Annotated in this window: 39 protein-coding genes, 2 pseudogenes and 1 riboswitch; of the genes and pseudogenes, 11 read left to right on the top strand and 30 right to left on the bottom strand. The window is 71.8% G+C overall.

Features of this window, described 5'->3' with window-relative positions; genetic code table 11:
* Nucleotides 1-130 precede the first annotated feature (130 nt).
* From AB0I52_RS23400 to AB0I52_RS23385, 4 genes are all read left to right on the top strand, one after another.
* On the top strand, nucleotides 131-1600 hold the full coding sequence (locus AB0I52_RS23400) for a hypothetical protein (RefSeq protein ID WP_363075543.1): 1470 nt from the start codon (nucleotides 131-133) through the stop codon (nucleotides 1598-1600).
* 55 nt (nucleotides 1601-1655) lie between these two features.
* On the top strand, nucleotides 1656-3680 hold the full coding sequence (locus AB0I52_RS23395; protein ID WP_363075541.1) for a family 43 glycosylhydrolase: 2025 nt from the start codon (nucleotides 1656-1658) through the stop codon (nucleotides 3678-3680).
* A gap of 239 nt (nucleotides 3681-3919) precedes the next feature.
* The gene (locus AB0I52_RS23390) at nucleotides 3920-4726 is read left to right on the top strand and encodes a serine/threonine protein kinase (protein WP_363075539.1); all 807 of its coding nucleotides are present in this window, start codon (nucleotides 3920-3922) and stop codon (nucleotides 4724-4726) included.
* Nucleotides 4723-6219 (top strand): serine/threonine-protein kinase, encoded by a 1497-nt coding sequence (locus tag AB0I52_RS23385; protein ID WP_363075537.1) that lies wholly within the window; start codon nucleotides 4723-4725, stop codon nucleotides 6217-6219. The genes AB0I52_RS23390 and AB0I52_RS23385 overlap by 4 nt, the downstream gene beginning before the upstream one ends.
* A 246-nt stretch (nucleotides 6220-6465) precedes the next feature.
* On the opposite strand, the gene AB0I52_RS23380 is transcribed toward AB0I52_RS23385, so the two are convergent.
* The gene (locus tag AB0I52_RS23380; protein ID WP_363075535.1) at nucleotides 6466-7836 is read right to left on the bottom strand and encodes a peptidase C39 family protein; all 1371 of its coding nucleotides are present in this window, start codon (nucleotides 7834-7836) and stop codon (nucleotides 6466-6468) included.
* A 174-nt stretch (nucleotides 7837-8010) separates the two neighbouring features.
* Between AB0I52_RS23380 and AB0I52_RS23375 the strand changes: the two genes are divergently transcribed.
* Together AB0I52_RS23375 and AB0I52_RS23370 are read left to right on the top strand one after the other, a co-directional pair.
* Nucleotides 8011-8640, top strand: coding sequence for a hypothetical protein (locus tag AB0I52_RS23375; RefSeq protein WP_363075533.1), 630 nt, complete (start codon nucleotides 8011-8013; stop codon nucleotides 8638-8640).
* 358 nt (nucleotides 8641-8998) lie between these two features.
* Nucleotides 8999-10891, top strand: a complete 1893-nt coding sequence (locus AB0I52_RS23370; RefSeq protein WP_363075531.1) for an AAA family ATPase — start codon at nucleotides 8999-9001, stop codon at nucleotides 10889-10891.
* A 150-nt stretch (nucleotides 10892-11041) separates the two neighbouring features.
* Here AB0I52_RS23370 and AB0I52_RS23365 read toward each other — a convergent pair whose 3' ends face one another.
* The 11 genes from AB0I52_RS23365 to AB0I52_RS23315 all read right to left on the bottom strand — a co-directional run bounded on the left by AB0I52_RS23365 (nucleotide 11042) and on the right by AB0I52_RS23315 (nucleotide 21658).
* Complete coding sequence (locus AB0I52_RS23365) at nucleotides 11042-12139, bottom strand: hemolysin family protein (protein WP_363075529.1); 1098 nt, start codon at nucleotides 12137-12139, stop codon at nucleotides 11042-11044.
* Complete coding sequence (locus AB0I52_RS23360; protein WP_363075527.1) at nucleotides 12136-13506, bottom strand: hemolysin family protein; 1371 nt, start codon at nucleotides 13504-13506, stop codon at nucleotides 12136-12138. The genes AB0I52_RS23365 and AB0I52_RS23360 overlap by 4 nt, the downstream gene beginning before the upstream one ends.
* A 182-nt stretch (nucleotides 13507-13688) precedes the next feature.
* Nucleotides 13689-14153 (bottom strand): PH domain-containing protein, encoded by a 465-nt coding sequence (locus AB0I52_RS23355; protein WP_363075525.1) that lies wholly within the window; start codon nucleotides 14151-14153, stop codon nucleotides 13689-13691.
* Between the two features lie 22 nt (nucleotides 14154-14175).
* Nucleotides 14176-15024 (bottom strand): ATP phosphoribosyltransferase, encoded by an 849-nt coding sequence (hisG, locus tag AB0I52_RS23350; protein ID WP_363075523.1) that lies wholly within the window; start codon nucleotides 15022-15024, stop codon nucleotides 14176-14178.
* Nucleotides 15025-15099: 75 nt separating this feature from the next.
* Entirely contained in the window at nucleotides 15100-15372 is a 273-nt protein-coding gene (locus AB0I52_RS23345) for a phosphoribosyl-ATP diphosphatase (RefSeq protein WP_018524273.1), read from the bottom strand.
* Between the two features lie 34 nt (nucleotides 15373-15406).
* Nucleotides 15407-15892, bottom strand: coding sequence for a 6,7-dimethyl-8-ribityllumazine synthase (ribH, locus tag AB0I52_RS23340; RefSeq protein WP_024493156.1), 486 nt, complete (start codon nucleotides 15890-15892; stop codon nucleotides 15407-15409).
* 58 nt (nucleotides 15893-15950) lie between these two features.
* Nucleotides 15951-17249 carry a bifunctional 3,4-dihydroxy-2-butanone-4-phosphate synthase/GTP cyclohydrolase II gene (locus AB0I52_RS23335; protein ID WP_363075521.1) on the bottom strand — a complete coding sequence of 433 codons (1299 nt, stop codon included), beginning with the start codon at nucleotides 17247-17249 and terminating at the stop codon, nucleotides 15951-15953.
* Entirely contained in the window at nucleotides 17246-17890 is a 645-nt protein-coding gene (locus AB0I52_RS23330) for a nicotinamide mononucleotide transporter family protein (protein ID WP_363075519.1), read from the bottom strand. The genes AB0I52_RS23335 and AB0I52_RS23330 overlap by 4 nt, the downstream gene beginning before the upstream one ends.
* Complete coding sequence (locus AB0I52_RS23325; RefSeq protein ID WP_363075517.1) at nucleotides 17887-18504, bottom strand: riboflavin synthase; 618 nt, start codon at nucleotides 18502-18504, stop codon at nucleotides 17887-17889. Before AB0I52_RS23325 ends, AB0I52_RS23330 begins: the two co-directional genes overlap by 4 nt.
* On the bottom strand, nucleotides 18505-19605 hold the full coding sequence (gene ribD / locus AB0I52_RS23320) for a bifunctional diaminohydroxyphosphoribosylaminopyrimidine deaminase/5-amino-6-(5-phosphoribosylamino)uracil reductase RibD (RefSeq protein WP_363075515.1): 1101 nt from the start codon (nucleotides 19603-19605) through the stop codon (nucleotides 18505-18507). It lies immediately after the preceding gene.
* Between the two features lie 155 nt (nucleotides 19606-19760).
* A riboswitch (FMN riboswitch) is annotated at nucleotides 19761-19891 on the bottom strand.
* Nucleotides 19892-20479: 588 nt separating this feature from the next.
* The gene (locus AB0I52_RS23315; protein ID WP_363075513.1) at nucleotides 20480-21658 is read right to left on the bottom strand and encodes an ROK family transcriptional regulator; all 1179 of its coding nucleotides are present in this window, start codon (nucleotides 21656-21658) and stop codon (nucleotides 20480-20482) included.
* 155 nt (nucleotides 21659-21813) lie between these two features.
* Here AB0I52_RS23315 and AB0I52_RS23310 point away from each other — a divergent pair, with 155 nt between their 5' ends.
* From AB0I52_RS23310 to AB0I52_RS23300, 3 genes and pseudogenes are all read left to right on the top strand, one after another.
* The gene (locus AB0I52_RS23310) at nucleotides 21814-23046 is read left to right on the top strand and encodes an MFS transporter (RefSeq protein ID WP_363075511.1); all 1233 of its coding nucleotides are present in this window, start codon (nucleotides 21814-21816) and stop codon (nucleotides 23044-23046) included.
* A 162-nt stretch (nucleotides 23047-23208) separates the two neighbouring features.
* Nucleotides 23209-23364 (top strand): annotated as a pseudogene (locus AB0I52_RS23305) (nitrate reductase); the annotation flags it as partial.
* A gap of 91 nt (nucleotides 23365-23455) precedes the next feature.
* On the top strand, nucleotides 23456-24787 hold the full coding sequence (locus AB0I52_RS23300; RefSeq protein ID WP_363075509.1) for a solute carrier family 23 protein: 1332 nt from the start codon (nucleotides 23456-23458) through the stop codon (nucleotides 24785-24787).
* Between the two features lie 74 nt (nucleotides 24788-24861).
* On the opposite strand, the gene AB0I52_RS23295 is transcribed toward AB0I52_RS23300, so the two are convergent.
* The 17 genes and pseudogenes from AB0I52_RS23295 to AB0I52_RS23215 all read right to left on the bottom strand — a co-directional run bounded on the left by AB0I52_RS23295 (nucleotide 24862) and on the right by AB0I52_RS23215 (nucleotide 45362).
* Entirely contained in the window at nucleotides 24862-25338 is a 477-nt protein-coding gene (locus AB0I52_RS23295) for a hypothetical protein (protein WP_363075507.1), read from the bottom strand.
* Nucleotides 25335-26063, bottom strand: a complete 729-nt coding sequence (locus AB0I52_RS23290) for a 2OG-Fe(II) oxygenase (RefSeq protein WP_363075505.1) — start codon at nucleotides 26061-26063, stop codon at nucleotides 25335-25337. Before AB0I52_RS23290 ends, AB0I52_RS23295 begins: the two co-directional genes overlap by 4 nt.
* Before the next feature lie 25 nt (nucleotides 26064-26088).
* Nucleotides 26089-26601: a methylated-DNA--[protein]-cysteine S-methyltransferase gene (locus AB0I52_RS23285; protein WP_363075503.1), complete on the bottom strand. Its 513-nt coding sequence runs from the start codon at nucleotides 26599-26601 to the stop codon at nucleotides 26089-26091.
* A 100-nt stretch (nucleotides 26602-26701) separates the two neighbouring features.
* Nucleotides 26702-27622, bottom strand: coding sequence for a methylenetetrahydrofolate reductase [NAD(P)H] (gene metF, locus AB0I52_RS23280; RefSeq protein WP_363075501.1), 921 nt, complete (start codon nucleotides 27620-27622; stop codon nucleotides 26702-26704).
* Nucleotides 27619-28248: pseudogene (locus tag AB0I52_RS23275) on the bottom strand (methionine synthase); the annotation flags it as partial. The pseudogene AB0I52_RS23275 and the gene metF, both read right to left, overlap by 4 nt.
* Nucleotides 28249-28373: 125 nt before the next feature.
* Entirely contained in the window at nucleotides 28374-29357 is a 984-nt protein-coding gene (locus tag AB0I52_RS23270; RefSeq protein WP_363075499.1) for a carbohydrate kinase family protein, read from the bottom strand.
* An 89-nt stretch (nucleotides 29358-29446) separates the two neighbouring features.
* Nucleotides 29447-30655 carry a methionine adenosyltransferase gene (gene metK, locus AB0I52_RS23265; RefSeq protein ID WP_363075497.1) on the bottom strand — a complete coding sequence of 403 codons (1209 nt, stop codon included), beginning with the start codon at nucleotides 30653-30655 and terminating at the stop codon, nucleotides 29447-29449.
* Between the two features lie 61 nt (nucleotides 30656-30716).
* Nucleotides 30717-32183 (bottom strand): 3-carboxy-cis,cis-muconate cycloisomerase, encoded by a 1467-nt coding sequence (gene pcaB / locus AB0I52_RS23260; RefSeq protein ID WP_363075495.1) that lies wholly within the window; start codon nucleotides 32181-32183, stop codon nucleotides 30717-30719.
* A complete protein-coding gene (locus AB0I52_RS23255) occupies nucleotides 32180-34156 on the bottom strand; it encodes an FAD/NAD(P)-binding protein (protein ID WP_363075493.1) in 1977 nt (658 codons plus the stop codon). Before AB0I52_RS23255 ends, pcaB begins: the two co-directional genes overlap by 4 nt.
* Nucleotides 34153-35847, bottom strand: a complete 1695-nt coding sequence (locus tag AB0I52_RS23250; protein ID WP_363075491.1) for an FAD-dependent monooxygenase — start codon at nucleotides 35845-35847, stop codon at nucleotides 34153-34155. Before AB0I52_RS23250 ends, AB0I52_RS23255 begins: the two co-directional genes overlap by 4 nt.
* Nucleotides 35840-37669 carry an FAD-dependent monooxygenase gene (locus tag AB0I52_RS23245; RefSeq protein WP_363075489.1) on the bottom strand — a complete coding sequence of 610 codons (1830 nt, stop codon included), beginning with the start codon at nucleotides 37667-37669 and terminating at the stop codon, nucleotides 35840-35842. The genes AB0I52_RS23250 and AB0I52_RS23245 overlap by 8 nt, the downstream gene beginning before the upstream one ends.
* 92 nt (nucleotides 37670-37761) lie before the next feature.
* Nucleotides 37762-38778: a methyltransferase gene (locus tag AB0I52_RS23240; RefSeq protein WP_363075487.1), complete on the bottom strand. Its 1017-nt coding sequence runs from the start codon at nucleotides 38776-38778 to the stop codon at nucleotides 37762-37764.
* A 95-nt stretch (nucleotides 38779-38873) separates the two neighbouring features.
* Nucleotides 38874-40619, bottom strand: a complete 1746-nt coding sequence (locus AB0I52_RS23235; RefSeq protein WP_363075485.1) for a class I adenylate-forming enzyme family protein — start codon at nucleotides 40617-40619, stop codon at nucleotides 38874-38876.
* A complete protein-coding gene (locus tag AB0I52_RS23230; RefSeq protein WP_363075483.1) occupies nucleotides 40616-41626 on the bottom strand; it encodes an Ada metal-binding domain-containing protein in 1011 nt (336 codons plus the stop codon). The genes AB0I52_RS23235 and AB0I52_RS23230 overlap by 4 nt, the downstream gene beginning before the upstream one ends.
* 3 nt (nucleotides 41627-41629) lie before the next feature.
* Complete coding sequence (locus AB0I52_RS23225) at nucleotides 41630-42733, bottom strand: 3-dehydroquinate synthase II (RefSeq protein ID WP_363075481.1); 1104 nt, start codon at nucleotides 42731-42733, stop codon at nucleotides 41630-41632.
* A complete protein-coding gene (locus AB0I52_RS23220) occupies nucleotides 42730-43542 on the bottom strand; it encodes a 2-amino-3,7-dideoxy-D-threo-hept-6-ulosonate synthase (protein ID WP_363075479.1) in 813 nt (270 codons plus the stop codon). Before AB0I52_RS23220 ends, AB0I52_RS23225 begins: the two co-directional genes overlap by 4 nt.
* Before the next feature lie 362 nt (nucleotides 43543-43904).
* On the bottom strand, nucleotides 43905-45362 hold the full coding sequence (locus tag AB0I52_RS23215; RefSeq protein WP_363075477.1) for an MFS transporter: 1458 nt from the start codon (nucleotides 45360-45362) through the stop codon (nucleotides 43905-43907).
* A 357-nt stretch (nucleotides 45363-45719) separates the two neighbouring features.
* Here AB0I52_RS23215 and AB0I52_RS23210 point away from each other — a divergent pair, with 357 nt between their 5' ends.
* On the top strand, nucleotides 45720-47381 hold the full coding sequence (locus tag AB0I52_RS23210; RefSeq protein WP_363075475.1) for an FAD-dependent monooxygenase: 1662 nt from the start codon (nucleotides 45720-45722) through the stop codon (nucleotides 47379-47381).
* A gap of 31 nt (nucleotides 47382-47412) precedes the next feature.
* Here AB0I52_RS23210 and AB0I52_RS23205 read toward each other — a convergent pair whose 3' ends face one another.
* Nucleotides 47413-47862 (bottom strand): heme-binding protein, encoded by a 450-nt coding sequence (locus AB0I52_RS23205; RefSeq protein WP_363075473.1) that lies wholly within the window; start codon nucleotides 47860-47862, stop codon nucleotides 47413-47415.
* 186 nt (nucleotides 47863-48048) lie between these two features.
* Between AB0I52_RS23205 and AB0I52_RS23200 the strand changes: the two genes are divergently transcribed.
* A complete protein-coding gene (locus AB0I52_RS23200) occupies nucleotides 48049-49506 on the top strand; it encodes an MFS transporter (protein ID WP_363075471.1) in 1458 nt (485 codons plus the stop codon).
* Nucleotides 49507-49577 lie beyond the last annotated feature (71 nt).

The raw sequence follows: 49577 nt of genomic DNA, 5'->3' as shown, positions 1-49577 counted from the left end.
CACGCAGGGGTCTACCACAGGTGGCAGACCGGATTCTCCACATGGTCCGACTGGTCCTGGCTCAACAACACCGCCGGCCCACCCGTCAACTGAACCGGCATTTCGGCACCACCTTCGAAGGAGACAGCAGTTGAGCAGCAGTCGGCGCTCCTCCCGAGCTCCCCATCGCATCATCCTGTCGGCGCTTGCCTCGTTACTTCTCGCGGCGGGTGTTCTCGTCGGCGCCTCGCCTGCGTACGCCGCCCCGAGTGACCTGTGCGCCCAGGTCGGCTACAACGCCGGTTTCCGAGGCGACGGTCTGGTCACCGCCGTCGCCGTCGCCCTCGCGGAGTCCAGCTGCAACCCGTCGGCGTCCAACGTCCAGAACAACACGCCGCCTTCCACCGACCGCGGTCTGTGGCAGATCAACAACTACTGGCACGCCGAGGTCGACGACGCCTGCGCCTACGACGCCCAGTGCAACGCGAACGCGGCCTTCGACATCTCCTCCGGCGGTGCGAACTGGCAGCCCTGGTCCACCTACAACCAGGGCATGCACTGGCGGCACATGGACGAGGCGCAGGCTGCGGTGGACCGCCTCGGGCATCCCGGCGAACCCGGCCCCACGCCGTTGGTGTATCCGGCGGAGTCCGGCCGGGTGGTGTCGGCGCTGTCGGCCGACGGGCGGCTGGAGGCGTTCGCGGCAGGTGCCGACGGCGTGTATCACGCGTGGCAGCTCCAGGCGAACGGTGACTGGTCGGCATGGGAGCCGTTGGGCGGTCCGGGTGGCGCGGAGCTGGCGATCGCCCCGAACGCGGACGGACGCCTGGAGACGTTCGCCCTCAACGGAAACACACTGCAGCACCGCTATCAACTGTCACCCTCGGGCGACTGGTCGGGCTGGGAGACATTCGGCGAAGGCGGCCGTGACCTTGCCGCCGGCGTGAACGCGGACGGCAGGATCGAGGTCTTCGCATCCGGCCCGGTCGGCCTCTTCCACAAATACCAGACCGCCCCGAGCGGCGGCTGGGGCGACTGGGAACCGACCGGCGGCGGACCCGCGAACGGCCGCGTGGAAATGGGGAAATCACCGGACGGACGACTGGAGGCATTCGCACTCAACGGTGACGTATTCCAGCACCAATACCAGACCGCGGTGAACGGCGGCTGGTCCCCATGGGAAACATTCGGTGACGGCGGACACGACCTGACCGTGGACCACAACGCGGACGGCCGACTCGAGATCTTCGCATCCGGCCCGGTAGGCGTCTTCCACAAATACCAGACGAACCCCACGAGTTGGTCCGGATGGGAAAGCACAGGCGGCCCCGCCGACTCCCAACTGACCAGTGAGCGGACACCGGACGGCCGAGTCGAAGTATTCGCGATCAACAACACTGTCGCACAACACATCTGGCAGACCGGCGTCAACGCACCCTACGGAACATGGGAGAACTTCGGCGAAGCCGGCACCGAAATCACCACCGCAGCCAACGCCGACGGCCGCATCGAAGTCTTCGGAACAAGCCACGCAGGGGTCTACCACAGGTGGCAGACCGGATTCTCCACATGGTCCGACTGGTCCTGGCTCAACAACACCGCCGGCCCACCCGTCAACTGAACCGGAAACCGCGGCCGGCCGGTTCAGCCGGCCGCGGTCCTCACTGGAGAACAGCATGCATCCGATCAGCAGACGGCACGTGCTGCGGGCGACGGCGGGAGCGGGCGCGGGCGCGCTCCTGTACACCGGACGGCCCGCGTTCGCTGCCGAGCCCGTCCAGCCCCACCAATGGATCGGTGCCGGTCCCTTCACCCACGTCTACGACCCCTCCACGCCCGGACGGCGGCGCTATCTCAACGACCACACCCTGATCAAGGCGAATGGCCGATGGCACCTGTTCAGCATCGTCGGCGACAGCGCGCCCCCCGGCGAGGCCCCGGACAGTGCCGCCGAGTTCGCCTTCGCGCACGCCTCCGCACCGGACCCGCACGGCCCGTGGACCACGCACCCCGACGCGCTGACCGTCGATCCCTCGTACCACGGGGAGGAACACCTGTGGGCACCGCACGTCGTCGAGGCAGACGGCACGTTCTGGATGTTCTACGCCGCCGGTGGCCAGGACGGGGCCGCCATCAACCTCGCCACCTCGGCCGACCTGTTCTCCTGGACCCGCGTACCGTCGGGCCCGCTGTTCCGGGGGCTCGTGGCGCGTGACCCGATGGTGCTGCGGATCGGCGGCGAATGGGTGATGTACTACACCGAACTGTCCGGCCCCGGCGGCCGGCACATCGTGTCCTTCCGCCGGTCCGACGACCTGGTGCGCTGGAGCGAGCCGGGCACGGCGTACACCGACGAGACCACCGAAGCCACCGTGTCGGTCACCGAGTCGCCGTTCGTGGTCGAACGGGACGGCTGGTACTACCTGCTCATCGGGCCGCGCAACGGCTACGAGGGCACCGACGTCCTCGCGTCCCGGGACCCGTTCCACTTCGCCCTCGACGGCTACGCGGGCCATGTACCCGGTCATGCCGTCGAACCGGTCGCCGACGGGCAGGAGTGGTACGCGAGCGCCGCGGGATGGTTCCAGCAGGGCCTGCACCTCGCGCCCCTGTCCTGGCGGAACACACCACCTCCCTGGCAGAGCACGGATAACCCGGTCGCGGCCCTGGACGTCGACGGCCGGCTGACCGTGTTCGCGCTCGACGCGGCAGACCGTTCGGTACTCCGGCGCGTCCAGCTCGACCCGGCCTCCGACACATGGTCGGAGTGGGAGCCCTTCGGCGGACCGGCCGGAGCGGTTCCCACCCTCGGCCGCAACACCAACGGCAGGCTCGAGGTGTTCTCCCTCGCCCCGGGGGGAGCCAGCCTGCACCACAGGGTCCAGCGGCCCGACGGCGGCTGGCACGACTGGGAGGAGTTCGGCGGCCCGGCGGGGGCCGCCCCCGCGGTCGGGCGCAACGCCGACGGCCGGCTGGAGGTCTTCGCGCTGAGCCCCGGCGGCACCGCCATCGCGCAGCGGCGGCAGGGGTCGCCCGGATCGCTGACGTGGGACGCGTGGGACCCGGGGTTCGGTGGGCCGGCGGGCGGACCGCCGGTCGTCGCGGCCAACGCCGACGGCCGCCTCGAGGTCTTCGCCCTCTCGCCCGGTGGCTCCGGGATCTTCCACCGCTGGCAGGAGTCACCCAGTGGTGGCTGGGCCGCGTGGCACCGCTTCGGCACCGCAGCCGGCGCCACGCCGCGCGTGAGCCTCGACGGAAGCGGCAGACTCACCGTCGTCGCGATGGCCCCGTCCGGCGTGGCGTCCTTCTGCCGGCGGCAGGCGGTGCCGAGCGGCGCCTGGGAGGACTGGCAGCCGCTCTTCGGCTGGACGGCGGTGACCCCGGTGCTCGCTCCTGGTGCCGACGGCAGACTGGAGGCCTTTGCGCTCTCGCCCGGCGGTGATCGCCTCAACCACCGGTGGCAGGTCGCGCCCGGCGGCGGCTGGGGGTCCGAGGAGAGCTTCGGTGAGCCCGGAGTCCGCCTCGCCGCCGCACCGACCGCCGCTGCCGACGCCACCGGCCGGATCCACCTGTTCGCCGTCACAACCGACGGCCGTGTACGCACCCGTGTGCAGGTACAACCCAGTGCCGGCTGGCGCCCGTGGACGGCGTTCGGCGATCACCCGGTCGTACCCGTCCGTTCGGGCAGTCCCACCTACTGACGGGCTGCCGTCCGGCGTACTGACGGACTCCGGACGGCCGCGCCCGGGACGGCCTCGACGATCTCATCGAATTCCGCCCCTGTGCCTCGTACCGAACAGCCCCTTTCGCCCTTTTCCGGGCTCTTGCCGACCGCGTCGGCCGGTCACAGAAGTGGCCAACGCAAGGCGGTGAATTCCTCCACACACGCGGTAGCGTTCGGTGTGCAGGGCAACTGTTCACTCGCGTGACAGGGGGAGTGGTGAGCGGCATTGTCGTTCATCTGCCGCAGGGGAGCGGCGGTGTCGTCGACGGGGAGCCGTACGGCGACGCGGTGACCTTCAGGCTCGGCCCGGGGGAAGGCGCGCGTTTCGGCCGCGGCTCCGCGAGGACGCCGGTCGAGTTGCGTCTCGCCGACGCGGCCATATCCCGCCTCGCGGGGGAGATCCGGGTGACCGACGACCACTGGCAGCTGACCAACCACAGCTCGACCCACAGCTACCTTGTGGAGAATCCGGAAGGGGCGGGCGAGTACCTGCGGGTGCCGCCACGGCGTGTAGGAGCGCCCATCCCGTTCGAGTTCTCCCGGGTGGTGCTGCCCACGCGCCACGACACCACGGTCTCTTTCCAGGTGTTCGCGCCCGCCCACGTCTATCTGGACCCGGAGGGCACCTGCGGCTCAGGGGAGAGCCTCACGGTCACGGCGTACTCCCTGGACGAGACAGCCACGTACTTCCTGGTGCTGGTCGCGCTCTGCGAACCCTGGCTGCGTGACGAGTCACCGGTCGCGGTGCCGACCACCCCCCAGATCGTCGAGCGGCTCAGGGGCCACGCGGCCTGCGTCAAACTGACACCGCGTGCCGTCAGTTCGCACATCGACTACCTCGCTGCGGAGAAGCTGAGGATCGGCTCCCCCACGGAGGCCGAGGGCCGCCGGGAGGACCGCCGGAACGGCAAACGCGAAGCCGTCGTCGGACTCGTCCTGCGGTTCGGCATCGTCCGGGAGGAGCATCTCGCGCTGTTACCCCCTCGGGCCGGACCCGCCCCGCGGGGACAGTGGAGGACGTGACGGTGGTGCCGAGCCGGGGCGCATCATGGGGAAGCGACCAGACGGACCATCTGCCCCGGGGCTACCGGATCGGAGAGTGGGTGGTCACCGAGCCGATCGGGGCCGGTGGTTGGGCGACCGTCTACGCCGGACGATCCTCCCGTGATCACCCGGACAGCCCGGACGGCGCCGGCCGGGACGAGGACAAGGCAGTGGCCACGGCAGGCCGGGCGGCGGTGGGCCGGGCCCCGGTACGGGGCGAGGTCGCGCTCAAGGTCATGTCGACCGCCGGACTCGCGCCGCGCCAGGCCCGCAGACTGGCCGAAGCCGCCAGGCGCGAGGTCGAGATCGGCCGCCGGGCAGAGCATCCGCGGCTCGTGCGGCTGCTGGACTCCGTCGTCCTCCGCGCACCGGAACACCCGTCCCTGGACGGCGCGATCGTCCTGGTCATGGAGCGTGGCCGGTGCACGCTGCGGGACCTCCTCGACGCCATGGTGACGGAAGCCGAGGGCGGCCGGCTGATCGCGGGCATCTGCGAGGGGCTGGCCCATCTGCATCGGACCGGCTGGGTGCACGCCGACCTCAAGCCCGAGAACGTCCTCATCGGCGAGGACGGTTCGGTGAAACTCGCGGACTTCGGGCTCGCCACCGAACTGACGGGGACGCACGGTCACGCGCCGCCGATGGGCACCCCTGACTATCTCCCGCCCGAGCGGTGGAAGGCCCCGCTCGGGGACCTGGGGGTGCAGATCCGGCCGAGTGCCGATATCTGGGCCCTCGGCATCGTGATTCACGAGGTGTTCGCGTTCGGTGCCTCGCCGTTTCCCGGCGCTACGCCGGTGTCGCGTGGTGCCGCCGTCCAGGAGTATGCCGAGGGGCGCGCACCCTTACGGATGGACAACGCGGTTCCGGAGTTCTGGCGCGCCCTGGCCGCCGACTGCCTCGCCCCCACCCACGCCGCGCGCGCCGCCCATACGGCCGACAGCCTGCTCGCGCGGATCACGGCCCAGCAGTCCGGCGGGACCGGCCGCGCTTGCGGAAGCGGCTCGTCCCGCCTGCGGCGCTGGATCCGCGCCGCCGTCCTGGTCGTCACGGTGTTCGGAGGGGTGGGCGCGGCGATCTGGTCGTCCGCCGGACGGGAGGGATCGTCCGGGTCGCCAGGGGCGACCAGCGAACCCCCGTTCCAAATAAGGGTGTTCAACGCCCAAAGTGGCTGCCAGAACCGTACGGACCGGGATCCGCAGTGCAGTCTCGGCCTGGCGATCGATCCGCTGCGGTCGTACACCGCCGCGAACGTCGTCCCGACACGCGTGTGGCACGGTGATGTCCTCGACGCCTACTGCCAGTTACCCGACGGCGAGTCCATCACGGACGAGGAGGACCTGCAGTCCTCCCTCTGGTTCCGTGTTCGCCTTCCACGGGCCGGCGTGCGGGCCATGGCCTGGCTGCCCGCCGTCCGGACGAAGGGGCGCCCGGCGCTCCCACGCTGTCCGCATCCCGTCTCGGCCCGCTGACCGGCTGGGTCGGGCGCGGCCCAGCAGGCGTCACACGGCCGATTTCGGCCATCAAGGCAAAGAACGACAAGCGAGAAGACATGTACGCCGACCACCGTGACCTTGACGAGCGGCGTATCCACGGAGTGTCCCGCCGGCTCGGGCATCGCTCGATCAAGGCCACGGTGGACCGGTACGGCCACCTCACGCAGGACGGCCACGAGCGCCGCCGCCAGGCGGTCGAGGTGGCCGTGGGCCCCTACATGCTCACAGCAGGCCCAGCGACCGCAGAGCACGGTGCTGAGTCGGTGCTGGCCCAGACGGCCAGTAGACGTAGCAGACCCCGCCTGTACCACCCCTGACCTGCCCGTTCGCGTCATAGCGCTTCGTGCGGAGCCAGATCGTCTCCCACTCGTGCCGCCGGTAGACACGGCGGACCGCCTCGTCGCTCGGTGACGCGGGGTCATTGGCGATCACGTCGCCGTCCGCGGTGAAGCCGATCACGGTCATCAGGTGGCCCGAGGTGCCGTACCCCGCGCCCGTCAGCTCCTCCTTGAGGAACGACTGCGACGTTATGACCGGGATTCCCGCCCGGACCAGGGTCTCCAGGTCCTTCAGCGAGCTCAGTCGGGTCACCACGGCGCTCATGTCCTCGTACGTGGCCGCGTAGGCGGCGTTGAACGGCCAGTTGCCACAGCCCTCGTACTGGTTGTCGTAGGTGAAGCGCGCCGCGTGGCAGACCTGCGGGTCCTGGAGTCCGGGTTCGACCCAGGCGAGGTCCTCGGCGGTGGGCCGGCGGCCCCAATGCTCGATGATCATCTGCGAGGAGGTGGGGCTGCACCACGCCTCGCCGCCGTTGTCGTACTCGGGGTACTGGCCCACGTGCACGTTCTGCGAGTAGCGCGGCACCGGCAGTTCCCGGACCAGGCCGGGGACGGAGGCGGGCACGGTGAAGCGGTCGGGGATGTCCGAGGCCATCGCGCCCACCCGCCACACCGTGGGGGTGAGCCGGGTTCCCGGGGTGCGGTACAGGGTCAGCCGCAGCCGGTAGGTCAGGAGCCGCAGGCCGCTCGCGGCGTCGTCCACCGAGAAGGTGTCGGTCCAGATGGAACTCTTGCCGTCGCCCTGGTCGTCGACGGAGGTCCGGCGGATGTCGCCGTCGCCCGCCGCCCAGCGGCCCATGACGTACCAGGGGGTGCCGGTGCCGTCCGAGTAGCCGCCCTGGAGTTCGATCTGGATCCAGGTGCCGGCCGGCGTGTGCGCGTTCCAGGAGGCGATCGCCTCGGTGGCCGGGACGGCGGAGCGGTGGACGGGTGAGGTCCAGGTCGCGTACTCCCAGGCCGACGTCGTGCCGGTGTGCGGGTCGGTGTAGTCGGTACGTCCCAGTGGGTGGCCGATCGCCAGGCCCGCCCGGCGGCCGGCGACGGCACGGGTTCCGGCGCCGGAGCCGCAGCGCCAGTCGGTGTACGTACTCCAGGAGTGGTTGTCCACGGGAGAGGCTGCCGCCGAAGGTGCGTGGTGCGGGACACGATAGGGAGCGGCGGCCGCCGCGGAGGCGGTGGACGACACCGCTCCGGCGCCGGCCGCTGCCGCGATGGCGGCGGTGAGCACTGTTCTGCGTGAGGTCGGACTGGGCATGGGCGAGACCCCCGGTCGTAAGCGGAATGGGGCTGCGGGTGCACGACAGTGCGCCAACTATTGCGGGTCGTCCCCCGGTTCGGCCAGCGATTCTCCTCGTGCCGCTCGACCAATATTGGTCTCGACCACTGGCGTGACCTGCGGCGGCTTCGCACCGGCTCGTAGGCTGGACGGATGAACGACCTCTCGCTCCACGCCGCGCGGCTGCGCACCCTGCCTCCGTCCTGCGGACCCGTCCGGCTGATCGGCGTCGACGGCCACGCGGGATCGGGCAAGAGCACCTTCGCCGCCCGGCTCGCGGCGGTGCTCGACGACGCACCCGTACTGCACCTGGACGATCTGGCCACCCACGAGGAGTTCTTCGACTGGACGGACAGGCTCCGGGAACAGGTCCTGGGACCGCTGTCGCACGGCGCGCCCGCACGCTACGAGCCGTACGACTGGACGGCCCGGGGCTTCGGGCCGCCGCGCGTCCTGGAACCCGCCCCCGTGGTTCTGGTCGAGGGGGTCGGCGCCGGCCGGCGGGCCCTGCGCCCCTTCCTCGCACACCTGTTGTGGATGGATCTGCCCTCCGCCGAGTCCTGGGAGCGGGGCCGGCGTCGGGACGGGCCGGCCCTGACGGCGTTCTGGGACGGCTGGACGGCAGCCGAAATGGCTCACTTCTCGGCCGATCCCTCCCGCCCCTCGGCCGATGCGCTGGTACGGCAGTTGCCTGTGGGGTACGAGTGGCTGAAGGGATCCGGCGCGACAGCAGGAGCGAACCGCTCCGTCACCCAACGTGATCATTTCGCACCGCCATACTGAGCAGTCGGAAATCGGCCCGGAAGTGCCTCAACTCTGCTTGACCCGGGGCGGTACAGGTCTTACGTTCTCAATGTGCGGCTTTTCGGAGCCCCCGCAGACGCGAAGCCCCCGGTTGTTCCCCCGTGATCGGGGGCTTCGTTCTGTGCCCGGTGCCCGTTTCCGGCCGCCGTTCACCTCATTCCGCTTACCGTGAGTCACGGTCTCCCTTCGGCCTGCGGCGCCCTTAGTCGGACACTCCCTGCGCAGGTACGATGCCTCTCGGTGCGGTCAATTCCCGTCCACGGCACAGTGATTCGGCGCGCCTCGGCGGGCAGTCGTGCGGCGGGACATCCTGGGGGCACGGTTTGTGGGGGACCAGATGGACATCGGCACGCAGGGCGCACAGGCCCCGGCCGACCTCGCCTGGCTGCGCGGCGTGGACGCCTACACGATGGGCGCCTATCCGCAGGCCGAAGAGGAATTCAGCACTGCGGTGCGGCTCGATCCCGGCATGGCGGACGCCTGGCTGGGCCTTCATGCCCTGAGGGTCGACACCACGACGGCGCTGCTGCACATGTACCGCCATCGCGACCGCTTCGGCGAGCAGCGCGGCCGCCATCGCCGCACGCTGAACTCCTGGTACTGGCTGGGCTGGTGGGTGCAGCCGGTGCTGGAGAGCCCGCGCGACCTGCTGCTGGCGCACGCCTCGCACTGGCTGGACGGACGCCATGTGCCGGAGCTCGACCGGGCGCTGGCCGGGCTCCCGCCGGTGGACGCCGACGCGCAGGTCCGCTTCCTGCACGCCTGCCGCTCCTACCTGGTCAAGGACTGGGAGCAGCTCGTACGCCATACGGAACAGCTGATCGACGATCCGCTGCTGGGCATCGAGGCGGGCCTCTTCGGCGGAATGGCCCGGGTCCGGCTGGAGATGTACGGACAGGCCGAGCCGCTGCTCTCCACCGCGCTGATGCGCTGCCGCAGCGAGCAGCCGCAGCGCAAGGAGCTGCGCTACTGGCTGGCCCGCGCGCACGAGGGAACCGGGCGCAGCGCGGCGGCGCTGCCCCTGTACCGGGCGGTGCACCGGATCGATCCGGCGTTCATGGACACCTCGGCGCGGCTGGCCGCCATCGCGGACTACGACGGTCTCGACGGCTCCGACGAGGTGTCGGGCCTGGCCGCCGTGTCCCTGACCGGCCTGGGCGTCGACGGCACCTTCGCGGAGACCCAGCCGGACGGCGACTCGATGCTGGGCACCGGTCTGGTGGACGGGCGGGAGCTGCGCCCCGGCGGTGAGCCGCAGGACCTGCCCGGGGTCGGGGCGTCACCGCCGCCGGGCGGGGCGCGGGAGAAGACCGCGGTACCGGGCCGGCCGGCGCCGCAGCCGTTCCCGGCGGGCCCCAGCGATCCGGTGCTCCTCGCCGAGGCGTTGGCGGAGCTGGAGCGGATGGTCGGGCTGGAACCGGTGAAACGTCAGGTCAAGGCCTTGTCCGCGCAGCTGAACATGGCGCGGCTGCGGGCCGGCCAGGGCCTGCCCGTACAGCCGCCGAAACGGCATTTCGTCTTCTCCGGACCGTCCGGCACCGGGAAGACCACGGTGGCCCGCATCCTGGGCCGGGTGTTCTACGCGCTGGGTCTGCTCGGCGGCGACCATCTGGTCGAGGCCCAACGGGCGGACCTGGTCGGCGAGTTCCTGGGCCAGACGGCGGTCAAGGCCAATGAGCTGATCGACTCCGCGCTGGGCGGGGTGCTGTTCGTCGACGAGGCGTACAGCCTCTCCAACACGGGGTACAGCAAGGGCGATGCGTACGGGGACGAGGCCCTGCAGGTCCTCCTCAAGCGCGCGGAGGACAACCGGGACCACCTCGTCGTCATCCTGGCGGGATACCCGGAGGGCATGGACCGGCTGCTGGCCACGAACCCCGGGCTGTCCTCGCGGTTCACCACCCGGGTGGACTTCCCCAGCTACCGCCCGCTGGAACTCACCTCGATCGGTGAGGTCCTGGCCGCGGAGAACGGGGACGCGTGGGACGAGGAGTCGCTCGACGAGCTGCGTTCCATCAGCGGCCACGTCGTCGACCAGGGCTGGCTCGACGAGCTGGGCAACGGCCGGTTCCTGCGCACGCTGTACGAGAAGAGTTGCGCCTACCGCGATCTGCGGCTCTCCGGCTATGCGACGGTGCCGACGCGGGACGATCTGGCGACGCTGCGGCTGCCGGATCTGATGCAGGCGTACGGCGAGGTGCTGTCGGGGCGGCGGCCGCCGGCGGGGTGAGGGGCCACCGGGGCGTGTGGGCCGGGGAGTCCGTGGTTGCCGCTTCGTCCTCGATCGCCGGACGGGCTGGAAGATGCCCTCGACCGCCGGACGGGCTTGATTCTCCCGCGCGGGGAGAGATTCCCGTCCGGCGATCGAGGAGCGGCCGGGTCAGCCGACCAGGGCCGTGAGTTCGTCCGAGCCGGACTTCTCCTCATCGGTGCGGCGGGGCTCCGAGACCCGGTGGGCCGGGTCGCGTACCTCACCGACCAGCATTTCCAGGACGTCCTCCATGGCGACCAGGCCGAGTACCCGGCCCGAGGCGTCGGCGACCTGGGCCAGGTGCGTCGCGGCGCGGCGCATCACGGTCAGGGCGTCGTCCAGCGGGAGTTCGGCCCGCACCGTCGCCATCGGGCGCCACACGTGCTGCGGGACCGCCCGCTCGCCGTCCTCCAGGTCGAGGACGTCCTTGACGTGGAGGTAGCCCATGAACGGGCCGCCGCCCTCCGCGCAGACGGGGAACCGCGAGTAGCCGGTCCGCACCGTGAGCGCCTCGATCCGGTGCGGGGTGACGGACGGGTCGACCGTCACCAGGGTGGCCCGGCGGAGCAGCACATCGGTGACGGGCCTGCTGCCCAGCTCCAGTGCGTCCTCCAGCCGTTCCTGCGCGTCCGGCCCCAGGAGCCCGGCCTGCCCGGAGTCCTCGACCAGCCGGTTGAGCTGCTCGCTGGTGAAGACGGCCTCCACCTCGTCCTTCGGTTCGACGCCGAAGAGCCGGAGCACCAGCCGGGCGCAGGCGCCCAGCGCGGAGGTGACCGGGCGGCAGAGGCGGGCGAAGCCGACCAGGCCGGGGCTGAGCCACAGCGAGGTCTTCTCCGGGGCCGCCATCGCCAGGTTCTTCGGGACCATCTCGCCGATGACGAGATGGAGGAAGACGACGAAGACCAGCGCCAGCACGTAGCCGAGCGGATGGATCAGCCCCTCGGGCAGGTGCACCGCGTGGAAGACCGGCTCCAGCAACTGGGCGACGGTCGGTTCCGCGACCGCGCCGAGGGTCAGTGAGCAGATGGTGATGCCGAACTGGGCGGCCGCCATCATCTGCGGCAGGTTCTCCAGGCCGTACAGCACCTGCCGGGCCCGGCTGGACCCGGTTGCCGCGAGCGGTTCGATCTGGCTGCGGCGTACGGAGACGAGTGCGAACTCGGCGCCGACGAAGAAGCCGTTCGCGAGGACCAGGAGTCCGGCGAGGAGCAACTGGACCAGGCTCATCGCGCGGCCTCCAGGACGCCGCGGGCCGCCGGTTCGGCGGTGACCGGGTCGAGGACTCCGGCCAGCCGCACGAAGCGGACCTTCTCGGCCCGGTAGTGGCCGACCTGGCGGACCGAGATCCGCCAGCCGGGCAGTTCGGCCCGGTCGCCGGGTGCGGGGATCCGGCCGAGCAGATCGGCGACCAGACCGGCCACCGTCTCGTACGGGCCGTCGGGTACATCGAGCCCTATCCGGCGCAGGGTGAGGATCCGGCAGCTGCCTTCGGCGTCCCAGGCGGGCCTGCCGTCCTCGGGGACGGCGGGGGCCAGTTCGGGGCGGTCGGCGCCTTCGGCGTCGTGCTCGTCCCTGACCTCGCCGACGAGCTCCTCGATGATGTCCTCAAGGGTGACGACACCGGCGGTGCCGCCGTACTCGTCGACCACGACGGCGATCGGCTGTTCCTTGCGCAGCCGCTGGAGGAGCTGCTCGACGGGCAGGCTCTCGGGCACCAGCAACGGGGGCACCGCGATCCGGCCTGCCGGGGTGCGCGGCCGGTCCCGGGACGGAACGGCGAGCGCGTCCTTGAGGTAAATCATGCCGACGACCTCGTCGATGCGCTCCCGGTAGACGGGGAAGCGGGAGAGGCCGGTGGCCCGGGTGAGGTTGAGGACGTCGGCCGCGGTGGCGGACGTCTGAAGGGCGCTGACCTTCACCCGCGGGGTCATGACGTGCTGGGCGGTGAGGCCGGCGAGCGACAGGGTCCGTACGAAGAGATCCGCGGTGTCCTGTTCGAGAGTGCCGGCCTCGGCGGAGTGCCTGGCCAGGGAGACCAGCTCCCCCGGGGTGCGGGCGGAGGCCAGCTCGTCGGTCGGCTCGACACCGAGCAGCCGCACCAGCCGGTTGGCGACCGTGTTCAACAGGCCGATCACCGGCCGGAAGACCATGGTGAACCGGTGCTGGGGTCCGGCGACGAACCGGGCGACCTGGAGCGGCTTGGAGACCGCCCAGTTCTTGGGTACGAGTTCACCGATCACCATCTGGACGGCTGCCGCGAGGAGCATGCCGATCACCACGCTGATGCAGGGGAGGGCACCGTCGGGGAGACCGGTCAGGGTGAGTGGGCTCTCCAGCAGCTGGGCGAGGGCCGGCTCGGCGAGCATGCCGACCACCAGTGAGGTGATGGTGATGCCGAGCTGGGTGCCCGACAGCTGGAAGGAGAGTTCGCGCAGGGCGTCGACGACGGTACGGGCTCGCCGGTCGCCCTCGGCGGCGGCGCGCTCGGCGTCCGCCCGTTCCACGGTGACCAGCCCGAATTCGGCTGCCACGAAGAATCCGTTGGCGAGGATGAGAAGGAATGCCGCAGTGAGAAGCAGCAGGGGGGTGGTCATACCGCCGCCTCCACAGAAGGGGCGGCGCAGGTACTACCGGAAGATCCGTCCATTGCTGGAAGGAGTCACTCCTTGGGTCGCAGGAAGGCCCCGCAGGTCTCGGGGACCTCTGGCGGGGGCGGGGCGCACAGGGCGCCGCCGCCCTCCAGAGTAAACAACAAGAGGCCGTACAGGGCAGGGGCTCAGCCGTTGTCCGTGCCCGTGCCGTGGTTCTCGGCGAGGGCGCGGAGCGCACGGGCGTCGCGAATGGCCTGCTCCTTGGCGATTCCGGGCTGGATGCCGAGAGCGGGCATGCTGGTGCCGTCACTGAGGTCGAGGAAGACCCACGGGTCACCGACCCGCAGGTTGACGCGCACGATCTCCGCCCAGGACAACCGCCTGGTACGGGTGAGATTGACCACGGTCACCCCGCTGTCGTCCGCCATGATCTTGGGGCGGCTGAGCAGGGCGAGAACGCCGAGGAAGACCAGCGCGGTGAAGACGAAACTGGTCCGCTCCCCCGCGCTGAGCTGCTCCAGGGTGAAGGCGACGACGGTGATGACGGCGAACATCACCACCCCGACGCTCAGCAGGACCACCCGGGTGCGGGTCGGCCGGAAGGTGACCGGAAGGGCGGGGGGTTCGGTCCGGGGTGCGGGCGCTGACATGGTCTTCTTCCGTGTCCCGCCGTCAGAGACGGCAGGCGTGGATGGCTGTGGTGAGGATGGCGCGGGCGCCGAGGTCGTACAGGTCGTCCATGATCCGCTGGGCCTCCTTGGCGGCGACCATGGAGCGGACGGCGACCCAGCCCTCGTGGTGCAGCGGGGAGATGGTCGGCGACTCCAGGCCCGGGGTGAGGGCGACCGCGCGCTCCAGGTGCTCGACGCGGCAGTCGTAGTCCATCATCACGTAGCTGCGGGCGACCAGGACGCCCTGGAGCCGGCGCAGGAACTGCTGCACCTTGGGCTCGTCGTCCGGAGCGCCGATGCGCCGGATGACGACCGCTTCCGACTTCATGATCGGTTCGCCGATGACCTCAAGGCCGGCGTTGCGCAGGCTGGTGCCGGTCTCGACGACGTCGGCGATGATCTGCGCGACACCGAGCTCGATGGCGGTCTCGACTGCGCCGTCCAGGTGGACGACGGAGGCGTTGACCCCGACGTCGGTGAGGTGCTTGGCGACGATGCCTTCGTAGGAGGTGGCGATCGTCAGGCCGTCGAAGTCCTGCGGGCCCGCGGCCGTGCCGGGCTTGGTGGCGTAGCGGAAGGTCGAGCGGGCGAAACCGAGCTGAAGGATCTCCTCCGACTCGGCACCGGAGTCCAGCAGCAGGTCGCGGCCGGTGATGCCGATGTCGAGGCGGCCCGAGCTGACGTAGATCGCGATGTCCCGGGGCCGCAGGTAGAAGAACTCCACCTGGTTCTCGGGGTCGACGAGGACGAGCTCCTTTGACTCCTTGCGCTGCTGGTAGCCGGCCTCATGGAGCATCGCCATCGCAGGCCCTGAGAGTGAACCCTTGTTGGGGACGGCGATGCGCAGCATGAGGTCGGGTTTCCTTTGCAAAAGGGGTCGGTGGAATGCGGGGCGGGTGCGGAGGCCGTGCTCGGGGACGCGTGCTCAGAGATGGGCGTAGACGTCGTCGAGCGAGATTCCGCGCGCGACCATCATCACCTGGACGTGGTACAGCAGCTGGGAGATCTCCTCGGCTGCGGCGTCCTTGCTCTCGTGCTCGGCGGCCATCCAGACTTCGGCGGCCTCCTCCACGACCTTCTTGCCGATGGCATGCACTCCCTTGTCCACCAGTTCGGCGGTACGGGAGGTGGAGGGGTCGCCGTTGGCGGCCTTGAGCTGGAGCTCGGCGAAGAGCTCTTCGAAGGTTTTGTTCGCCATGATGTCCCTAGAATACGGGGTCCCCGACCCGCACTCAGCGCCAGGGTTCGCTGACCGAGCGCAGTGTGGTGGCGGTGGCCACGGCGGCGGTGACCGCTTCGTGCCCCTTGTCCTCGTTGGACCCCTCGATGCCCGCCCGGTCGAGTGCCTGCTCCTCCGTGTCGCAGGTGAGGACGCCGAAACCGACCGGCACACCGGTGTCGACCGCGACCTGGGTGAGGCCGTTGGTGACGCCGTGGGACACGTATTCGAAGTGCGGGGTGCCGCCTCGGATGATCACGCCGAGGGCGACGATCGCGTCGTAACCGCGCCCGGCCAGCACCTTGGCGACCACCGGGAGCTCGAAGCTGCCGGGGACCCTCAGCAGGGTCGGCTCGTCGATGCCCAGCTCGTGCAGGGCGCGCAGTGCGCCGTCGACGAGTCCGTCCATGACCTTCTCGTGCCACTGCGCGGCGATGACCGCCACGCGGAGGTCACCGCAGTTGCGTACGGACAGTTCGGGTGCGCCCTTGCCGCTCATGTCTCTCCTACCGCTCGATTCCTCGGGTGACTGCTGGGGACTGCTGGGGACTGCTCGGCTACTGGTTGCCGCAGGTCGACACGGTGGCGGCGTCGAGCCAGGGCAGGTCGTGCCCCATGCGGTCGCGCTTGGTGCGCAGGTACCGCAGATTGTGTTCGCCGGCCTGGACGGGCATCGGTTCCCGTCCGGTGACGGCCAGGCCGTGCCGCAGGATCGCGGCGGTCTTGTCGGGGTTGTTCGTCATCAGGCGCAGGCTGTGGACGCCGAGATCCTTGAGGATCTGGGCGCCTGCCGCGTAGTCCCTGGCGTCGGCCGGCAGGCCGAGCTCCAGATTGGCGTCCAGGGTGTCGACGCCGCGCTCCTGGAGTTCGTACGCGCGCAGCTTGGAGACGAGTCCGATGCCCCGTCCCTCGTGGCCGCGCAGATAGACCACGACGCCGCGGCCCTCGTCCGTGATGCGCCGCATGGAGGTGTGCAGCTGGGGACCGCAGTCGCAGCGCTCGGACTGGAAGATGTCGCCGGTCAGGCACTCGGAGTGGACCCGGACCAGCACGTCGTCGCCGCCCCCGATGTCGCCGTGGACCAGCGCGACGTGCTCGACACCGTCCACGGTGGAGCGGTAGCCGTAGGCGGTGAACGCGCCGAAGTCCGTCGGCAGCCGGACCTCGGCCTCGCGGCGGACGGTCGGCTCGGAGGTGCGCCGGTAGGCGATCAGGTCCTCGATGGAGATGATCGTGAGCCCGTGCTTGCGGGCGAACGGGACCAGTTGGGGAAGGCGCAGCATGACGCCGTCCTCGCCCGCGATCTCGACGATCGCCCCGGCGGGCCGCAGTCCGGCGAGCCGGGCGAGGTCGACGGCCGCCTCGGTGTGGCCGTTGCGCACGAGCACGCCGCCGGGGCGGGCGCGCAGCGGGAAGATGTGGCCGGGGCGCACGAAGTCGCCGGGGCCCGCGGTGCCGCCCGCGAGCATCCGGAGCGTGGTGGCCCGGTCTGCGGCGGAGATGCCGGTGGACACGCCGTGTGCGGCGGCGGCATCGACGGAGACGGTGAAGGCGGTCTTCATCGACTCGGTGTTGTGGTCGACCATCTGCGGGAGTTCGAGCCGTTCCAGCTCGTCGTTCTCCATGGGCGCGCAGATGAGTCCGCGGCACTCGCTCATCATGAAGGCGACGATCTCGGGGGTGGCCTTCTCGGCCGCGATGACGAGGTCGCCCTCGTTCTCGCGGTCCTCGTCGTCGACGACCACGACGGGCCGGCCGGCCGCGATGTCGCGGACGGCCTGCGCCACGGGGTCGAGGGTGAGGTCCTCGTCGGGCACGTGGTGTTCCCGGTGCAACCAGGTGGGCTGGGCAGTCATGCCGTGGCTCCTTCCAGAGCGGGTGTCCGCGTACGCAGCCACCAGTCGCGCATGCCCCACAGGACGAGGGCGCCGTAGACGACGTAGATGAGACCGGAGAAGGCGAGACCGCTGTGGAAGTTGAGCGGTACGCCGACCAGGTCGACGAGGAGCCAGGCGAACCAGAAATCGACCATGCCGCGGGCCTGGGCGAGCATCGCCACGAGCGTGCCGGCGAATATGTACGCGTCCGCCCACGGGCTCCAGGAGAGCGAGGGGAACGCGGTGAACAGGCCGCCGACCGCGAGGGTGCCGACGGCGGCACCGCCGAGCAGGTAGCCGCGCTCGCGCCAGGTGGCGAACCGTACGGCGATGGAGCCGTCCTGGGCCCGCTGCCTGCCCCTGGTCCACTGCTGCCAGCCCCAGACGGCCACGGCGATGACGATGACCTGCTTGCCCACGCTGCCCGCCTGGTGCACGGAGACGTTGGCGGCGACCAGGACGGCGCCGGACAGCAGTTGGGCGGGCCAGGTCCAGATCGAGCGGAGCCAGCCCAGGGTCAGGGCGATCAGACCGATCGTGTTGCCGATCATGTCGGACCAGATGATGTGCTGTCCGAAGACGCTGAACGCCTCCGAGTTCAGCCAGTGCAGGGCGCTCACTTCACCGGCTCCTCGGGCTCCTGCGCGCGGTGGCCGAGCAGCCGCTCGACGTACTTCGCGATGACGTCCACCTCCAGGTTGACCGGGTCGCCGGGCTCCTTGTGGCCGAGCGTGGTCAGGGAGAGGGTGGTGGGGATGAGGCTGACGGTGAAGTAGTCGGGTCCGGCGTCCACAACGGTCAGGCTCACGCCGTCGACGGTGATCGACCCCTTCTCCACCACGTACCGAGTGAGCTCCGCGGGGAGGGAGACCTTCACGATCTCCCAGTTCTCGGAGGCCTCGCGCTCGACGATGCGGCCCGTGCCGTCCACGTGCCCCTGCACGATGTGCCCGCCGAGCCGGCCACCGAGCGCCATGGGCCGCTCCAGGTTGACCCGGGAGCCGGGCCGCAGTGCGCCCAGGCTGGACCGGTTCAGCGTCTCGGCCATCACATCGGCGGTGAACTCCTGCTCGCCGTGGTCGACGACGGTCAGGCACACGCCGTTGACGGCGATCGAGTCGCCGTGCTTGGCGCCCTCGGTGACCACGGGTCCGCGCAGGCGGAATCGGGAGGCGTCGCCGAGGTTCTCGACGGCGGTGACCTCACCCAGCTCTTCGACAATTCCGGTGAACACTCAGTTTCCCTTCGTGGCAGGGCCGGGGACGGCGGTGATGCGCAGATCAGGGCCGGTACGCACGGTCTCGGTCACATGGAGGCGCAACGCCTGGGTGATGGTGGTGATTCCGGCGTCGGCGAGGGCCGCGGGGCCCGCGCCGAGGAGCACGGGGGCGAGGTATCCGACGATCCGGTCGACCGCTCCGGCCGCGACGAAGGCCCCGGCCAGGGTCGGTCCGCCTTCCAGGAGTACGGAGCGGACGCCTCGCCCGTGGAGGGCGGCGAGCAGCGCGGGAAGGTCCAGTCCGGGGCCGGCCGCGGCGCGCGGCAGCCGCAGAACGGCCTCTTCGGGGAGGTGGCGGGCGTCCGCGTCATCGGCGACCGCGATCAGGGTGGGCGCGGTGGTGTCGAGGACCCGGGCGCCGGGCCGCACGGCCGTGGCGGCGGTGTCGACGACGACGCGCAGCGGCTGGACCGCGCCGTCGATGCCCCGGACGCCGAGCTGGGGATCGTCGGTGCGGGCGGTGCCGGAGCCGACCACGACGGCGTCCGCCTCGGCGCGCAGCCGGTGGACGTCGGCGCGGGACTCGGCCGAGGTGATCCAGCGGCTGGTGGCGTCGGCGGCCGCGATCCGGCCGTCCAGGGTCGCCGCGTACTTCCAGGTGACATGGGGCCGGCCCAGGCGCACCGAGGTCAGCCAGGCGGCGTTGCCCTGCTCGGCGTCCTCGGCGAGGAGGCCCTGCTCGGCCTTGACGCCGGCGGCGCGCAGGGTGTCCGCACCGCCGGTGGCCTGCGGGTTCGGGTCGCCGACCGCGTACACGACGCGGGCGATCCCGGCCTCGACGAGCGCCTGGGCGCAGGGGCCGGTGCGTCCGGTGTGGTTACAGGGTTCGAGGGTGACGTAGGCGGTGCCGCCGCGGGCCTTCTCGCCGGCCGCGCGCAGGGCGTGGATCTCGGCGTGCGGCCCTCCGGCGCGCTGGTGGAAGCCCTCACCGGCGGGGCGGCCCGCCGCGTCGAGGACGACGCACCCGACGACCGGGTTGGGGCTGGTGGAGCCGAGACCGCGGGCTGCGAGCGCGATGGCTCGGCGCATTGCGGTGGTGTCGGCTGCGGTGTCCACCGGGTCCTCCTGCCTCTTCGGGCACGGACTCCGGGGCCTGTCGATGACGACAGATGAAGCGGAACGCGGAACGGGGACGCCGAATGCCGGAAAAACGGATGGATCGGTCGCCCGAAAACCATCCGCCGACGGCGGCGTACCCGCGAAACGGCCCGCCGCGCACTGCCTCCCATCCGGACTTTAACCGTCGGTCCAGGAATCCCACCTGGTCAACCGGCCGCTGGTTGCGGACGGGTCGCGGACTATAACCGCCGGTTCGGAATTGCACCGACCCCGGAGTGCGCTGCTGCTGGTACAGGATCAGTGTGCCACGACTCGCCGTGACCCATACGGGTGAACGCTGTGGAGTGGCTCACAGACAGCCTGTGACAAGGGCTGTCTCAGCCATGTTTCCGGTGCCGGGTCGGTGGTGCGGGGTTCCGTCCTCAATCGCCGGACGGGCTGGTTTGTGCGGGTGTCCCCGCCGGGTGCGCGTTACCCGGTGGGTGGGGGTCCGGTGCCCCTCCGGGGCGTCTCCTCGGACGACGAACGTGCGGCCGGAACGGACAGGCACCCGGGTACCTGTTCGTCGTCCTGCGGGGACTCCCCTGCACGGCCCCGGACCCGGCCGTCCCGCGTCTGCGGCAGTCGTCGGGCCGGTGTGCGGACGCGCACGATGCAGGGGTGGGGACGCGCAGGGGAGTCCCCGCAGGAAATGGCGTACGACCCGGGCCCCTCGCGGACCCGGGTGAACACGCCATTTCTGAGGAGACGCCCCGGAGGAGCACCGCCCCCCACCCACCGGGAAAGCGCACCCGGCGGGGCACCCGACGCCACCCAGCCCGTCCGGCGATTGAGGACGGAACCCCGCACCCCGGACCGGGGCAACGCACCCTCACAGCCCCGGCGCGAACAACGCGTCCTGAGCCGCCTCCCGCGCCGCGAGCAACGCGCCGCGCAGGACCGCCGTCCCGCCGAGCAGACCGGCCCTGACCTCGGTGCGCAGCGGGGACATCATGGCCAGGCGTTCCTCGACCCGTGCGGCCAGCGCGTCGCCGCCCGCATGGCCGACCTCGCCCGACAGCAGCACACACCCCGGGTCGAGGACCGAGACGACGGCTGCCGCGCCCAGGGCCAGCCGGTCGGCGAGGGTGCCGAGGAACGCCTCGCTGTCGCCCGTCCCCGCGAGGGCCGAGCGCACGGCGACCGCCGCGCCCGGTTCCTGACCGCCGGCCGGGGCGGCGATGCCGTGGGCGGCCGCCAGCTCGCAGAGCGGCACCGAGCCCACCAGGGAGTGAAACCCGCCGTCGCAGTTGACGGCCGAGGGGATGCCGAGGGTGCCGGGGACCGGCAGGAAGCCGATCTCGCCCGTGCCGCCCGAGGCTCCGCGGCGCAGCTTCCCGTCCAGCATGACGGCCGCCCCCACGCCGTGTCCGAGCCACAGCAGGACGAAGGTGTCGTGGTCGCGGGCCGCGCCGACGCGGTGTTCGGCGACGGCGGCGAGATTGGTCTCGTTCTCGACCAGCACGGTCGCGGGCAGCCGCTGCTGGAGCGCCCGGACCAGGGTGCGGTGCCAGGCCGGCAGACCCGTGGTGTCGCGGAGGTCCCCGGTGACCGGGTCGATCAGGCCGGGGGCACCGATGCCGACGCTGTGCAGCGGCGCGGTGCCCGCCCGGAGCGCGGTGCGTTCCACGAGGCCGACGGCCTGTTCGACGGCGTCGTCGGTGGCGGTCTCGGTGCCGATCGGCAGGGTGGCCTCGGCCAGTGTCGCGCCCAGGAGGTCGGCGACGACCACGGCGACGCTGTCGGTACGTACGTCGAGGGCGGCCAGGTGGGCGCGGTCGGCGACGATCCCGTAGAGCCGGGCGTTGGGCCCGCGGCGCTCGGCCCCGGCCTCGCCGACCACCCGGACCAGGCCCGCCCCCTGAAGCCGTTCGACCAGGTCGGCGACGGTGGGCCGGGAGAGCCCCGTCAAGGTCTTCAGCTGTGTGGCCGTCAGCGGCCCGTCCTGCTGGAGGAGCCGCAGGGCGAGCCGGTCGTTGATGGCCCTGGCGGTGCTCGGTGATGCGGGCATGCCGGGATCCTTCCAGACCGCCGCCGCGGTCGATGCCGGCACGGCCTATTTATCAGGCAGGGTTCCTGATAGTTTACTGCCCGCATCGTGGAGAAGGGCGCCGGGGAGCGTCGGAACCGCGGCATCGGAGAGTTCCCAGGGGAGGGCACGGCGGTATGACGACGGATTCCACGACAACGGTCTTCAGCACGGAGCAGGTGAGGCGCGCCAGGTACGCCGTCGCCTCGGTCTTCGCCGTGCACGGCGCGGTGACGGGCAGCTTCGCCACCCGGGTGCCGTGGATCCAGGACCACGCCGGGGTCAGCGCGGGACAGCTCGGTCTCGCCCTGGCCTTCCCGGCGATCGGCGCCTCGCTCGCGATGCCGCTGGCCGGTGCGGTCAGCCACCGATTCGGCGCCCGGACCGCGCTGCGCGGGCTGCTGGTGCTGTGGACCCTGGCGCTGATCCTGCCCGCCCTGGCCCCCAACCTGTTGACGCTGTGCGGGGCGCTCCTGGTGTACGGGGCGTCGGCGGGCATGTCCGACGTGGCGATGAACGCGCTCGGGGTCGAGGTGGAGAACCGCCTCGACAAGTCGATCATGTCCGGGCTGCACGGGATGTGGAGCGTGGGCGCCCTGATCGGTTCGGCGGCGGGCACGGTGGCCGCCCACCTGGGCGCCGACGCACGACTGCACCACACCATCGCCGCGCTCGTCCTCACGGCACTCGGCCTGATCGCCTGCCGGCGGGTGCTGGATCTGCACAGCGAGCCGGACGCGGAGGCACCGCCGCGCTTCGCCCTGCCGCCCAAGTCGGCCCTGATCATCGGCGCGGTGGGATTCTGCGCGGTGTTCGCGGAGGGCGCCAGCCTGGACTGGTCGGCGATCTACCTCCGGGACGTCCTGGACAGTTCCGCGGGTATGGCGGCCGCGTCGACGACCGCGTTCGCGCTGACCATGGCGGTGGCCCGGATCGCCGGCGACCGGGTCGTCGACCGCTTCGGCGCGGTGCGGACCGTACGGACCGGCGGCGTCCTCGCCACGGCCGGCGGGGTGCTGGTGGTCACCGCGCCCAACGCGGCCCTGGCGATGTGCGGGTTCGGCCTCTTGGGCCTCGGTATCGCCGTGGTCGTGCCGCTCGCCTTCGCGGCGGCGGGGCGCAGCGGACCGAACCCGAGCCAGGCGATCGCGGGTGTCGCGACGATCACCTACACCTCGGGCCTGATCGCCCCGTCTGCGATCGGCTCGCTCGCCGAGGCGACCTCACTGATCGTCTCCTTCGGCCTGGTGTCGGTGCTGGCCTTCGGGCTGGTGCTCGGAGCCGGTGTGCTGCGGGCGGGCGACCGTAAGACGGTGTCGTCCCCGGACGCCGGCGTTCCGGGCACCGCTGCGGCCGAGCCGCGCCCCTGAGCCGTCGGCCCACGGGGCCGGTGAGGAGGACGCCCTGCGCGCGCCCGGATCCCGGCCGCGGGTACACCAGGAACCGGCACTAACATGGCGCTGATCATTTCCGCGGTCTGCGCCGTGCCCCGCGAGGCACCGGTCCTCCGCACCTACCCACAGGGAGCGGCCATGGGCCTCGATGTGCGCCGGACCTTGCACGGCGACGGGAAGACCCCGGCACCGGGAGCCGTGGTCCGTCCGGACGAACGGCTCACCCGGCCCCGTACGTTCGGGCTCGGCGCCCAGCACGTGGTCGCGATGTCCGGGGCGTCCTTCGTCGTGCCGTCACGCCCGTGGTGATCATCGAAGCGGTCGCTGTCTGACCTGGTCGGGCCGAACCTCATCACCACCCGGCAACACATCAAGGAGCAAGACCATGGCGGGCTTCGGCTGGAAGCTGCACGGCGACGGCAAGAGCCTCGCACCGGGCGAGGTCGTACGACCGGATGAGCGGCTCACCTGGGGGCGCACCGCCGGCCTCGGTGCGCAGCACGTGGTCTCCATGATCGGGGCCTGCTTCGTCGCCCCGATCCTGATGGGTCTGGACGCCAACCTGGCCGTCATGGCATCCGGTGTGGCCACCATCCTCTTCCTGCTCATCACCCGTGGCCGTATCCCCAGCTATCTCGGCAGCAGCCTGTCGTTCATCGGCGTGGCCGCCGTCATCAAGACCCAGGGCGGCGACGCGGCAACCCTCACCGGCGCACTCCTGGTCGTCGGCGCGGTCCTCTTCCTCTGCGGGGCGGTCGTTCGTGCCCTGGGCGCCCGCGTCATCCACGCCGTCCTGCCGCCGGTGGTCACCGGCGCGGTGGTCATGCTCATCGGGTTCAACCTGGCTCCCGTCACCGCCGGCACCTACTGGCCCCAGGACCAGTGGACCGCGCTGCTCACGATGCTCTTCACGGGCTTCGCCCTCGTGGTCCTGCGCGGCTTCTGGTCCCGTATCGCGATCTTCCTCGGCCTGGCCTTCGGCTACCTGGTCTCCTGGGTCTTCGACCGCGTCCTCGGCAAGATCCACTCCCCCGCCGGAGGCACCGAATCGGTCGACCACTGGCGCCTCGACCTCTCAGGAGTGGCCAAGGCCGACTGGATCGGCCTTCCCACCTTCCACGCCCCGAGCTTCTCCCTCTCCGCCGTTCTCGTCGCCCTGCCCGTCGTCATCGCGCTCATCGCCGAGAACGCCGGACACGTCAAGGCAGTCGGCGAGATGACCGGCGACCCGCTGGACGACAAGCTCGGCACGGCGATCATGGCCGACGGCGCGGCCACCGTGCTGTCCACGTCCGTCGGCGGCCCCGCCACGACCACGTACGCCGAGAACATCGGCGTCATGGCCGCCACCCGCGTCTACTCGACCGCCGCCTACTGGTGCGCCGCCGGCTTCGCGATCCTGTTCGGACTCTGCCCCAAGTTCGGCGCCGTCGTGGCCGCCATCCCCGGCGGAGTCCTCGGCGGAATCACCGTCATCCTCTACGGCATGATCGGCCTGCTCGGCGCCCAGATCTGGGTCCGGTCCCGCGTCGACCTCTCCAACCCGCTCCACCTCGTACCCGTGGCCGCGGGACTCATCGTGGGAATCGGCAACGTCAGCCTGACGCTCACCGACAACTTCGAGCTCAGCGGCATCGCGCTGGGAACCCTGATCGTCGTCATCGGCTACCACGCCCTTCGGGCCCTGGCGCCTGCTCACATGAAGATCGAGCCGTGAGCGAGCAACGACTGAGCAGGTTCTGAACTGCGAGGAACCACCGGTCACCACGGGTGCCGTACGTGCGGGTGCGTCTACGGGTGCGGGGCGGGATCCGGGTCGGCGTCCAGTTCCAGGGGCGCGAAGGCGAAGGTGCGGTACGGGTCCCAGTCCGTGCTGAGCCTGAGCCTGCGGCTCAACTGGGCCCAGCCGAGCGGGGCTGCGGCGATGACCCACGCGTCCGGGCTCTGCGCCATGAGACGTACGGCGGGCCGCAGCCAGGAGGCCGCCCGCTCCGGCCAGTCCACGACCGCGACGACCGTACCCCCGCCGGCCTGCCACGCGGCGGCAAAAGCCTCTGCCGCCGTCCGTGAGGCCGTGTCCCGGCTGTGCCCCACCGCGACGGTCGAGATGCCGGCGGCAGACGCCGTCAGCACAGCCAGCAGCGAACGGAGTTCGGCCTCGGTGTGCGGAGCGGGCGGTGGCATCCCGGCGTACCGCGCGGCCGACGCCGCGGGCAACAGCGGGGAGCGGGCGAGATCCCGCATCCGCCGTCCCGTCATGCGGGTCATGCGGCATCGTGGAAGACCAGGCCCAGGGCGTGGCGGCGGCCGGAGCGTACGGTGCTGACACCGTGCCGCATACCGCCGGCCGACCAGCCGCGCATGGTGCGGATGGGCCGGTCCCGGGTGGTGAAGATCAGACCGTGCCCCTGCGGCAGCACGGTGACGCTGCCGCGCGACTGGGCCCGGGGCCGCTGTTCGACCAGCAGGAACTCCCCACCGGTGTAGTCCGTCCCGTGGGTGTCGAGACCGACGACCACCTGGAGCGGGAAGAGCATGTCGCCGAAGACGTCGCGGTGCAGGGCGTTCCAGTCGTCCGGCCCGTAGCGGAGCAGGATCTGCGCGGACCGGTCCTGGCCGGCCGCGTGGCACATCTCGATCCACTCCTCCAGCCCGTCGGGCCAGGGAGCCGGCCGCCCGAGCCGCTGCGCCCAGTCACGCGCGACGGTGAGCAGGCGCGGGTACAGCGCTCGCCGCAACTGCCGTACCGGCTCCGGAAGCTCATGGGTGAAGTAGCGGTACTGACCGGAGCCGAAGCGGTGCCGGGCCATGTCGACGGTGGAACGGAATCGGTCGGCGTCGTCGTACAGCCCGGCCAGGGCACGGCACTCGTCAGGGGTGAGCAGCGGCGGGGTCAGGGCGCAGCCCTGGGCGTCGAGCTCGGCGGCCACGGCCGTCCAGTCGGCGGCGGCCACCCTGCGGCGGGCCTCGGTGACGGTGAAAGCGGTACGCATACGGTGCTCCGGGTATGGGTGGGCGTCAGATGAGAACGGGCTGCAGGGCCCCTTCGTGGATCAGGAGGTCCTGCTTGCGGGGGACACCGCCCGCGTAGCCGCGCATCGAGCCGTCGGCCCCGACGACCCGGTGGCACGGCCGCACCACCAGCAGCGGATTGGCCCCGATCGCCGCGCCCACCGCGCGGATCTCCGCGCGCTCGGCACCCAGCTGCTTCGCCAGGTGCCCGTAGGTGGTCGTGGTGCCGTAGGGGATCTCGTCCAGCGCGTCCCAGACGCGTCGCTGGAACGCCGATCCGGTGGGCAGGAACTCCAGGTCGAACGTTTTCACCGCACCCTCGAAGTAGGCCCGGAGCTGGCGCGCCACCTCGGCGAACGCCGCGTCGTCACGCCGCCCGCCGGCCTGGACGGCCGCCCCGCCCTTCTGGCCCGGCATCGACAGGGATGCCAGCGCGACGCCGCCCCTGGCCGTGGCGGACTCCTCGCCCACCAGCAGAAGCTCGCCGAGCGGGCTGCCGATCGTGCTGTGGAGCGTCATGGTCGCGGTCCCTTCGCAGCTGTCCTCACCTCCTCACCATGCACCGGCCGGAACGCCGGGGCTGGCGGGAATCGGACACGGCGTTCGGCATCCGCCGGCCCTATCCGAAGCCGGCGACGGCCGTGGCGCGAGCAACGGGCGGGAGGCCTGCGGACCCGATGACGTTCCAGTGGATCTCCAGTACGGCGGTCGAGTGGTTGAGGGTGATGTAGTGCAGTCCCGGTGCCCCTTCGTCGAGCAGCCGCCGCGCCATGCCGGTCGCGTGGGCGACCCCGATCCGGTGTCCTTCGGCCGGGTCGCCACGGGCCGCGTCGAGCCGGCGGGCCAGGTGCGCGGGGAACGTCGCGTTGCTGAGTTCGGCGAAGCGCCGGATCTGCCGGGCGTCGGTGGCGGGCATGATCTCCGGAATGATCGGGGTGTCGCATCCCGCGGCGGCCACCCGGTCGCGCAGCCGCAGATAGTCGTCCGCGTCGAAGAACATCTGAGTGATGGCGTAGTCGGCGCCGGCCCGGCATTTGTCGACGAAGTGCCGGATGTCGTCGTCCCAGTCCGGCGAACGCGGGTGCCGCTCGGGGAAGGCCGCCACCCCGACGCTGAAGTCGCCCAGGGCCGTGACGAGGCTGACGAGCTCGTGAGCGTACTCAAGCCCTCCGGGGTGGGTGGTCCAGGGGCCGCCGGGGTCGCCCGGCGGGTCACCACGCAGAACGAGGACGTCACGGATACCGGCATCGGCGTAGCGGCCCACGATGTGCCGCAGTTCGGTCGTCGAATGGCCGACCGCGGTGAGGTGGGCGACCGGACGCAGTGTGGTCTCGGAGGCGAGCCGTTCCGTCACCGCGATGGTGCGGTCCCGGGACGATCCTCCGGCACCGTAGGTGACGGACACGAAGGTCGGCGAGAGCGATTCGATCTGCCGGACCGTCCGCCAGAGGGTGCGTTCTCCGGCGTCGGTCCTGGGTGGGAAGAACTCGAAGGAGAAGGAGCGGGTGCCGGTGGCCAGGATGTCGCGCAGGGTGCTCATGAGGGGCCTCCATGAGCGTTGAAGCAGCCGGCTTCGGGGTGGTGGATGACGATCGCGTCGGTGGACTGCTCGGGGTGCAGCCGGAATTCCTCGGAGGGGTTCACTCCGTGCCAGTACTCCGCCCGTGACTCGGTCAACTGCAGTGGAAGACCGGGCAGTTCCATGTAGTCGCGGTGCGCGTCCGCGAAAGTGAAGCGCGTCCGCTCGCCACCGTCCTCACCCAGGATGACCGGATCGTCGCCCTTGGACACACACGGGAAGCACCCGTACACGATCGCCGCTTCCAGCATGTTCTCGGTGTGCAGCCGGTCCATCCGCAACCGCGGCCGGCCCTCGGTCTCCGCCGGCTCCTGGTACGAAGGACCGCTCCCACGGGCCGGCTTCAGCCCCCACCGGCCCTTGAACGACGCGGCCTCGTCGAGCCAGGCCGCGTACTCCTTGAGCGGTGTGCCCTTGATGATCCGCGTTCCCCGGAACGGCGGGGTGGGCACCGGGTTGTCCGTGCCCACGTCCGACCGGGCCGAGCCGCGTTCCTCGTCCGGCTCCTCGAAGGCGTAGCGGACCTCGCCCCCGTGGATCTCCTGCAGGTCCTGCTCGACATGGGCGCGGGTCGGCGCGGCGCCACCGCGCGGCCGGTCCGGCGTGGCGAAACCGTCCGGCACCTCCCGCGCCTGCGGCATCGTGCCCGTCGCACCGTCGCCCGCCACCACCCGCGTGGCCAACGCCGTCCGGAGGTCCCGCCCTCGGGCGGTCATGACGGCCCCGCGAGGACCGGCTCGATCTCGGTCGCGGAGGCCGGGCCGTAGGTGCGCTCGATCCGGTGCAGGAGTTCGGCGGGAACGAGCTTGTACTCCTGGGGGCCGACCGATTCGAGTACCGCTGTGGCGAGTGCGCAGCCGAGCCGGGCCGCCGCTTCGAGGGACAGTCCGGCGCCGGTGCCGGCCAGGAAGCCGGCCCGGAAGCCGTCGCCCACGCCGGTGGGGTCGACCGGGGCCGGGGTGGGTACCGCGGGGACGTTCAGCGGGGGCCGGCCCTCCCGCGCGATGACCACGCCGCCGGGGCCCAGGGTGGTGATCCAGGTGCCGGACCTGTGGAGGATGCCGTCCGCGCTCCAGCCGGTTCGTTCCTGGAGCAGCGCCGCCTCGTACTCGTTGGTGAACAGGTAGGTGGCGCCCTCCACCAGACGCCGCGTCTGGTCGCTGTCGAGCCGGGCGAGCTGCTGCGAGGGGTCGGCGGCGAACGGCAGGCCGAGGAGCCGGCACTCGTCGGTGTGGCGCAGCATGGCGTCGATGTCGTTGGCCGCGATCACGACGAGCCCGGGGAACTCACCGTGTTCGGCGATCGAGGCGAGGCCGATGTGCTTCGCCTCTGACATGGCGCCGGCGTAGAACGTCGCGATCTGGTTCTGGTCGGCGTCGGTGGTGCACACGAACCGTGCGGTGTGCAGGGTGGCGCTGACGCGGACGGATCCGGTGTCCACCCCGGTCTCCCGGAGCCATGCGTCGTAGTCGGTGAAGTCCTTGCCCGCCGCGCCGGCGAGCACGGGCCGCAGGCCCAGCCGGGCCAGGCCCACGGCGATGTTGGCGGCGACTCCCCCGCGCCGCACCTCCAGCGTGTCGGCGAGGAACGACAGCGAGACCCGGTCGAGGTGCTCGGGGATCAGCTGGTCCGCGAAACGTCCGGGGAAGACCATCAGGTGGTCGGTGGCGATCGATCCGGTGACGGCGATACGCACGACGTCATCTCCTCATCCTGTGTCGGGGGCGTCCTGTGCCGGGGTACCTGTCGCTCGGGTGCCGGGGGGCGGGGGCCCGTCGCCCGCCGTCAGAGGCCGACGGCCTGGCGCAGGGCCTGGACGCGGTCGGTGTGCTCCCAGGTGAAGTCGGGGTGCTCCCGGCCGAAGTGGCCGTACGTGGCGGTCTGGGCGTAGATCGGACGCAGCAGGTTCAGGTCGCGGATGATGGCGGCCGGGCGAAGGTCGAAGACGGCGGCGATGGCGTGCTCGATCCGGTCGACGGCGACCTTGGCGGTGCCGAAGGTCTCGACGAACAGGCCCACGGGTTCGGCCTTGCCGATCGCGTAGGCGATCTGGACCTCGCAGCGCTCCGCGAGACCGGAGGCGACGACGGTCTTCGCGACCCAGCGCATCGCGTAGGCGGCCGAACGGTCCACCTTGGACGGGTCCTTGCCGGAGAACGCGCCGCCGCCGTGCCGGGCCATCCCGCCGTACGTGTCGATGATGATCTTCCGGCCGGTGAGTCCGGCGTCGCCCATCGGGCCGCCGATCTCGAAGCGTCCGGTCGGGTTGACGAGCAGCCGGTGGCCCTCGGTGTCGAGCTTGATGCCGTCCTGCGCGAGTTCGGCCAGTACGTGGTCGACGACGTACTCGCGGATGTCCGGGGTCAGCAGGCCGTCCAGGCTGATGTCGGCGGCGTGCTGCGAGGAGACGACGACGGTGTCGAGGCGTACCGGCCGGCTGCCCCGGTACTCGATGGTGACCTGAGTCTTGCCGTCGGGGCGCAGATAGGGGATCGAGCCGTCCCTGCGGGCCTGGGAGAGGCGGCGGGAGAGCCGGTGGGCGAGTTCGATCGGCAGCGGCATCAGGTTGGGCGTCTCGTCGGTGGCGTAACCGAACATCAGGCCCTGGTCACCCGCGCCCTGCTGGTCGAGTTCCCCGCCCTCACCGCCGGTGCGGTGTTCGTAGGCGTTGTCGACGCCCTGGGCGATGTCGGGCGACTGGGTGCCGAGGGAGACCGAGACGCCGCAGGAGGCGCCGTCGAATCCCTTCGATGAGGAGTCGTAGCCGATCTCGAGGATCTTGTTGCGTACGAGCTGGTCGATGGGCACGTAGGCGGACGTGGTCACCTCGCCCGCGATGTGCACCTGGCCGGTGGCGATCAGGGTCTCCACGGCGACCCGGGCGGCCGGGTCCTCCTTCAGCAGGGCGTCCAGGATCGTGTCGCTGATCTGGTCGGCGATCTTGTCGGGGTGTCCCTCGGTGACGGACTCCGAGGTGAACAGGCGTGTCGACATCAGCAGGGTCCTTCGCTCGGCGGGTGGTCGATTCGGTGTCGGCCGGGGTGGTTTCGGCGCTTCACGGGGTCGGTTCGGCGTCGGATGTCCTCGGCCGCACGCCGGACGCGGTCTCTTCGGTGGCGAACGGGGACGGCGCGGCCAGGGCCCGGTCGACGAGCGCTTCGGCGGCGCCGGTGTAGGCCGTGGGGTCGAGCAGCTTCTCCAGGGTCGGGCCGTCGAGGCAGCGGACGACGTCCGGGTGTGCGCGCAGGACCTCGGACAGCGGCCGTCCCTCCCGGACCGCGGTCTGGGAGGCGTCGGTGAGCAGTTCCCTGGCGCCGGCCCGGCCCAGGTGCGGGGCCAGGACCGCCGCCAGCCGCTCGGTCACCACCTGGCTGCCGGTGCGCGCCAGGTTCGCGCGCATCCGGCCGGGGCTGACGACCAGCCCGGCGGCGAGTTCGGCGGCCGTGTGGGCGGCGCCGCCGGTCAGCCGCAGGCATTCGCGCAGCAGCAGCCACTCGGCATGCCAGGGGCCGGCGGAGCGTTCGTCCTCGGAGATCAGGCACTGGGTCAGTCCGGTGGCCAGCAAGGGGACTTGCAGGGCCGCGCTGCGGATCAGGGTGGCGAGCACGGGGTTGCGCTTGTGGGGCATCGCCGAGGAGCTGCCGCGCCCGGCGACGGCGGGTTCCGTGACCTCGCCGATCTCGGTCCTGGTCAGCACCTGGACATCGGCGGCGATCTTCCCCAGCGCCCCGGCGGTGAAGGCCAGGGCCGCCGCCACGTCCGCGACGGGGGTGCGCAGCGCGTGCCAGGGCAGCACCGGGCGGGCCAGCGAGGTCTCGGCGGCGAACCGGTCGACGAGCAGGTCGAGATAGCGGTCGGGGTCGTCCGGCGGGCCGTCGGGCGTCGCGTACTCCAGGTAGCCGGCCAGGGTGCCGGCCGCGCCGCCGAGCGAGACCGGCAGCGTCCGCTCCACGGCGCGCAGCCGGGCTCCGGCGTCCAGGACCAGCGCCCGCCATCCGGCGGCCTTGAGGCCGAAGGTGGTGGGCACCGCGTGCAGGGCCAGGGTCCGGCCCGCCATGACGGTGCTCCGGTGCCGTCCGGCGAGGCCGGCCAGGTCCGCGGCGGTCCGCTCCAGGTCGGCGCCGATCAGCCGCAGCGCGTCGCGGCACACCAGCATGACGCCGGTGTCCAGCACGTCCTGGCTGGTCGATCCCCGGTGGACGAACTCGGCCGCGGCGGGGTCGGTGGCCGCGACCGCCGCGGTGAGGGCCCGGACGAGACCGACGACGGGGTTGGCGGTCTCCCGGCAGGCCAGGGCCAGGGAGCGCAGGTCCATCCGCTCGGCGCGGGCAGCACGGGTGATCACCTCGGCCGCCGCGGCGGGCATCGTCCCCAGCGCCGCCTGGGCGCGGGCCAGCGCCGCTTCCGCGTCGAGCATCGCCTGGAGCCAGGCGCGGTCGCAGACCGCCTCCTCGACGGGGACGCCGGCCCGGACCGGTGACAGCAGCCCGCTGTCGGTCCCGCCGTCGAAGCCCGCACTCATGACGCCACCTCCGCCAGGCCGCCGTCGTGGCGGCCGGCGGCCGACCAGGCCCGTGCGGGGACGATCGCCAGGACCGCACGCGCGATGGCGTCGGAGTCGCCGAGGGTCACCGAGTTGACGCCGGGCCGGATGCCGGCCGCCGTCACCCAGTGGACGGCTTCGGTGGGGACGCCGTACGCGAAGCGGCGGGGGTGCGTGCGGCCGTGGACGTCCACCGTCCGGTAGGGGCGTTCCGTGATCGCCAGGCCGCCGGTTTCGTACTCGGTGCCGCAGCTTCCCTCCAGCCGGTACGGGACCGCCTGTCCGCTGGCGAGCAGCTGGCGCAGCAGGGCGTCCCCGGTGCGTCGGAGGTTGGGTTCCGGCAGCCGGGCCTCGATGAGGACGGTGGAGCGGACGGGTTCCGTGTCGAGGGTCTTGGAGACGGCCACGAACGCGGGGCGGCTGCCGGTGTCGATGCCGATCTCCAGGTCCGGACCGATGATCTCCACCACGTCGGCCTCGATCAGGGCCCGCAGTTCCTCGATGCGGGAGACGGGCGGGCCGATGGACAGATAGGCGTTGAGCGGGGTGTACCAGCCCTGGAGGTCGTCACGGTAGGAATTGCCCTCCAGGCCGCCGTGGTCGACCGCCAGCCGGATCTCGTTGCGCAGATCCCGCAGGACGTCCAGGGCCGCCTTGAGCGGTCCGCTGAGGTTGCCGGCCCGAGCGTCGCGCACGTCCTGTGCCAGGTGGTCGAGCAGCCAGTCGCGGAAGGTGTGGCGGTCCTCGAACCGGCGCTGTGCGAGCGGGCGGGAGAGGGCCTTCCAGTTCCAGCGGTCGGGTTCGGCGATACCGAAGTCGTCGAGCAGCAGCCGTTCGCCCTCACCGGCCGGCGCCGCCAGGTAGCGGGGGACGAATCCCCGGGCGGCGGAGGCCCGGCCACGCGCGGTCAGCAGCGTCTCGTAGTAGACGCTCTCGACCTCCTTGGCGATCAGCGGCCACAGGTCCGTCCCGAAGTGGACGCGCTCGGCGCCGACGGCGCGGCGGCGCAGCCCGCCGATCGTCAGCGGGGTGAGCACGCGCGGAACATGCCGTCCGTGCGCGCCCTTCTCGTTCTCGCCGCGTGCGTGGTACGGGATGCCGCGCCGTGAGCCGGCCCGGATGTGCGGCTCCTGTCCCGAGGCGTGGTAGACGAGGGTGCCGTCGTCCCGGCGTTCGAAGGTGCCGCCGCGGCCGCGGGTGAGCAGTGCCATCTGATCGAAGAAGTTCAGCCCCAGGCCCCGGACCAGTACGGTCTGGCCGGCCTTGACGGCGCACAGGTCGAGGTCGGCGGGGTTGGCCGGGCCCTGGTACGTCAGCCCGTGGGCGGAGGCGGCGCGGGCCCACTCCTCCTCGCGTGCGGTGGGGCGGGACGGCAGGTGTCCCTGGGCGAGGACGACGGCGTCCAGGTGCGGCAGCCGGGTGCCGTCGGCCAGGGTGAGGGTCTGCGGGCCGCCGGGGACGCCGCCGGTGTCCATCAGCGCCACGGCCCGCGTGCGGTGTTCGCGCAGGGTGCAGTGGTCCGGCGCCCGGTCCCGCACCTGCTGGTAGACGTCCGCGAGGTAGCGGCCGTAGAAGGCCCTGGTGGGGTAGGAGTCGGGGGCGAGGTCGCGGGCCTCGGCCCGGGTGCGGTCGTCGTACCGGTCCGTACTGCCGCCCAGGACGGCGGACCTGGCCCATTCGTACAGGCTGGGGCCGTGTTCCACGGGCCCGTCCATCTCGACGCTGTCGTCCGTGAAGGCGGTGACCTGCGAGGCGACGGTGTTCATCAGCAGCAGCGCGGACTGCGTGGTCCGCCAGACCCGCCCGGGGCCGGGCGGGAAGGGGTCGACGACGTGGATGACGACGGACCGGTGGGACGGCCGGGCGCGTTCGTTGGCACAGAGCCGTTCCAGGACCGACAGTCCGCGCGGCCCCGCGCCCACCACACAGATTTCCAGGTCTCGTGCGGTCATGTCCGTCTCCCGGTCAGGGCCAGTCCGGCCCCGGTCACCCGTGCCACGAGGTCGCCCGGGTCGGTGGGCAGTTGGTTTCCGCGCCAGGCCACGTGCTGGTCCGGCCGGATGAGGACCAGGTCCCGTTCGTAGAGGTCACGGGCGGGCCGGTCATCGACGTCCAGGATCTGCAGGGGCATGCCGTGCGCCTGGGCCGCCGCGAGCAGCGGTTTGCCGCTCGGTGGTTCCGGGCCCAGCCGCAGCAGGGTGAAGCCGGGGGTGAGGCGGTCGAACAGGGAGCTGCCCCGGCCGTGCCAGTCGTCCAGCCACAGGTGGGGGGCGCGGCCGCCGGGGACGCTCGTCGGGAGGTACATGCCCCAGGGGTCGCCCGGGATCTCGGCGTCCGCGTCGGGGACGACGATCGGTGATCCGTCGTAGCGGACGCCGAGTTGGATCCCGATCGCGTCGGTGCGCCGGCCGTGGCAGCTCAGGAGGCCCCCCACCCGGTCGCGGGCCTCGACGCCCACGGGGGTGTCGGCGTCCAGGGCCGTGGGGCGCTCGATCTGCGCCATCGAGGCGTGGAGTTCACGCGCGGCCGCGGTGTTGCGCAGGGCGATCGGCCGGCGTTCGCTACCGTACGTCGCCAGCAGGCCGGGGCCGCCCCAGCCCTGGAGGACGGCGGCGAGCTTCCAGGCGAGGTTGGCGGCGCCGTCGACCCCGGTGTTCAGGCCGAACCCGCTGTCCGGGGTGAACAGATGGGCGGAGTCGCCCGCCAGCAGGACCCGTCCCTTGACGAACCGCTCCGCCACCAGCTCCGCGCCCGGCACCCGGGAGCTGTGGCTGAGCACCTCGACGGGCAGGTCGGTGCCCGCCGCGCACCGGACGAGGTCGGTGAGCCGGGCCGCGTCGGCGGTGTCGGGGTCCACCGAACCGGTCAGCAGGAAGAACTCGTCCTCGCCGTTGAGCGCGATCAGGTTCACCACGAGGTCGGCGTTCACCGCCCAGTAGCTCCAGGCGGGCTGTCCGCTGAGCACCTCGCGGTGGAAGGTGGGCAGGCGCAGGTGCGCGGCTGTCGCCCGGTGCCCGGTGTCCGCCCGGCCGGGGGCACCGGTGGCGGGTCCTTCGTAGCGGATGCCCAGCTCCTGCTGGACGAAGCCGGGTCCCGCGTCGCTGACGACGGCGTACCGCGCGGTCCACTCCTCGTCGGGGCGGCCCGGGTGCCCGGCGCGGACGCGCACCTGCCCGGCGTCCTGGTCCAGCCCGGTGATCTGCCGGCCGCCGAGCAGAGTGATGTTGGGGCGGGTCCTGGCGTGTTCGCAGAGGAGGTCCCCGACGGACGCCTGGTCGGCGCGGTGGGCCGGCTCGGGGAGCTGGTCGGTACGGGGCGCCGCCGCGACCTGCCGCAGCCGCTGGGTCAGGGCGGGCTGCGGCAGCCGGGACAGTTCAGGGCTGTTGTACCGGGTGAAGTAGGCGATGTCGGTGGGGTGGCCGGCGGCCGGTCCGAGCCGCCGGATCGGGCCGGAGACGCCCAGCCGCCGGTAGTGCTCCATCGTCCGCGCGTCGTGGAGGGTGCCGCGCGGCTCGTCGCACCGGGGCCGGCCGGTGCCGAAGACGGTGCTGGGGATGCCGTGGTGGTCGAGGAAGAGGGCGAGCATCAGTGCGACCGGTCCGCCGCCTGCGATGGCGACGGGGGTCCGCAGCGGTTCACACATCCCGCCCTCCCGCTCGTAACGCACCGCGCGCCAGCGCGACGTCGAGCGCCGCCCCCAGAGCCGCGGCGGGCCGCGGCTGCCCCGTCAGCCAGCGCATCGCGACATAGCCGTCCGGGCGGACCAGGACCGCTCCTTCGTCGTCGTGGCCGCGCAGCTCCGTCCAGGCGCCGTCGTCGTCCCGGGGTGCGTCACCGGTCCCGACGGCGTACGCGGTGACCTGGACACCGCAGGTCTGCGCCAGTTCGCCGGCGGCCGCGAGCCAGGGGGCGCCCGCGGAGCCGGCGAGCAGCAGGAACGAGCCGCAGCCGGCGTGCAGGTGGTGGGTGGAGACGCGCTGCCCGCCGTGCCGCAGCCAGGCGTGCGGCAGCCGGGACCCGGGGCGGGCGTCCTGCACGTGGTCGAGGCCGAGCGGGTCCTGTCCGGGACGCTCGGTGCCGTCGTCGCCGACGAAGCCGGCGTCGGCGTAGTCGTACCCCATCTCCAGGCCCAGGTGCTCGGTGGTGATCCGGTTGGTGGCGAAGTACTCGCGCTGCACGGCCCGCCGGGTCGCGCCGTCCGGGGTGTCGGAGAACAGCGCCGTCAGCTGAGCGCGGTTCCACTCCGGCCGGGCGCCCTGCACCACCCCGGTGCCCGAGGTGAACGCGATCTGGTTGAACAGCGAGTACAGCGCCCGCTCGACGACCCGTTCGGCCACCGGGCGGCGCTCCGCCTCGTAGCTGTCGAGCAGCGCGGGGCCGGCCTGCCCGCCGAGGACGTGGGCGAGTTTCCAGGCCAGGTTGTGGGCGTCCTGGACACCGGTGTTGAGGCCGAGGGCGCCGGACGGCGGATGGCGGTGGGCGGCGTCCCCCACGAGGAAGACCCGGCCGGAGCGGAAGCGCTCGGCGACAGTGCCCTCCACCGGCCAGCGGCTGACGCTGCGGACGTCCATGGCGTGGTCGTCGGGGAGTTTCAGGGTACGGCGCACCATCTTGACGATCGTGTCGTCGTCGAGTGCGGCGGCGCCCGGCGGCCGGGAGAACATCAGCGTCCACTCCTCGGAGTGCCGCCCCCAGCGGCGCGGTCCCATGGGCACCACTCCGCAGTGCTCCAGCGCCCCGTCGTCCGACAGGCTCGACACGCGGTTGACGACGGCGTCGTCGTACGGGATGAACTCCGAGAAGTCGGCGCGCACATGGAGGTTGATCCACTCCAGGAACGTCGGCGTGCCCGCCATGCGGATGCCGCGCAGCCGGCTGACGGTCTTGCCGCCGTCGGCCGCGACGACGTACCCGGCCCGCACCCGGAAGGTCCGGTCGGCCGTGCGGTCCAGCACGGTGGCCGTGACCCCGTCCTCGTCCTCCCGGAGTCCGACCAGCTCGTGGTGGAAGAGCAGCTGCCCGGGGGCCCGTTCCTCGGCGTGCCGGCGCAGCAGCGGCTCCAGCCACCGCTGGCCGAGGTTGGCGTGCGGGTAGGCGGAGGCGCGGGCGTAGCGTTCGGCCAGTTCGCCGCCGCCGTACGCGCTGGTCCGGTAGAGCACCTTGCGGTCGTAGGGCTCGTTCCCGCCGAGGCTGGACAGCCACACCATCGCCCCGCAGTTCTCCTGCGGCGCGCCTTCGCGGTAGATGTCACCGGCCACGCCCAGCTGCCCGAAGACCTCCATGGTGCGGGCGTTGAGGATGTGCGCCTTGGGCAGCGTCGAGGTGCCGGGGTGGCGTTCGACGAGCAGGGAGCCGACTCCCAGCCCTGACAGGGCCAGGGAGGCGGTGAGCCCCGACCCGCCGCCACCCACGATGAGTACGGGGATGTTCCGGTCGGCCGGATCGGGTCGACGGGATGAGTTCATCACGCTTCCTTCGGTTCACGTTTTCGCGGGCCGGCCGGACCACGCGGGACAGACGGCAGTTCGCGGACACGGCCCAGGGCCTCTCGTTTGGATCATGCTGGGCTCGCGGGGTCCGGTGCCGCGACCAGCAGGCTCGTTTCGAGGGCCATCGGTGTGACGGATTCCAACCGCAGCCCGGCGGCGGCCAGGACGTCCCGGTAGCCGTCCAGGGTGCGTTCCCGGCCGCCGGCGGCCACGAGCAGGTGCAGGTCCCACAGCAGGGCCAGGAGTCCGGAGCCGTCCGTGGGTATGACGCGCTCCACGATCAGCAGCCGGCCGGTGTCGGGCATCGCCTTCCGGATGACGGAGAGCAGCCGTACGCACCGTTCGTCGTCCCAGTCCTGGAGGACGCGGGAGAGCAGGTAGACGTCCGCTCCCGCAGGGACCTCCTGGAAGGCGTCGCCGCCGACCGTCCGCCAGTGGCCGGGCTCCACCGCGCTCCGCAGGTGTTCCCGCGCGACGGGGATCACGTGCGGCAGGTCGAACAGCACGCCGTGCAGTTCCGGGTGCTCCCGCAGGACGGTGGCCAGCAGCGTTCCGCTGCCCCCGGCGACGTCGACGACGGTGCGGCAGGCGGTGAAGTCGTAGGCCTTCAGAACGTCGGGGAAGAACACGTTGCCGGCGTTCATCGCCCGCTGGAACTTCTCCCCCGCGCCCGGTTCCGTCTCCAGATAGCCGCGCAGCGGGGTGCCGAAGGCCAGGGCGAAGCCGGAGGTGCCGGTGCGCAGAGCGGGGACCACCTCTCCCCAGGCCCGGTGGAACTCCTCGCCGTAGATCACCGCCATGTCGCGCATCGACCGTTCGTCGTCCGAGCGCAGCAGTTCGCCGACCGGGGTGAGCCGGTAGCCGTCCGCGGTGTCCTCGAAGACGCCCATGGCGGTCGCCAGCCGCAGCAGACGCTCGATGCCGTCCTGGTCGCAGCCGGTCGCCGCGGCCATCTTCGCCGTGCTGGTGGCCCCGGCGGCGATGTGGTCGGGGAGGTCGAGTGCCGCGACCGCGTAGAGCGCTTGGGCCTGCCAAGCGCCGGTGAGGAGGTCCACCACGCGGCGTGCGGGTTGCCCGTGGGCCATGTCGTCGAGCCTTTCGGTGTGTGGGTGTTCCTGCGGAGTTGCCGGACGGGCCCTTGCCGAGGGCCGCTGTACGAGCGTCGCTGCCGGGCCGCGGTCTACGCCGAGGGCAGCCGCTGCGCGCGATGGGCCGCGCCCGCTTCCGCCGGCCGGCCGAGCAGGTCCTGGTGCGCTTCGCGCAGCTGCCGCTTGAGGACCTTGCCGGTCGGTCCGACCGGCAGGCCGCTGCGGTCCGCGGCGATGACGAGGGCGCTCAGTGGTGCGAGTCCGCGCCCGGCCAGCGCGTCGTTGCAGCGGTCCAGCAGGTCCTGCGGGGAGGCGTCACCGGGGCCGGGGGCCGCGCCGGAGCCGCCGTCGAAGAGCACGACGGCGGCCGGCCGCTGGGCCCCGGGGGCGCCGGGATCGTCCACGGCGACGACCGCGGCGTCCAGCGCCTGGGTGGTGAGCAGCACGACCTCCTCCAGGGGGAGGCTGTACACGGGGCCGTCGGCGGCGCGGATCACGTCGGGGGTGCGGTCGAGGTGGTACCACAGGCCGTCGCTCTCGCGCCGGACGACGTCACCGGTCAGGAAGTAGCCGTTGCGCAGGGACTCCTTCCCGAGCGTCGGGTCGTCCCAGTAGCCGGGGGTGATGCTGGGCGTGCGGACGCCGAGCAGTCCGGCTTCGCCGTCGGGCAGCGGCCGGCCCCGCTCGTCGAGGACCGCGGCGTCCTGTACGGCCTTGACCGGCCGGCCGATGAGCCGTTCGAAGCCGGCCGACTGCGGGGTGAAGACCTGCTTGAACAGCACCATCCCCATCTCGGAGGAGCCCAGCCCGTCGACGTACGCCGAACCGGCCAGTGCCTTCCCGCCGTCTCGGCGGGTGCCCAGCGCGGTCAGCGGGCGGATGTGGCGTTCGTGGGAGGCGTCTCCCATGCCGTTCCAGGTGTGAATGTGCCGGGCCGCCTCCGGAGTGATCCGGGAGAGGTCGATCTCCGCCAGAGTCAGCGGGAACCCCAGGACGAAGGTGGGGCGGAACCGGTTGACGGCCCGCGCGACCGAGGCGCCGTCCGCCGCGTCCAGCAGCAGCGTCGGGATGCCGAGCATGAGGGCCATGCTGAGATAGCTGATCCCGGCCGAGTGGCTGTGCGGCAGCGCGGTCAGCATCCGGTCGGAGCGCAGGGAGGGGAACGTCCACAGGCGTTCGCGCTTGCCGTTGAAGAACGACGCGTGGGTGAAGACCGGGGCCTTGGGCCGCCCGGTGGTCCCCGAGGAGTGCGAGATCATCACCAGGTCGTCGGGCCGGTGGCGGTACGGGAAACCGGTCAGCGGCGCGGGCGGCAGCGGGGCCGTCTCGTCGAGCCGTGCGATGTCCTTTGTCAGGAGCGGCCGGTCCGGGGCCGCGTCGGGCAGCGACCAGGACTCGGCGCAGCCTGTCAGCAGGTCCGCGTCGCCCACCAGGACCGTCGTCCGGGTGCGGCGGAAGTACTCGGCTGCCGTGCCGATGGCCATGTTGGGGTTGCAGTGCACCGCGACCGCGCCGAGGCCGGTGATCGCTATGTGGTGGAGCAGTCCGTACAGCCCGTCGCGGGTGAAGACCCCGACGTGGGTCGACGGACGCACTCCGTGGGTGCGGTACCAGTGGGCGTACCGGATCGCGGCGATCCGGATGTCGTTGAGGGACGTCCCCGTCATCGCGCTCTCGTCCCAGGCGGGTGACGTGGTGTCGGGGTGGAACAGGACCGGCCGGTCCCGGTCCCGCGCGGTCCGCCAGGTGTGCCAGAAGAAGTCGCCGGCACCGAGCTGCCGGTCCGCCGTCAGGCGCAGGCGCTGGGTGACGGACCGGTGGGTCCCCAGGATGTTCATCCGTGTGCCTCTCCTACTCGTGCCATCGGTGGGGGGAGCGCGGGTTCGGCCCGCCGTGCGGGGGACCCGGGCCGTGGCTCGTTGAGCGCGGTCCGCAGCCACTCCCCCAGCGCCCTGACGCGGATGTCGCAGGGGAGGTCGCCGTGACCCGTGAGGGGCGCCGCGCCACGCAGGGCCGTGGCCAGCCGGCGGCCGAAGCCGGGGTCGGCGGCGGTCAGCCCGGATTCCGCGAACCGGCTGCGCAGGCGCCCGACGAGGGTCTCGGCGTCGCTGCCGATCTGGATCGAGCAGATACCGGCGGACGCCGTGCCGACCAGCAGCAGGCCCAGTTCGCACTCGGCGAACGCGTAGCTGATGCGCTCGCCGCGTCCGCTGTTCTTGAAGCTGCTCGGCGTCATGCCCAGCAGGTTCTGCGCCAGTGCGTAGAAGTTGCCGCTGGAGTTGAACCCGGCCTCGTAGATGGCTTCGGTGATGGTCCCGGTCCTGGGGATCTCCCGCCGCAGCCGGTCGGCGCGGCAGGCGGCGGCGTACGCCTTGGGGGTGACGCCCGTCAGGGCGGTGAACAGCCGGTGGAAGTGGAACCGGCTGAAGCCGGTCGCGTCGGCGAGCTCACCGAGCGAGGGGGCCGGGCCCGGTGCCTCCATCAGCCGGCACGACCGGACGACCGCGGCGGTGTGCGGGTCGTACACCGCCTGGTCCGGCCGGCAGCGCCGGCAGGGCCGGAAGCCCGCGCGTTCGGCGGCCTCGGGGTCCGGGAAGAAGACGGTGTTGGCGCGGCGGGCGTGCCGTGACCCGCAGGACGGCCGGCTGTAGGTGCCGGTCGTCACCACCGAGTAGCAGAACGCCTCGTCGGCGCGCCGGTCACGCCGCAGTACGGCCCGCCAGCGGGCGTCGTCGTCGGGGAACTCCCTGGTCCGGGGCGGCCCCGCCGCCACGCCCCCCTGGGGCGGGCGCGAGCGGCCGGCCGGTCGTGTTCTGCGCGTCGCGTCGGACACTCGCTCCCGCATCTGTCACGTCTCCAGGCAGAACTCGTTGATCGGGTAGCCGACATGACGGTCCGCTACGGGCAGGTACCCGAGCACCTTGTCGCCCGGCTTGAGCTCCGTGCTGTTGAGCACGACGCCGCCGGGGCCGAGCACCCGCACGTGCCAGTCGTCCTGGAGGATCAGGTTGGCGGTGCGGCCGTCCGGGCCCGCCGCGTCGATGGAGATGAGCGGGCGGCTCTCGATCTTGACCCGGCCCACGACCACCAGCCGGGTCTTGCCGTGGATGTCCACGGCCGTGACCTTGCTGCCCGCCTTCAGCTCGCTCAGGTAGTTGGTGCGCTCGTTCTGGCCGAGGGTGTACGAGTGGATGGCCCCGGCGTTGACCCGGAAGGGGCGGGTGGGCATGTACGGCAGCGGATGGGTCTCGCTGACGCAGAGGATCATGCCCTTGGAGGACGAGCCGACGAGGATGCCCTCGTCCTTGCCGAAGTAGGCGGCGGTGTCCACACAGGCCCGGTCGCCCATGCCGACGTGCGCGGTCGCGGTGATCTCCAGCTCGACCAGCTCCAGGTCCGGCACGCCGCCTTCACCGGCCCGCTTGAGGCCGGTGGCGTCGCCGACCGCGGACGGCGCCATGAGCACACCGTCGGAGCCGAGTTCGAGGACGCCGTAGATGATCTCCGCCTCCTCGACGTCGTGGGCGACGGTGATGAGGCTGCCCTCCGCCTTGGCGGCGGCCGCGATCACGATCTCCAGCGGGATCTTCGTCGGGTCACGGAAGTCCAGCACGCTCCACTTCTCGGTACGGCCGGAGCGGCAGGCCTCCTCCAGCGACTCGGCGTCCACGATCTCGACGTAGCGGCCGAATTCCACCTCGGGGTGGCGCAGCACCAGTTCGGCGGGCTCGCCGTGCTTGGCCGGCTCGACGATGACGATGTCGGCGGCGCCGAAGTCCTCGGGGAGCTTCTCCCCCTGCGGGAAGAGGATCTTCTTCACGGTCGGCGGCAGTGCGGCGAAGTCCGCCGGGTCGGCGGCGAGGATCCCGTCGATCCGGGCGTGGATCGCCTCTTCGACGATGGCGTCTTTCGCCGATCCGATGGAACGCACGTCTATCCAGCTGAGCTTCACAGAGCACCTGCCATTCGCGGAGATGGGGAAGAGAGGAGGGTGCCGGGGTGTCCGTGGACGATCCCGGCCAGTTCGAAGACGGTGGCGCGCGGCGCGGCGGCACCGAAGACCCGCCGCCCGACGGCGAGCCCGCTGCACCCGACGGCGAGCGCCGAGGTCGCGAATTCGGTCAGGCTGTCGGCGCGGTCGCCGCCCGCCACGATGATCGGGAGCGGCGAACTGTCGATCACTTCGACCATCCGCTCGGCCGGGGAGGCGAACACCGTCTTGACGATGTCGACCCCGAGGTCGGCGGCGATGTTGACGACATGGGACAGCAGGACGGGATCGGTGGGGTCGGTGACCCGGGGGCCGCGCGGGTAGATCATGGCGAGCAGGGGCATACCCCAGCGGTCGCAGGCCGCGGCGACCGCTCCCAGGTCGGCGAGTTGGGCCGCCTCGGTGTCCGAGCCGATGTTCACATGCACGCTCACCGCGTCGGCGCCGAGCCGCAGGGCTTCCTCGACGTCGCCGACCAGGACCTTGGCGTCGGCGTCCGGGCTGTGGGGGGTGCTGGCGCTCAGGTGAACGATCAGCGAGCAGTCCGCGAGCAGTTCGGGGTCGACGACGCGAGCCCGGCCCTTGTGCACGACGATGCCGTCGGCGCCGCCGGCCGCCACGTCCCGGATCAGTTCCTCGAACCGGTCGGCAGTGGCGATCGGTCCGTCGGAGACCGAGTGGTCGAGGGGCACGAACAGGTACCGGCCGTCCCCGTGTCCGCACAGTCTGGTCAGACGCAGCAGTTTTCCCGTGGAGGTCGTTCTCATCATCGGGCGCTCCCTTGTGCAACACGTGCTGGAGGACGGCGGCCCCGGGCCTTCGTGCGAACACGCCCTGGGACTGGACGACGACGATTCCGGAACCTCGGTGGCACCCAATCGAGCGGAAGACTCTTTCCGAGGAGGTCTTCGTGTCATGCGAATAGCATGCGGCCGGGAACACCAGGAATTGCACAGAGCCGCTACAGACAAGCGGAACACTCAGGTCCAGGGAATTGCGAAAAGCAGAGAGGCGGCACGGACCCGGTAAGGGGTCCGTGCCGCCTCTCTGCTGGAATGGTTGAACTTTTAATTGTCGACTGAAAGGAATGCGTGCGAGCCGCGGCCGGGCAGCGTACTGAGCTGGGGCCGGATCAGCGCGCTGTCTTCTCCCGGGCCGGCCGGAAGCCGTGGAAGGCGAACAGTCCGGCCGCCACCACCAGGGCGCCGAGCAGATAGAGCGTCAGCTGGATCCCGTCGGCCAGGTCGGCCGCGTGGCCGGGGGCCGCGCCGTGCACCCGGCTGGAGGCGATGGGCACCAGTACGGCCACGCCCAGGGCGATGCCGAGCTGGAACGACGTCTGGCGCACACCCGCCGCGAGCCCCTGCTCATGGTTGACGACACCCGAGGTGGCGGCGAGGGTGGAGGTGATCGTGGTCGCCATGAACGCCATCCCCATGGGGAGCAGCACCACGGCGAAGAGCACGATGCCGGGCTCGACGGACACCTGTGAGGCGACCAGCGCGATGAGCAGACCGGAGAGCACCGTCGCGGCCGTGATGGAGCCGCGCAGGCCGATGCGGCCGATCAGCCGCCCGATGAAGAGACCGAAGGTGATGTTCAGGATCCCGACCGGCGCGACAATGAGCCCGGCCTTCAACGGCGAGTAATTCAGCACCTGCTGGAGATACATGGTCGTCAGCAGATAAGCGGAACCGGAACTGACACCGGAGAATACCGATACGACGTTGGCCGCACGCAGCGAACGGGAACGGAAAAGCCCGAGCCGGACCAGCGGCTCAGGGTGCCGGGTCTCGTACCAGAGGAATACCGCGAGCAGTGCGGCACCGGCCAGAAGGGGAATGAGGAAGGCGGCCGACGTCCATCCGGACGCCACGCCCTGCGCGGGCGCCGCGACCACCAGGGAGACACCGACGGTGATCAGGATCGCGCCGACCACGTCGATGCGGTGCGGCTGCCGGGGAGCGCGGGCGATGAACTTCGGCGCGAGCGCGGCCACCAGGAACCCGACGGGCACGGTCGCGTAGAACACGCCCTGCCAGCCCCACTCACGTACCAGGATCCCGCTCAGGACCAGTCCGCTGACGAACCCCAGTACGGTCGCGATACCGAACTTGCTCATCGCCTTGACCCGCTGGGGCCCTTCGGGGACGGAGGTGGTCAGCAGCGCCAGGGCGGTCGGCGCGATCAGCGCGGCCGAGAAGCCCTGGAGCGCGCGTCCGGCCACCAGCATCACCGCGCTCTGCGCCAGACCGCACATCAGTGAGGTGAGCGCGAAGCCGACCATGCCGATCACGAAGACCCGGCGCCGGCCCAGCAGGTCGCCGATGCGTCCGCACAGGATGAGCGCGCCGCCGAAGGCCACGTTGTACGCGGTGATGACGCCCTGCACCCCCGCCTGCGAGAAGCCGAGCTCCCGCTGGATGTCCGGGATGGCGACCGTCACGATCGAGGCGTCGAGCATGACCATGAACTGGGCGCACAGCATCAGCGCGAGCCCGATTCCCGCCCAACGGGTTCCCGCCTCGCCGGCCGTCGTGTCCGTCACGGCCGCCGAAGCGTCCGCGCCGGCCGTAGTCCGCACCTGCATGCCACGTTCCCTTCTCCTGCTTGAATCCCCTGCCTGAGGTCCTGGCAGGTGTGAGCCGGTGACGACAGAACACCGGCCGCGCCGTATCGGTTGCACGGCGCTGCACGATCCCCCGTGCTCCGGTCACGCCGGACGCGGTCACCTCTCCCACTGTGCTCGGTGGCCGAGACCGGCGCTAGCGGGAATCAGACGTGGAGTTCGGCGGTTTCCGGGCGCCCGGAAGCCTCCGGCACACCCTGCTGACCTGCATGGACGTGACAGTGGTGATTCGGCCGCAACAACCTGAGCGTGGCGGGCCGGGGAGGTCCGTAGCCTGCCCTGGTCAGCGTTTCCAGACTCGGTTCGAGGACGGTCGGCATGCCGGAACAGGACTTCGCCGCACGGGCCCCCGTCGTCGTCGTGGGCGGGGGGCCGGTCGGGCTGGCCCTCGCCCTCCTGCTGGACGCCCAGAACGTGGCGTGCGTGGTGTACGACGAGGGGGACGCCTCCTTCGACCACCCACGGGGCAACACCCACAACGCGCGCACCATGGAGCACTACCGGCGGCTGGGCATAGCCGATCCGATCCGCGCCCTGGGGCTGCCGGAGCACCAGGCGACGGACGTCGTCTACTTCACCCGCTACAGCGGATACGAGCTGGCCCGGCTGCCGATGCCGTCCGGTACGCAGAAGCGGAAGGCCGTCGCCTCGGCGCCCGCCGACGGCCAGGTCCCCGAGCCACTGCACCGCGCCAACCAGATGTACGTCGAGCGGTTCCTCGTCCGGCACGCGCGGACCCGGCCGAACATCACCCTGCGGTACGGGGTCCGGGTCGACGAGATCCTGCCGGACGCGGACGGGGTGACCGTCCGGGACCACCGGGGCCGCCGGACCAGGGCGCGTTACGTCGTCGGCTGCGACGGCGGGCGCAGCCTCGTCCGGCGCTCGGCGGGCATCGAGTACACCGGGGAGCACACGCTCGACCAGGACGTCCTCGGCCGGAAGGCCACCGCCGCGTATCTGCGGCTGCCCACCCTGCGCCGGGACCTGCTCGGCGGGCGGGACGCCTGGAGCTACTGGGCCGTCAACGCCGATGTGGTCGTCAACCTCATCTCCCTGGACGGCGCGGACGAGTTCTGTCTGCTGACCAGTTCCCTGGACCCGGACACCTTCGACGCGGAGCAGCTCGTGCGGATCGTGCGGTCCGCGGCAGGCACCGACCTGCCGGTGGAGGTGCTCGGCCACCGGGCGTGGAAGCCCGGGGTGGCGCTGGTGGCCGGGAGCTTCGGTAGCGGCCGGGTGTTCCTCGCCGGGGACGCGGCCCACCTGTTCACGCCCACCGGCGGGTTCGGGATGAACACCGGGATCGACGACGTCGCGAACCTGGCGTGGAAACTGGCCGCCGGGACACGAGGCTGGGGCGGCGCGCGGCTGCTGGAGTCCTACAGCGCGGAACGGCGTCCGGTCGCGCTGCGCAACACCGCCGCGGCACGGGCCCTCAACCAGAATCTGGGCGCCATCGAACGCCCGGCAGCCCTGGAGGACGATTCGGCGGCCGGGCGGAGCGCGCGGGCGGCGGCCGCCGCCCTGCTCGGCACCCTCGGCGAGCAGTTCTCGTCCATCGGGGTCCAGCTCGGGGCCCGGTACGACGGCTCCCCCGTGATCCGCGCCGAGGACGCCGACACCCCGCCGCCCGATTCGCTCACCACGTACACGCCGAGCGGCGTCCCGGGCGGCCGCGCCCCGCATCTGTGGCTGGACGGCGGGCGCGGCGCCGGCAGTTCGCTGTACGACCGGCTCGGTGCCGGCTTCACGCTGCTGCGCCTCGGGGCGTCACCGCCGGACGGCGCCGCGCTGTGCGCCGCCGCCGCGGACCGTGGTGTGCCGCTGACGGTGCTTGACGTGCCCGGACCCGTCGGACGTGAGCTGTACGGCCGCGATCTGGCCCTGGTCAGGCCCGACCAGCACCTGGCGTGGCGCGGCGACCGCCTGCCGCGCGACGCCGTCCGCCTGCTGGCACAGGTGACGGGCGCCGGCTGAGCCGACGGGGCGCCTGGCCGATGCGCCGGTCTCAGTCCGCCGAACGCAGCGCGTCCGCCCCGGCGCGGGCGATGGTCAGGTCCTTTCCGTCGCGCGATCCGCTGACACCGATCGCCCCGATCACCTCGTCGCCCTCGGTGATCGGCAGCCCGCCGGCGATCAGCGCGATACCGGGCTGGCTGCCCAGGCTGCTCACCAGCATGGTGTTGTCCTCGATGGCCTTGCCGAAGACATCGGTGGCCGTGCGCAGGGTCAGCGCGGTGTTGGCCTTGTTCAGCGCGACCGTGGTGGCGGTGTCCGCCGTGCCGTCCCTCCTGGCCATCGCCGTCATGTTGCCCCCGGCGTCGATCACCACGAGCGAGACCCGGCAGTCCGATTCCTCCGCGTTGGCCAGGGCCGCGCCGATGACCCGCTGCGCACCGGCCAGGCTGATGCTCCGGGTGGTCAACACCGCGGTCCCGATCTTCTCGAGGTCACTCACGTCGATGTCTCCATTTCGTTCCTTGGAAGTGCCGAGGGACACCCGCCGGGTGTCCTTCCCTTTCGGGGGAACAACACCGCCGAAGGTCCGGCCGTTGCAACGGACCCCGTCCCGGCGGGGTTCACCTGCCGGCGGCGGAGTGCCGCCACCGGCTGACACCCACGGCAACCCATCCGGAGACTCGTCATGGAAGAACGACCCCCCACCCGGCACTCGGGCCGGCTCCTGGTCTCGCTGCTCGGCGGGATGTTCCTCGGCAGCGTGGACATCGCGATCGTCAATATCGCGACACCGTCGATCCGGGATCATCTCGGAGCCTCCGGCGGGCAGTTGGAGCTGATCGTCTCGGGCTACACACTGACCTACGCGATGCTGCTGATCACCAGCGCCCGGCTGGGGGACCGGCACGGATACCGCACGGTGTACCTGATCGGCCTCGTGGTGTTCACCGCCGCCTCCGCCGCCTGCGGCCTCGCCCCGACGGCAGGGGCGCTCATCGGGGCGAGGATCGTCCAGGGCGCCGGCGCGGCGATGACCACCTCGCAGGTGCTGACCGGGATCCAGCTGCACTTCGAGGGACGGGAACGGGCCCGAGCCCTCGGCCTCTACACGGCCGTGCTCTCCACCAGCGCCGTCCTCGGCCAGGTGCTGGGCGGGGTGCTGGTTTCGGCCGACCTGTTCGGCACCGGCTGGCGACCCGCCTTCCTCATCAACGTGCCGGTCGGCATCGCCCTGATCGCGGTCGCGTGGTTCTGCCTGCCCGTGGCGGCGCCGAAGCGCAGCAAGCGGCTCGACGTCCCGGGCGCGCTGACCCTGTCGGCGGCGCTACTGCTGCTCGTGGTGCCGATCGTACTGGGCCGGGAGGCCGGCTGGCCGCTGTGGACCTGGGCCAGCCTGGCGGCCTCGGTGGCGGCTTTCGTGCTGTTCGTCCGGGTGGAGCGCCGCCAGGCCGCCCGCGGCGGCAACCCGCTGGTCACCCTCTCGCTGCTGACCCGGCGGCCCGTGGCCCTGGCGCTGATCTCGCAGGCCGCCACGGTGGCCACCTACTTCGGGCTGCTCTTCGTCCTCGCCCTCTACCTTCAGCAGGGGCTGGGCAGGAGCGCCGGATTCTCCGGTCTGTCCCTGGTGTCCTGGGTCGCCGCGTTCGGTGTCGCGGGACCGCTCCTCGGCCGCTGCGGACCGCGTGCGAAGCGGCTCGCCGCTCCGGCCGGGCGGCTCGTGCTGGGCGCCGCCTTCACCGGTCTCGCGCTGACCCTCGCCGCCGGACAGGCCGGCAACGACGCTCTGCTGATCGCCCTGCTGGGCATCGGCGGCCTCGGGTACGGCGCGGCCTTCAGCGGCACCTTGACCGGACTGACCAGCACCGTCACCGACGAGTACGCCGCTGAGGTCAGCGGGCTGTTCAACACCACCATCCAGGTGGGCGGTTCGCTCGGCGTCGCCGTCTTCGGCACGGTCTACCTGGACATCGCCCCGCACGCCGGCCGCGCCGACGCGGTTTCGGCGTTCACCGTCGTCGCCGCCTCGCTGGCGGCCACCGCGGTCGTCGCCGCGGTGGTCGCCGAGTGGGCGCTGCGCCCGTCGCGGCCCGTGGCTCCCACGCCGAGCGAGGAGCCGCGCCCCGATGCGGCGCTGCGCCGCTGACCGCCACTGACCGGACGTTCCCCCCCCCCCCCCCCCCTCCCGGGGCGGGGCGGCGGGCGGGGGAGGTGAAA

The organism is Streptomyces sp. NPDC050423 (assembly GCF_040655445.1).
GTDB lineage: Bacteria > Actinomycetota > Actinomycetes > Streptomycetales > Streptomycetaceae > Streptomyces.
This window is presented reverse-complemented; position numbering and strand designations above follow the sequence as displayed.

What these genes read in the sequence shown, in the direction of transcription:
- AB0I52_RS23395 (WP_363075541.1), top strand. Translation starts at nt 1,656, where the DNA reads ATGCATCCGATCAGCAGACGGCACGTGCTGCGGGCGACGGCGGGAGCG.
- AB0I52_RS23250 (WP_363075491.1), bottom strand. Translation starts at nt 35,847, where the DNA reads ATGTGTGAACCGCTGCGGACCCCCGTCGCCATCGCAGGCGGCGGACCG.
- AB0I52_RS23315 (WP_363075513.1), bottom strand. Translation starts at nt 21,658, where the DNA reads ATGCCCGCATCACCGAGCACCGCCAGGGCCATCAACGACCGGCTCGCC.
- AB0I52_RS23380 (WP_363075535.1), bottom strand. Translation starts at nt 7,836, where the DNA reads ATGCCCAGTCCGACCTCACGCAGAACAGTGCTCACCGCCGCCATCGCG.
- AB0I52_RS23345 (WP_018524273.1), bottom strand. Translation starts at nt 15,372, where the DNA reads ATGGCGAACAAAACCTTCGAAGAGCTCTTCGCCGAGCTCCAGCTCAAG.
- metF (WP_363075501.1), bottom strand. Translation starts at nt 27,622, where the DNA reads ATGAGCACCCTGCGCGACATCCTGGCCACCGGCACCCGCTCCTTCTCC.
- AB0I52_RS23310 (WP_363075511.1), top strand. Translation starts at nt 21,814, where the DNA reads ATGACGACGGATTCCACGACAACGGTCTTCAGCACGGAGCAGGTGAGG.
- ribH (WP_024493156.1), bottom strand. Translation starts at nt 15,892, where the DNA reads ATGAGCGGCAAGGGCGCACCCGAACTGTCCGTACGCAACTGCGGTGAC.
- hisG (WP_363075523.1), bottom strand. Translation starts at nt 15,024, where the DNA reads ATGCTGCGCATCGCCGTCCCCAACAAGGGTTCACTCTCAGGGCCTGCG.
- AB0I52_RS23300 (WP_363075509.1), top strand. Translation starts at nt 23,456, where the DNA reads ATGGCGGGCTTCGGCTGGAAGCTGCACGGCGACGGCAAGAGCCTCGCA.
- AB0I52_RS23360 (WP_363075527.1), bottom strand. Translation starts at nt 13,506, where the DNA reads ATGACCACCCCCCTGCTGCTTCTCACTGCGGCATTCCTTCTCATCCTC.
- AB0I52_RS23285 (WP_363075503.1), bottom strand. Translation starts at nt 26,601, where the DNA reads ATGACGCTCCACAGCACGATCGGCAGCCCGCTCGGCGAGCTTCTGCTG.
- AB0I52_RS23230 (WP_363075483.1), bottom strand. Translation starts at nt 41,626, where the DNA reads ATGCGGGAGCGAGTGTCCGACGCGACGCGCAGAACACGACCGGCCGGC.
- AB0I52_RS23215 (WP_363075477.1), bottom strand. Translation starts at nt 45,362, where the DNA reads ATGCAGGTGCGGACTACGGCCGGCGCGGACGCTTCGGCGGCCGTGACG.
- AB0I52_RS23245 (WP_363075489.1), bottom strand. Translation starts at nt 37,669, where the DNA reads ATGAACTCATCCCGTCGACCCGATCCGGCCGACCGGAACATCCCCGTA.
- AB0I52_RS23210 (WP_363075475.1), top strand. Translation starts at nt 45,720, where the DNA reads ATGCCGGAACAGGACTTCGCCGCACGGGCCCCCGTCGTCGTCGTGGGC.
- AB0I52_RS23375 (WP_363075533.1), top strand. Translation starts at nt 8,011, where the DNA reads ATGAACGACCTCTCGCTCCACGCCGCGCGGCTGCGCACCCTGCCTCCG.
- AB0I52_RS23370 (WP_363075531.1), top strand. Translation starts at nt 8,999, where the DNA reads ATGGACATCGGCACGCAGGGCGCACAGGCCCCGGCCGACCTCGCCTGG.
- pcaB (WP_363075495.1), bottom strand. Translation starts at nt 32,183, where the DNA reads ATGAGTGCGGGCTTCGACGGCGGGACCGACAGCGGGCTGCTGTCACCG.
- AB0I52_RS23200 (WP_363075471.1), top strand. Translation starts at nt 48,049, where the DNA reads ATGGAAGAACGACCCCCCACCCGGCACTCGGGCCGGCTCCTGGTCTCG.
- AB0I52_RS23355 (WP_363075525.1), bottom strand. Translation starts at nt 14,153, where the DNA reads ATGTCAGCGCCCGCACCCCGGACCGAACCCCCCGCCCTTCCGGTCACC.
- AB0I52_RS23235 (WP_363075485.1), bottom strand. Translation starts at nt 40,619, where the DNA reads ATGAACATCCTGGGGACCCACCGGTCCGTCACCCAGCGCCTGCGCCTG.
- AB0I52_RS23220 (WP_363075479.1), bottom strand. Translation starts at nt 43,542, where the DNA reads ATGATGAGAACGACCTCCACGGGAAAACTGCTGCGTCTGACCAGACTG.
- AB0I52_RS23335 (WP_363075521.1), bottom strand. Translation starts at nt 17,249, where the DNA reads ATGACTGCCCAGCCCACCTGGTTGCACCGGGAACACCACGTGCCCGAC.
- AB0I52_RS23290 (WP_363075505.1), bottom strand. Translation starts at nt 26,063, where the DNA reads ATGCGTACCGCTTTCACCGTCACCGAGGCCCGCCGCAGGGTGGCCGCC.
- AB0I52_RS23240 (WP_363075487.1), bottom strand. Translation starts at nt 38,778, where the DNA reads ATGGCCCACGGGCAACCCGCACGCCGCGTGGTGGACCTCCTCACCGGC.
- metK (WP_363075497.1), bottom strand. Translation starts at nt 30,655, where the DNA reads ATGTCGACACGCCTGTTCACCTCGGAGTCCGTCACCGAGGGACACCCC.
- AB0I52_RS23365 (WP_363075529.1), bottom strand. Translation starts at nt 12,139, where the DNA reads ATGAGCCTGGTCCAGTTGCTCCTCGCCGGACTCCTGGTCCTCGCGAAC.
- AB0I52_RS23295 (WP_363075507.1), bottom strand. Translation starts at nt 25,338, where the DNA reads ATGACCCGCATGACGGGACGGCGGATGCGGGATCTCGCCCGCTCCCCG.
- AB0I52_RS23255 (WP_363075493.1), bottom strand. Translation starts at nt 34,156, where the DNA reads ATGACCGCACGAGACCTGGAAATCTGTGTGGTGGGCGCGGGGCCGCGC.